This is a genomic window from Paraburkholderia sp. RL18-101-BIB-B, assembly GCF_046026985.1.
In the GTDB taxonomy this organism is placed as follows: Bacteria; Pseudomonadota; Gammaproteobacteria; order Burkholderiales; family Burkholderiaceae; genus Paraburkholderia.
The window spans coordinates 1-56,241 of sequence record NZ_JARESV010000001.1 but is presented as its reverse complement, the minus strand read 5'-3'; the positions used below and the strand labels follow the sequence as shown (position 1 = coordinate 56,241).

Annotated in this window: 53 protein-coding genes; 35 read left to right on the top strand and 18 right to left on the bottom strand. The window is 63.3% G+C overall.

Annotated features, from left to right (window positions below; genetic code table 11):
• Positions 1-25 precede the first annotated feature (25 nt).
• The 4 genes from P0D73_RS00265 to P0D73_RS00250 all read left to right on the top strand — a co-directional run bounded on the left by P0D73_RS00265 (position 26) and on the right by P0D73_RS00250 (position 3,833).
• Positions 26-1,270, top strand: a complete 1,245-nt coding sequence (locus tag P0D73_RS00265; RefSeq protein WP_408428946.1) for a Crp/Fnr family transcriptional regulator — start codon at positions 26-28, stop codon at positions 1,268-1,270.
• 72 nt (positions 1,271-1,342) lie between these two features.
• Positions 1,343-2,107: a flagellar motor protein gene (locus P0D73_RS00260; RefSeq protein ID WP_408428943.1), complete on the top strand. Its 765-nt coding sequence runs from the start codon at positions 1,343-1,345 to the stop codon at positions 2,105-2,107.
• A 74-nt stretch (positions 2,108-2,181) separates the two neighbouring features.
• Positions 2,182-2,847 (top strand): OmpA family protein, encoded by a 666-nt coding sequence (locus P0D73_RS00255; protein WP_408428940.1) that lies wholly within the window; start codon positions 2,182-2,184, stop codon positions 2,845-2,847.
• 131 nt (positions 2,848-2,978) lie between these two features.
• Positions 2,979-3,833 carry a helix-turn-helix transcriptional regulator gene (locus P0D73_RS00250; protein ID WP_408281407.1) on the top strand — a complete coding sequence of 285 codons (855 nt, stop codon included), beginning with the start codon at positions 2,979-2,981 and terminating at the stop codon, positions 3,831-3,833.
• 201 nt (positions 3,834-4,034) lie between these two features.
• Here P0D73_RS00250 and P0D73_RS00245 read toward each other — a convergent pair whose 3' ends face one another.
• Both P0D73_RS00245 and P0D73_RS00240 read right to left on the bottom strand, forming a co-directional pair.
• Entirely contained in the window at positions 4,035-4,286 is a 252-nt protein-coding gene (locus P0D73_RS00245; RefSeq protein ID WP_132377646.1) for a DUF4148 domain-containing protein, read from the bottom strand.
• A gap of 213 nt (positions 4,287-4,499) precedes the next feature.
• Entirely contained in the window at positions 4,500-5,060 is a 561-nt protein-coding gene (locus P0D73_RS00240; protein ID WP_408281409.1) for a thioredoxin family protein, read from the bottom strand.
• 209 nt (positions 5,061-5,269) lie between these two features.
• Here P0D73_RS00240 and P0D73_RS00235 point away from each other — a divergent pair, with 209 nt between their 5' ends.
• Genes P0D73_RS00235 through P0D73_RS00220 form a run of 4 tightly spaced genes read left to right on the top strand, consistent with a single transcriptional unit; the run spans position 5,270 to position 7,830 of the window.
• Positions 5,270-5,641, top strand: coding sequence for a GFA family protein (locus P0D73_RS00235; protein ID WP_408281412.1), 372 nt, complete (start codon positions 5,270-5,272; stop codon positions 5,639-5,641).
• Positions 5,638-5,760, top strand: coding sequence for a hypothetical protein (locus tag P0D73_RS00230; protein ID WP_408281413.1), 123 nt, complete (start codon positions 5,638-5,640; stop codon positions 5,758-5,760). The genes P0D73_RS00235 and P0D73_RS00230 overlap by 4 nt, the downstream gene beginning before the upstream one ends.
• A gap of 7 nt (positions 5,761-5,767) precedes the next feature.
• Complete coding sequence (locus P0D73_RS00225) at positions 5,768-6,508, top strand: response regulator (protein WP_132377643.1); 741 nt, start codon at positions 5,768-5,770, stop codon at positions 6,506-6,508.
• Positions 6,505-7,830, top strand: a complete 1,326-nt coding sequence (locus tag P0D73_RS00220; protein WP_408174868.1) for a sensor histidine kinase — start codon at positions 6,505-6,507, stop codon at positions 7,828-7,830. The genes P0D73_RS00225 and P0D73_RS00220 overlap by 4 nt, the downstream gene beginning before the upstream one ends.
• Positions 7,831-7,872: 42 nt before the next feature.
• On the opposite strand, the gene P0D73_RS00215 is transcribed toward P0D73_RS00220, so the two are convergent.
• Entirely contained in the window at positions 7,873-9,546 is a 1,674-nt protein-coding gene (locus tag P0D73_RS00215) for an FAD-dependent oxidoreductase (RefSeq protein ID WP_408317804.1), read from the bottom strand.
• A 317-nt stretch (positions 9,547-9,863) separates the two neighbouring features.
• Between P0D73_RS00215 and P0D73_RS00210 the strand changes: the two genes are divergently transcribed.
• Together P0D73_RS00210 and P0D73_RS00205 are read left to right on the top strand one after the other, a co-directional pair.
• The gene (locus tag P0D73_RS00210) at positions 9,864-11,777 is read left to right on the top strand and encodes an SMP-30/gluconolactonase/LRE family protein (protein WP_408428937.1); all 1,914 of its coding nucleotides are present in this window, start codon (positions 9,864-9,866) and stop codon (positions 11,775-11,777) included.
• Between the two features lie 83 nt (positions 11,778-11,860).
• A complete protein-coding gene (locus P0D73_RS00205) occupies positions 11,861-12,193 on the top strand; it encodes a DUF2322 family protein (protein WP_408428935.1) in 333 nt (110 codons plus the stop codon).
• 111 nt (positions 12,194-12,304) lie between these two features.
• Here P0D73_RS00205 and P0D73_RS00200 read toward each other — a convergent pair whose 3' ends face one another.
• The 5 genes from P0D73_RS00200 to P0D73_RS00180 form a co-directional block, all read right to left on the bottom strand.
• A complete protein-coding gene (locus tag P0D73_RS00200) occupies positions 12,305-13,306 on the bottom strand; it encodes a transketolase family protein (RefSeq protein ID WP_132377638.1) in 1,002 nt (333 codons plus the stop codon).
• Positions 13,303-14,148, bottom strand: a complete 846-nt coding sequence (locus tag P0D73_RS00195; RefSeq protein WP_408428932.1) for a transketolase — start codon at positions 14,146-14,148, stop codon at positions 13,303-13,305. Before P0D73_RS00195 ends, P0D73_RS00200 begins: the two co-directional genes overlap by 4 nt.
• 38 nt (positions 14,149-14,186) lie before the next feature.
• Positions 14,187-15,515, bottom strand: a complete 1,329-nt coding sequence (locus tag P0D73_RS00190; protein WP_408249547.1) for an MFS transporter — start codon at positions 15,513-15,515, stop codon at positions 14,187-14,189.
• 73 nt (positions 15,516-15,588) lie between these two features.
• Positions 15,589-16,338, bottom strand: coding sequence for an SDR family NAD(P)-dependent oxidoreductase (locus tag P0D73_RS00185; protein ID WP_408174860.1), 750 nt, complete (start codon positions 16,336-16,338; stop codon positions 15,589-15,591).
• Positions 16,339-16,536: 198 nt separating this feature from the next.
• A complete protein-coding gene (locus P0D73_RS00180) occupies positions 16,537-17,433 on the bottom strand; it encodes a LysR substrate-binding domain-containing protein (protein ID WP_408174859.1) in 897 nt (298 codons plus the stop codon).
• A 382-nt stretch (positions 17,434-17,815) separates the two neighbouring features.
• Between P0D73_RS00180 and P0D73_RS00175 the strand changes: the two genes are divergently transcribed.
• The 4 genes from P0D73_RS00175 to P0D73_RS00160 all read left to right on the top strand — a co-directional run bounded on the left by P0D73_RS00175 (position 17,816) and on the right by P0D73_RS00160 (position 22,455).
• Positions 17,816-19,342 carry an ATP-binding cassette domain-containing protein gene (locus tag P0D73_RS00175; protein WP_408428929.1) on the top strand — a complete coding sequence of 509 codons (1,527 nt, stop codon included), beginning with the start codon at positions 17,816-17,818 and terminating at the stop codon, positions 19,340-19,342.
• Positions 19,343-19,391: 49 nt separating this feature from the next.
• A complete protein-coding gene (locus P0D73_RS00170) occupies positions 19,392-20,387 on the top strand; it encodes an ABC transporter permease (protein WP_408317795.1) in 996 nt (331 codons plus the stop codon).
• A gap of 38 nt (positions 20,388-20,425) precedes the next feature.
• The gene (locus P0D73_RS00165; RefSeq protein ID WP_408174855.1) at positions 20,426-21,460 is read left to right on the top strand and encodes a substrate-binding domain-containing protein; all 1,035 of its coding nucleotides are present in this window, start codon (positions 20,426-20,428) and stop codon (positions 21,458-21,460) included.
• Between the two features lie 107 nt (positions 21,461-21,567).
• Positions 21,568-22,455, top strand: a complete 888-nt coding sequence (locus tag P0D73_RS00160) for an amidohydrolase family protein (protein ID WP_408175362.1) — start codon at positions 21,568-21,570, stop codon at positions 22,453-22,455.
• A gap of 66 nt (positions 22,456-22,521) precedes the next feature.
• On the opposite strand, the gene P0D73_RS00155 is transcribed toward P0D73_RS00160, so the two are convergent.
• A complete protein-coding gene (locus tag P0D73_RS00155) occupies positions 22,522-23,361 on the bottom strand; it encodes a metallophosphoesterase (protein WP_408174853.1) in 840 nt (279 codons plus the stop codon).
• 421 nt (positions 23,362-23,782) lie between these two features.
• Between P0D73_RS00155 and P0D73_RS00150 the strand changes: the two genes are divergently transcribed.
• The 15 genes from P0D73_RS00150 to P0D73_RS00080 all read left to right on the top strand — a co-directional run bounded on the left by P0D73_RS00150 (position 23,783) and on the right by P0D73_RS00080 (position 37,509).
• On the top strand, positions 23,783-24,055 hold the full coding sequence (locus P0D73_RS00150; protein WP_408281438.1) for a hypothetical protein: 273 nt from the start codon (positions 23,783-23,785) through the stop codon (positions 24,053-24,055).
• Positions 24,056-24,728: 673 nt separating this feature from the next.
• Positions 24,729-24,905, top strand: coding sequence for a Flp family type IVb pilin (locus P0D73_RS00145; protein ID WP_132377627.1), 177 nt, complete (start codon positions 24,729-24,731; stop codon positions 24,903-24,905).
• Positions 24,906-25,040: 135 nt separating this feature from the next.
• Positions 25,041-25,577 carry an A24 family peptidase gene (locus tag P0D73_RS00140; RefSeq protein WP_408428925.1) on the top strand — a complete coding sequence of 179 codons (537 nt, stop codon included), beginning with the start codon at positions 25,041-25,043 and terminating at the stop codon, positions 25,575-25,577.
• Between the two features lie 36 nt (positions 25,578-25,613).
• On the top strand, positions 25,614-26,447 hold the full coding sequence (cpaB, locus tag P0D73_RS00135) for a Flp pilus assembly protein CpaB (RefSeq protein WP_132377625.1): 834 nt from the start codon (positions 25,614-25,616) through the stop codon (positions 26,445-26,447).
• Between the two features lie 87 nt (positions 26,448-26,534).
• Positions 26,535-28,334: a type II and III secretion system protein family protein gene (locus P0D73_RS00130; RefSeq protein WP_408428922.1), complete on the top strand. Its 1,800-nt coding sequence runs from the start codon at positions 26,535-26,537 to the stop codon at positions 28,332-28,334.
• Between the two features lie 23 nt (positions 28,335-28,357).
• Positions 28,358-28,651 carry a hypothetical protein gene (locus tag P0D73_RS00125; protein WP_408428919.1) on the top strand — a complete coding sequence of 98 codons (294 nt, stop codon included), beginning with the start codon at positions 28,358-28,360 and terminating at the stop codon, positions 28,649-28,651.
• A 46-nt stretch (positions 28,652-28,697) separates the two neighbouring features.
• Positions 28,698-29,900 (top strand): CpaE/TadZ family protein, encoded by a 1,203-nt coding sequence (locus P0D73_RS00120; RefSeq protein WP_132377622.1) that lies wholly within the window; start codon positions 28,698-28,700, stop codon positions 29,898-29,900.
• 54 nt (positions 29,901-29,954) lie between these two features.
• A complete protein-coding gene (locus P0D73_RS00115; protein WP_132377621.1) occupies positions 29,955-31,337 on the top strand; it encodes a TadA family conjugal transfer-associated ATPase in 1,383 nt (460 codons plus the stop codon).
• A 27-nt stretch (positions 31,338-31,364) separates the two neighbouring features.
• Positions 31,365-32,342, top strand: coding sequence for a type II secretion system F family protein (locus tag P0D73_RS00110; RefSeq protein ID WP_408428916.1), 978 nt, complete (start codon positions 31,365-31,367; stop codon positions 32,340-32,342).
• A 44-nt stretch (positions 32,343-32,386) separates the two neighbouring features.
• Positions 32,387-33,343: a type II secretion system F family protein gene (locus P0D73_RS00105; protein ID WP_408320090.1), complete on the top strand. Its 957-nt coding sequence runs from the start codon at positions 32,387-32,389 to the stop codon at positions 33,341-33,343.
• Between the two features lie 26 nt (positions 33,344-33,369).
• Positions 33,370-34,236: a sterol desaturase family protein gene (locus P0D73_RS00100; protein ID WP_408428913.1), complete on the top strand. Its 867-nt coding sequence runs from the start codon at positions 33,370-33,372 to the stop codon at positions 34,234-34,236.
• A complete protein-coding gene (locus tag P0D73_RS00095; protein WP_408428910.1) occupies positions 34,233-34,763 on the top strand; it encodes a TadE/TadG family type IV pilus assembly protein in 531 nt (176 codons plus the stop codon). Before P0D73_RS00100 ends, P0D73_RS00095 begins: the two co-directional genes overlap by 4 nt.
• A gap of 1 nt (position 34,764) precedes the next feature.
• Positions 34,765-35,394: a TadE/TadG family type IV pilus assembly protein gene (locus tag P0D73_RS00090; protein ID WP_132377616.1), complete on the top strand. Its 630-nt coding sequence runs from the start codon at positions 34,765-34,767 to the stop codon at positions 35,392-35,394.
• 50 nt (positions 35,395-35,444) lie between these two features.
• Positions 35,445-36,788 (top strand): vWA domain-containing protein, encoded by a 1,344-nt coding sequence (locus tag P0D73_RS00085; RefSeq protein ID WP_408428907.1) that lies wholly within the window; start codon positions 35,445-35,447, stop codon positions 36,786-36,788.
• A 7-nt stretch (positions 36,789-36,795) separates the two neighbouring features.
• Positions 36,796-37,509 (top strand): methyltransferase family protein, encoded by a 714-nt coding sequence (locus P0D73_RS00080; protein ID WP_408428905.1) that lies wholly within the window; start codon positions 36,796-36,798, stop codon positions 37,507-37,509.
• Positions 37,510-37,516: 7 nt separating this feature from the next.
• Here the strand turns inward: P0D73_RS00080 and P0D73_RS00075 are convergent, their stop codons facing one another.
• The 5 genes from P0D73_RS00075 to P0D73_RS00055 form a co-directional block, all read right to left on the bottom strand.
• Positions 37,517-38,683, bottom strand: a complete 1,167-nt coding sequence (locus P0D73_RS00075) for an MFS transporter (RefSeq protein WP_408428902.1) — start codon at positions 38,681-38,683, stop codon at positions 37,517-37,519.
• A complete protein-coding gene (locus P0D73_RS00070; RefSeq protein WP_132377612.1) occupies positions 38,680-39,474 on the bottom strand; it encodes a DeoR/GlpR family DNA-binding transcription regulator in 795 nt (264 codons plus the stop codon). The genes P0D73_RS00075 and P0D73_RS00070 overlap by 4 nt, the downstream gene beginning before the upstream one ends.
• 119 nt (positions 39,475-39,593) lie before the next feature.
• Positions 39,594-41,159 carry a PepSY-associated TM helix domain-containing protein gene (locus P0D73_RS00065; protein WP_408428899.1) on the bottom strand — a complete coding sequence of 522 codons (1,566 nt, stop codon included), beginning with the start codon at positions 41,157-41,159 and terminating at the stop codon, positions 39,594-39,596.
• Positions 41,160-41,239: 80 nt separating this feature from the next.
• Positions 41,240-43,618 (bottom strand): TonB-dependent receptor, encoded by a 2,379-nt coding sequence (locus tag P0D73_RS00060; RefSeq protein WP_408428896.1) that lies wholly within the window; start codon positions 43,616-43,618, stop codon positions 41,240-41,242.
• Positions 43,619-43,699: 81 nt separating this feature from the next.
• Positions 43,700-44,119, bottom strand: a complete 420-nt coding sequence (locus P0D73_RS00055) for a DUF2946 domain-containing protein (protein ID WP_408182790.1) — start codon at positions 44,117-44,119, stop codon at positions 43,700-43,702.
• A 271-nt stretch (positions 44,120-44,390) separates the two neighbouring features.
• On the opposite strand from P0D73_RS00055, the gene P0D73_RS00050 reads away from it, so the two are divergent.
• On the top strand, positions 44,391-46,535 hold the full coding sequence (locus tag P0D73_RS00050) for a tetratricopeptide repeat protein (protein WP_408428893.1): 2,145 nt from the start codon (positions 44,391-44,393) through the stop codon (positions 46,533-46,535).
• 48 nt (positions 46,536-46,583) lie between these two features.
• Here the strand turns inward: P0D73_RS00050 and P0D73_RS00045 are convergent, their stop codons facing one another.
• Positions 46,584-47,180, bottom strand: coding sequence for a putative pterin-binding protein (locus P0D73_RS00045; protein WP_408182787.1), 597 nt, complete (start codon positions 47,178-47,180; stop codon positions 46,584-46,586).
• 487 nt (positions 47,181-47,667) lie between these two features.
• Between P0D73_RS00045 and P0D73_RS00040 the strand changes: the two genes are divergently transcribed.
• Positions 47,668-48,543, top strand: coding sequence for an NAD(P)-dependent oxidoreductase (locus P0D73_RS00040; protein ID WP_408428891.1), 876 nt, complete (start codon positions 47,668-47,670; stop codon positions 48,541-48,543).
• Between the two features lie 30 nt (positions 48,544-48,573).
• Here P0D73_RS00040 and P0D73_RS00035 read toward each other — a convergent pair whose 3' ends face one another.
• Positions 48,574-49,881 (bottom strand): LysR substrate-binding domain-containing protein, encoded by a 1,308-nt coding sequence (locus P0D73_RS00035; protein ID WP_408428888.1) that lies wholly within the window; start codon positions 49,879-49,881, stop codon positions 48,574-48,576.
• Entirely contained in the window at positions 49,878-50,579 is a 702-nt protein-coding gene (locus tag P0D73_RS00030) for a GntR family transcriptional regulator (RefSeq protein ID WP_408182784.1), read from the bottom strand. Before P0D73_RS00030 ends, P0D73_RS00035 begins: the two co-directional genes overlap by 4 nt.
• Before the next feature lie 635 nt (positions 50,580-51,214).
• On the opposite strand from P0D73_RS00030, the gene P0D73_RS00025 reads away from it, so the two are divergent.
• The 4 genes from P0D73_RS00025 (at position 51,215) to P0D73_RS00010 (ending at position 54,770) form a co-directional block, all read left to right on the top strand.
• A complete protein-coding gene (locus P0D73_RS00025) occupies positions 51,215-51,757 on the top strand; it encodes a hypothetical protein (RefSeq protein ID WP_408182782.1) in 543 nt (180 codons plus the stop codon).
• A gap of 80 nt (positions 51,758-51,837) precedes the next feature.
• Positions 51,838-53,058: a porin gene (locus P0D73_RS00020; RefSeq protein ID WP_132377602.1), complete on the top strand. Its 1,221-nt coding sequence runs from the start codon at positions 51,838-51,840 to the stop codon at positions 53,056-53,058.
• Between the two features lie 186 nt (positions 53,059-53,244).
• Positions 53,245-53,793 (top strand): carboxymuconolactone decarboxylase family protein, encoded by a 549-nt coding sequence (locus P0D73_RS00015; RefSeq protein WP_408182781.1) that lies wholly within the window; start codon positions 53,245-53,247, stop codon positions 53,791-53,793.
• 119 nt (positions 53,794-53,912) lie between these two features.
• Complete coding sequence (locus tag P0D73_RS00010; protein WP_408428884.1) at positions 53,913-54,770, top strand: helix-turn-helix domain-containing protein; 858 nt, start codon at positions 53,913-53,915, stop codon at positions 54,768-54,770.
• Positions 54,771-54,824: 54 nt separating this feature from the next.
• On the opposite strand, the gene P0D73_RS00005 is transcribed toward P0D73_RS00010, so the two are convergent.
• Positions 54,825-56,018 carry a porin gene (locus P0D73_RS00005; RefSeq protein ID WP_408293798.1) on the bottom strand — a complete coding sequence of 398 codons (1,194 nt, stop codon included), beginning with the start codon at positions 56,016-56,018 and terminating at the stop codon, positions 54,825-54,827.
• Positions 56,019-56,241: the final 223 nt, after the last annotated feature.

The window sequence follows — 56,241 nt, the reverse complement described above, 5'->3', positions numbered from 1 at the left end:
GAAATAGCTCTTCGGGGGAATCATCTTGAATCACCAACGATCGCCATGGTCGCGTACAGCGGCTCCGGGCGAAGTCATCTATTCCGAAGGCTTCGCGGGCGACGCCGTCGTCTACGTCATTGCGGATGGCAAAGTCGAAATCTCCACCCAGTGCGACGAGAAGAAAGTGATCCTCGCGACACTAGGCAAAGGCGAGTTTTTCGGCGAGGCGGCTTTGTTGCCGCCCGAACCACGGGCACATACCGCGAAAGCGCTGAGCTTCTGCCAATTGACCGTCATCGCGGCCAACGTGGTGGAGGACGAACTCGAGCGCGTCTCGCCGTTGCTTCGCCATATCGTACGCACGCTGATCCGGCGAGTGAAAAAGAAGGACGACGTTCTCGCCACCAATACGCACGCTGATTTTCTGCCGGGCGTCGTGTCGTACGCGCATGTCCTGTCGTTGATGGCGGGCGGCGAGAACGCCGACAGGCCGGACGGCCGCATGCGCCGAGCGCAAGGCGAGGAATTCTCGGTACCACTGCCCGACGTGATCAGGAAGTGCCATGCGATTGCCGGTCATTCGCGTCCGCATGTGATGGCTATGCTCAAACGGATGGAGAAACTCAATCTCGTCTCGCTCGAACCGGGCCGCTCCGATCGCTCGAGCAACACGTCGGCGCGCTATTCCGCGCAGGACGGCGCGACGAGCCGGCAACTGGTCACGTTCGATCCGCTGCGAATCACCGAGCGTGCGCAACAGGTGGCGGACCACGATCTCGATCTCTCCATCAGCAGCGAGTTGGAACTGATCGAACTGGACGACCTGGAAGCCTTGATCGGCGTCGAGAAGAAGGTGATTCTGAACAAGCTGTCCCACGCTGAAATCGCGGAAGACATCTTCGCTTTTCGCAAGACCAAGGTGCTGAACTATGTCGAAGAAAAGGGCATCAGCTATTTCTCGCGCCGCAATACTCGCGGTCTGAGCGAACTGAAGTCGCTCGACGATCTGGAGTTTGTCGACCAACGAACCTTGTTCGAAGCGGTGAGCGCATTCGACACATACGACCTCGCGAAACTGCTTTCCGCCGTGACGGGCCAGCCGATCGCCGAGCGCCTGCTCTCGGTGATGACTGAGGCGAGAAAGAAAGAAGTCTCGTGGGTCATGCGTCGTGAGATCAAGATCGATCCGCTCGAAATTGCCGAGATCGAAGAACGCTTTCTCGAGACCGTGCGGGCGATCAAAGCTCCGGCGGCCGCGCCTGCGCCGCTGTCCAATCTGGATGCCTGACGCGCAACACGCAAACGGTACGCACTGTCGACTTCGAGCTTCGAAGGCGCGGGCGGCCATTCGAGAGGACGTATGGATCTTTTGACGCTATTTGGCGCGGTGTTCGGCGTGACGGCGATCGTCGCGGGCTTTTCGCTCGAGGGCGGGCACTTCACTTCGCTGTTTCAGTTGGAGGCATTCGTCATCGTTCTGGGCGGCACCTTCGGTGCGGTGATGATTCAGAACACCTGGGCGAGGTTTTACGACGGCATCAAGCAACTGCGCCTGGCTTTTTTGAAGGCGCGGCAGGTCGATCGCGAGAGCCTGTCCGTCCTGCTCGAATGGGGCGATCAGGCGAAGCTGAACGGCATGCTGGTGTTCGAGTCGATCGAGGCGGGCGGCATCAATCCGTTTGCCAAACGAGGTTTGGAACTACTGGCAAACGGCGTATCGACGGCTGTGCTCGAAGACGCCTTGCAACGAGAACTGGATGCATACGAGCGCAATCACATGGCGGCCGCACGGATCTGGCAACAGGCGGGCGGTTACGCGCCGACGTTCGGCATTCTGGGCGCCGTGCTGGGTCTGATTCAGGTGACCGGCCATATGCTCGAGCCCGCGCAACTCGGGCAAGGTATCGCGGTGGCTTTCGTCGCGACGCTATATGGCCTCGCTCTCGCTAATCTGGTCTTTCTGCCGTTGTACGGAAAGATCAGGGCGCAGGTGGATAGTGAATTGCGCTTCCGGCGTTTATATCTCGACGGCTTGCTCGCGATCTCGCGCAAGGAGTCGCCTCACACCATCGAGACGCGGCTCGCGGGTGACGTGCGGGAAAGATCGGCCGAGTTGCTGGGCTAGCCGGTTCCGGTTCGCGCATATGACGAGCGAGCCGGAACCCATCACAGGTAATTTCGGACGCGGGCTTTTCGGGTATGAACACCTCCTCGGGTAACAAGCGCCTCACGGCGGATAAGACCGGCTATGACGCCGCCGAAGGCGAGGAGCAGTCCGGGCGCTGGCTGATCTCCTACGCCGATCTCATCACGACGCTGATGGTGTTGTTCCTCGCGCTCTATGTGCTGCAGTTGGCAAAGACGAGGGAATTCGAAATCAAGGCGCTGGAGCGCCATGCGGTGACAGAGGCGACGTCCGCTACGCCGGATGCCTCGAAGAAGCGGCTTCTTTCTCTGTTGGAGCCACTTCAGGACAATCGCCGGATTACGATTTCGAACGCGGCTCACGGCGTGGAAATCGCCATCAACGCAAAGGTTCTGTTCAATTCGGGCGACGCGCGTTTATTGCCGGAATCGTTCGGCGTGTTGAATCAGATTGCCGGCGTGCTGCGTGACAAGTCGAAGAACAACATTCTCGTGGAAGGACATACGGACAACGCGCCCATCTCGACGGCGAAATACGAATCCAATTGGGAGCTGTCTTCCGCACGAGCCGGCGCGGTGGTTCGCTTCTTCGCGGACAAAGGCATCGAAGCGCACAGAATGGCCGCGATCGGGCGGGCCGACAATTTCCCCTTGATCATCGGCGATGACGCGGTGGCGCGCGCCGCGAATCGTCGTGTGACTATTCTCGTCGAGTACTGAATTGCCGCGGGTGGAGAATAGGCTAACGCACGACCCGCAGCATCCAGGTGCCCATTCGCGCTAGAGTATCGACAACGGCCCCGCCGCGATTCCACGCATTCCGCCGAACCCGCGAATTGTCGAGATCCCCTATGCCCGTCAGCACTCTGCCTGATCCGCTCGGCGCCGCCTGCACTTCATTGGGCAGCTTCCTGCGCGATCGCCGCTCGCGTTTGCAACCGGGGCCGGACGCGCCGAGCCGGCGTCGTACGCCGGGTTTGCGGCGCGAAGAAGTGGCGGCGCGGGCGAACGTTAGCGTCGCGTGGTACACGTGGCTGGAGCAGGGGCGTGGCGGCCTACCGTCGAACGAGGTGCTGGAGCGGCTTGTCCGTGCACTGGAACTCGACGCTGCGGGCCGCGAGATGCTGTTCCTGCTGGCCCAGCAACGGCCGCCGCCGCTCAGCCCGTTTGCGCCGCCGCAAGTCACGCCTGCCTTGCAGCGCGTACTGGACGGCATGCCCGGCAGTCCCACCATCGTGAAGACGCCGACGTGGGATGTCGTGGCCTGGAACGCGGCCGCGGTCGCGGTGCTCGGCGACTACGCGGCTGTGCCGGCGCGCGAGCGCAATGTGCTAAGGCGTCTGTTCGGAGACCCGGCAGTGCGAGAAAGCCAGCCGGATTGGGAGGAAAGCGCGCGTGCCGCACTCGCCGTTTTTCGCATCGATATCGCGCGCATCGGCGGGTCGGCGCAAGCCGCGGCGCTTGCGGCCGAATTGCAGGCGAGCAGCGCGGACTTTCGCCGCCTGTGGGCGGAGAACGACGTGCGCAGTCATTGGATTGGAACAAAACGTCTGCGCCACTCGCAGGCCGGGCCGATCACGCTCGAGTATTCGGCCTTCGCGGTGGATGGTGGAGACGGCTTGAGCATGGTCGTGTTTTCGCCGGCCTCGGCGGCCGATCTGCGCGCCGTGCAAGCGCTCATCGCGCGAACCACTCAAGCCGCGTGACGAACGCGGTTCAGTTCAAAGCCGCTTCAAGACGTCTTCGCAGGCATGAATTTGAACGAAGGCGTCGGCACGAAAGTACCTGATACGTCGCCGGAATAAAGTTGACCCGCGTCGATCGTCAGCTTCATCACGAGCGCCGGGCACCCGACATCACGCGGAGCGCCCGGAGCACTCCTCGCGACGTCAACGCCAAACCGCCACTCAGCTACCCATATAAAGCGAACGATTCAGGTTGGCGAGTTGACCATCCTTCTCCGCTTGCACGAGTTCCTGACGGACCTGTGCGCGCGTTTTCCCGGCAACGCTGGCCGTGCTCGCGGACCATTGCGGCTGCGCAGCCTGAGCGATCTGCGAAGAATCCACAGTGCCGGTCGAGGGCGTCGGTACCGCAGCGTGAGCAACACTTCCGATCACGCTGGCAGCAAGAGTCAAAGCAATCATGGAAACTTTCATATCGTTCTCCTTGAACGGTTGGATAAGAGACGTCCGCGGATCAGAAAGCACGAGCAGAGGTCGACCTGGACTTGCTGCGATGCGATTCTTCTCAGAGAAGCGGCGTTGATGTATTGAACCGCGCGGGTGTATCGGGCATGTGTCGAGAAAGCGGCGAATTGCAATGTTGTGTATCGCCGGAAACCGCGGATACATTCCGATACGAACCCGCGTTTATCCTTGCTGCGCGAGCAGGGCTTGAATCTTCGCTTCCGTCTTCGCATAGTCGCCTTCGCCGAAATGCGTGTAGACGATCCGGCCTTGCTTGTCGAGCAGGTAGAAAGCCGGCCAGTACTGATTGTTGTACGCGTTCCAGGTCGCATAGCGATTGTCCTGGGCGACCGGATAAGTGATGCCGAAGCGCTTGATGGCGGTCTTCACGTTGTCGGTGTCGCGCTCGAACGGATACTCGGGCGTGTGCACGCCGATAACCGTCAGCCCCTGGTCCTTGTATTTCTGATTCCAGCTTTTCACGTAGGGCAGCGTGTTGATGCAGTTGCCGCAGGTGTAGGTCCAGAAATCGACCAGCACCACCTTGCCGCGCAGTTGCTGCAACGTCAGCGGATCGCTGTTGAGCCATTGCGAAATGCCGGCGAATTCGGGGGCCGGGGCGTTGGCTGCGAGGGCGGGCGCGCTCGGTTCGGGCGACCCCGCGAAGGCGGCAATACCGCTCGCGGCTGCGGCGGCGATCACAGTTGCGACGGCGAATGTTTTGATCTTGGATGCGGAGAGCATGTCAGTGTCCTTTCAGGATGAGGCTAAAAACGGCAGTTCGCGTATCAGCCGCGAATGACTGTATTGAAGCGTCCGCAGGTATCTGGCATGTGTCGTTCAGACCTCTTGGGTGCAATGTTGTGTATCTGTACGGGGTCCAGATACACTGCGACACAATTCGCCGTGCGAGCCAGGCTATAAAGCAGGCATTGCCAATCACGGAGAGCACCATGAGCGCCGACTTGCTGCAAGGGGCCTGCCACTGCGGGGCCGTCAAATTCGAAGTGCGTACCCCGATCGTCCCGGCCGGGCGCTGCAACTGCAGCCTGTGCCGCCGCAAGGGCGCCTTGATGACGCCGCTGTTCCCGGCAAGCCAGTTGAAGATCCTGAGCGGCGAAGATTTACTGACGCTCTATCAGTTCAACACGCGGGTGGCCCGGCACTATTTTTGCAAACACTGCGGTGTCTATCCGTTTCATCAGACGCGTAAAGACCCGCAGCAGTGGCGAGTCAACATCGGTTGCCTGGAAGGCGTCGATCCGTATAGTCTGGAAGCGGGAGTCGCGGACGGCGCGAGCCTCTCCGTGCTGGAGGACGCATGAAACGCCTGCTGGCTATCGTCGTCTTCGTGACGGGCGGCCTTGCCGCCGAACTGGCGCATCCGGTGCAGTGTTCATTGATGTGTGCGAGCCGGGTGCAGTTGAAACGCCAAAAGAGATGATGCATTGATGGAAACCATCGATCACGTACTGATTGTCGACGACGACCGCGGCATCCGCGAATTGCTGGCCGGTTATCTCGAGAAGAACGGCATGCGCGTGTCGCTCGCGGCGAATGGGCGCCAGATGCGCGCGGCGCTGGAGCAGGGCGCGCCCGATCTGATCGTGCTGGATCTGATGATGCCCGGCGAGGACGGTCTGGTGCTGTGCCGCGAACTGCGTGCCGGCAAATTCCGTTCGGTGCCGGTATTGATGCTGACGGCGCGCAACGAGGAAGCCGATCGTATCGTCGGCCTGGAGATGGGCGCGGATGACTACCTGCCCAAGCCCTTCGCCGTGCGTGAATTGCTCGCGCGCATTCGCGCCGTGCTGCGCCGCGCCCGCATGCTGCCGCCCGGCATGCAGGTGACGGAATCGGCGCCCATGCTGGCCTTCGGCGACTGGCGCCTCGACACCACCGCGCGCCATCTGCTGGACGCCGAAGGCACCATGGTGGCACTGAGCGGCGCCGAGTACCGCTTGCTGCGCGTGTTTCTCGACAATCCACAGCGGGTACTGACGCGCGATCAACTCCTCAACCTCACGCAGGGCCGTCAGGCCGATCAGTTCGATCGTTCGATCGATCTGATGGTGAGCCGTCTGCGTCAACGGTTGCGCGACGTCGCGCGCGAGCCGCGCTACATCAAGACGCTGCGCAGCGAGGGGTATGTCTTTTCCGCGGCGGTGACTGCCATCGAGGATCCGCAATGAACCGCTGGTCCTGGCTGCACTGGCCGCGCACGCTGTTCGCGCGGCTTGCGCTGATTCTTTTCGTCGGCCTCGCGCTGGCGCAGACCTTGTCGTTCTGGCTCACGCTGACCGAGCGCGACCAGACCATGACCAACGTGATGATGGGTTACATCGAGCGCGAAGTGAGCAGCTCGGTGGCGCTGCTCGATCATCTGCCGCCGAACGAACGCGCGCAGTGGCTGCCGCGGCTCGCGCGGCGCAGCTACGAGTTCATTCTGGGGCCGGGCATTGCCGGCAGCCCGATCGATGCGCATCTGTCCGAGCGTGTGGCGCAATCCATCGCGGACGGCATCGGCAGGCACTATCCGCTGACGGTGAATGCCGTCCCCGGCGACAAGGAGCGCCTGCAGGTTCATCTGCAACTGAGCGACGGCACGCCGCTGACGATCGATATGCGCCCCATGTCGGGCGCGCCGCTGTCGCGCTGGCTGCCGCTCGTGCTCGCGTTGCAACTGGCGGTGCTGGTCGCGTGCTGCTGGCTGGCGGTGCGGCTCGCCACGCGCCCGTTGCATCAGCTGGCGCTCGCCGCGGATACGCTCGGCCCCGACCTGAAGGCGGCGCGCCTGCCGGAGGACGGGCCGTCGGAAGTGTCGCGCGCCGCGCGCGCCTTCAACGCGATGCAGGACCGCATTGCCACCTACATGACCGAACGCATGCAGATTCTGGCGGCGATTTCGCACGATCTGCAAACGCCGATCACGCGCATGCGCCTGCGCGTCGACGTGATGGACGACGACGCGCAGGGCGCGAAGCTGCGCCAGGATCTGCAGGAAATGGAAAGCCTGGTGAAGGAGGGCGTGACGTACGCGCGCACGCTGCACGGCGCGACGGAAGTGCCTTGCCGCGTCGATCCCGACGCGCTGCTCGACAGTCTCGTCTGCGACTATGTGGACGCCGGCCAGGCGGTCAGCCTGGAAGGGCGGCTCGGCGATTCGCTGGTGACGCGTCCGCAGGCATTGCGCCGCATACTCGGCAACCTGGTGGACAACGCGCTGAAGTTCAGCGGCGCGGCTGAGATCACGGCGGCCACTTTGCCCAGCGGAGAAACAGCGATCGCCGTGCTCGACCGCGGCCCCGGCATACCGGCTGAGTCGCTTGAAGCGGTGTTCGAGCCGTTCTACCGGCTCGAAGCATCACGCAATCGCGATACGGGTGGCACGGGGCTGGGCCTCGCCATCGCGCGGCAACTTGCGATGGCGATGGATGCGACACTCACGCTGCACAACCGTCCCGGCGGCGGCCTGGACGCGCGCTTGACGCTGAGGAATCTGCGCAAGGCGTAGTTGCGCTTGTCGCTGGCCGCCAGGCGCACGCAGCGCCCGGTCTCACCTGTTCAGCGCCAGATATTGATGCAGCGACTGGATCGCGGCCGCTCCCTCGCCGACGGCGGCCGCAACCCGCTTCACCGAGCCGCTGCGCACGTCGCCTACAGCAAAGATGCCGGGCCGGCTCGTCTCCAGATAATGAGGCGGGCGGTCCGACGACCACTGCGGAACCGCATCGGGACCCGTGAGGACGAAGCCGTGTTTGTCGAGCGCGACGCAATCGCCTAGCCAACCGGTACTCGGCTGTGCGCCGAGAAACAGGAACACATGGCGGATCGGTTTCTCCTCGATGCGGCCTTGACTGTCCCACTTGATCGATTCGAGTTGGGTCTCGCCGTTCAGTTCGACGATCTGCGTGCGCATATGAACGCTGATGTTCGCCGCCGCTTCGATCCGTCGGATCAGATAGTTCGACATGCTCGCGCTGAGTCCGTCGCCGCGAATCACGATATGCACGTGACGCGCGAATCCCGACAGGAACACCGCGGCCTGCCCAGCCGAATTCCCGCCACCGACTATGACCAGTTCCTGGTTGTTGCAGAACGCGGCTTCCATATAGGTCGCGCTGTAATAGATGCCGCTTCCCTCGAACTCTTCGAGGCGCGGCAGGAGCGGCTTTCGATAGCGCGCGCCGGTCGCGATGACGACCGCGCTGGCATACACGTGCTCGTTGTAATTGAGGCGCAAATGAAAGGGCGGCGCGTTCTCACATTCGATGCCGAGCACTTCGATGGGCACGCCGACTTCCGCACCGAATTTGCGGCATTGGGACAGGCCCCGGCCGGCAAGCGCTTGCCCCGAGATGCCGGTCGGGAATCCAAAGTAATTTTCAATCTTCGAGCTGGTGCCGGCCTGGCCACCGGGCGCCTTGGTGTCGAGCACCGCGACCCTCAGTCCTTCGGAGGCCGCGTACACCGCGGCCGCAAGACCTCCCGGTCCCGCGCCGACCACGACCACGTCGAACCGTTCGCCGTTCAGCCGGTCGGGGCTCAGGCCGATCGCATCGGCCACCGCCCGGTTGGTCGGCTGCTTGAGCACATTGCCTTGCAGGGTGACGATCACCGGTATATCGGCTTCGGTTGCGTTATAACGTTCGAGCAACCCCTTGGCTTCCTCGTGTTCGACGATATCGAAGTAGGCGAAAGGCTGCGCATTGCGGCTCAGGAAATGCCGCAGCACGAGCGTGCTCCACGAAGCCGAACTGCCGATCACCAGCAGACCGCCGTGCTGATCCTGAATGAACGCGACGCGCCGCAGGATGAACGCGCGCATGATCGTTTCGCTCAACTCCGCTTCCGCGACGACGAGCGCCCGCAGCGATTCCTCGTCGATCACGATCACTTCGCAATCGCTGATGGCGTGGGCCGTCGCGACCGCGCCGCGGCCCGCGAGCGTGCCCACCTCGCCGGTGAAGCAGCCGGGGCCGTGCGTGCCCAGAACGTGGCGCTTGTCGCCGGCGCCTCGGGTCGCCTCGATCGCGCCGGAGACGACGGTGAACATGGGAATGTGCCGGTCGCCTTCGGTGAACAGGATGTCGCCTGCCTTCAGCCGGCGCCGTTCGCCGTATCGTTCCAGCACCGCAAACTGACGTTCATCGAGCGTTGGAAAAATCTGATGGTGGCGGCTGCCGCCGGGCACCAGGTCTTCACGTCTGCTTGACGACTTATTGCTCATGGGGCGTTCCGAATGGAGGGCGCGTGCTGCGCGCCGTGGTGAGCTTGCTGCCGGATGCCGCATCGGCGCGAACGGTCTGCATGGACCGGAGACGACGGCGGACCGTCCTATCCGCAGAGATTGTGCGCCTGAGACCAGGCCTAGGTAAAGTGCGAAAAAGAGGGGTGTGCCGCTTGCTCGTGGGCGGCCCATTTCCATTTACATGCACGCTGCATGGTTTAATTGCTGGGCCTTGAACATATCTTCATACGAATCACCGACTTTTCATATCTGGCGAGTTACATTGTCGAGAAATGATTGTTCGGAGAGCATTACTCATGGTCAAGCACCATATCCGTGCCACGCTCCTGTGCGCGGCGATCTTGTTCGCGCAGACCTGTTACGCGCAATACACCACCGACTGGCTGGGCAATACGTTCGGCACACTCGCCGCGCACGTGGGCAACACCGCGCGCTCGCTATGGGTCGCGCCGGAAGGCGTGATCTACACGGCTTCGTTGTGGGACGAGAACGAGGGCGGCGTCGCGATCTATCAGAACGGCCAGAGCCTCGGCTCGATCGGCACGCACGCCGACTTTCAGGGCAGCGCCATTACCGGCAATGCCACGTCGATCTTCGCAGCGTTGCAATACAACAGGTCGTTCGGCAGCGGCTCGGTGGGGCGCTACAACCGCGCGACCCAGACGCGTGACCTGATCATCCCCGTCAGCGTGTGGACCGCGATACCGCATGCCGATGTCATCACCGGACTCGCGACTGCGGGCTCATTGCTGTATGCGAGCGACTTCTACGGCAATCGCGTGCGCGTCTTCACGACCGACGGCGTCTGGCAGCAGGACATCAAGGTATCGGGTCCCGGTGCGCTGGCGCTGGATAGCGCCGGCAATCTGTGGGTCGCGCAGCAGAGCGCGGCCACGATCGTCGAATTCAGTCCGGCCGGCGCGCTGCTGAACACCATCCAGATGCCGGCGACGTCGCGGCCCTCGGCGCTGTATTTCGATGCCGCGTCCGCGCAACTCATGGTCGGCGACCAGGGGCCGGACATGAATATCAAGCGCTACACGATCGCGGGCACGCCGACGCTCATCGGCACGTTCGGCATTCAGGGCGGCTATCTCGACACCACCAGCGGCATCAAAGGGCAGGTGGGCGACAAGCGCTTCACACGCGTGGTCGGCATCGGCAAGGACGCCGCCGGCAACCTGTACGTGCTCAACAACCCGTGGGGCGGCAGCTGGGACCTCGGGCGCAACGGCGCCACCGACCTTCACGCCTACGACAGCGCCGGCAACCTCGAATGGAAGCTGCAGTCGCTCAACTTCGAAGCGGTCGCGGCCCCGGACCCGTCGACGGACGGCACCTACTTCTACAGCGGCACGCACATTTACACCGGCACGGCGGGCGGCACCTTCGTCGCGAACACGGTCGACCCGTTCACGTATCCGTCCGATCCGCGCCTGAACATGAACGACACGCAGCGCGACGAGCACTTCGGCCAGCTCGTCACGGTCGGCGGTAACCGGATTCTGGTGGCGTCCGGACAGAACCCCGGCGTCTTCTATTTTTTCCATTTCAATCCGGCGAGCGGCTACATAGCGATACCGGACGCGTCGATTCCGGGAGCGGCGTTCAATACGAATCTGCAGGTCACGGGCGGCTTCAGCATCGATAGCAGGGGCGACGTGTGGGCCGGTCTGGACCGGACGAATCACATCTACCACTATCCGCTGAGCGGCTTCGACGGCAACGGCAAACCGACTTGGAGCCCGGCGGTCACGATCTCCATTCCGCAAAGCATCCGGCCGCTCACGCGCATCCTCTACCTCGCGGAGAGCGACACCATGATCCTCGCGCAGGGCATTGCGGGAAGCTGGGACTGGACGGCCATGCAGTCACGCATCGAGGTCTATCACGGCTGGAGCGCGGGCAACACCACGCGGCCCGATCCGGTGATCACTCTCACCAGCGCCAATCCCAAGTCGATCACGGCGGCGGGCAATTATCTGTTCGTCGGCTATGTGCACACAGTGCCGAATATCGACGTCTTCAATCTCACTACGGGCCAGCTCGTCACCACGCTCATCAACTCGAGTCCGGCAACCGTGGATGTCGGCAACGACGTCGATTCGATGTACGGCCTGCGTGCGTATCTCAGAGCCGCGGGCGAGTATGTGATCACGAAAGACAACTACAACGGTTCGAGCATGGTGGTGTATCGCTGGACGCCATGACGACCGTGCGCTCGGCTATGACACTCCCTATCGGATAAGATACGGCCCGCGCCGCAATTTTCCGAACACAAGGAGTGGTTTCAATGATTCAACCGGGCAACGTATTCAAGAACAACGTCGCACAGATGCCGGCTATCGACGGTATCGCGCGTATCGATCTGGTGGACGGCAAGGGCGCCGTGGTGGCCAGCATCGAGAACAAGCCGGGCAAGCAGGGCTCGCTTGCGGTGTACAACTATCTGCGGCAAGCGTTCGGCACGCTCGACGCCAAAGCGGCCGAGCACGGCCTCGTGGTGTTCGCCGAGCATACGGCCGATGCGCGCAATCGTCCGGGTGCGCACCCGAACGTCGACATCCTGCTCGCGATTGCGGCGGGTGGCGAAGCGTTGCGGATCGACGTCGTGGCTGCGGGCTGAAATGAGTTGGTTGTCATCAGCGTGGCGCTGGCGGCCGAGTCGATCCGCAAGGCCGCGCTGGTCGGATAAGACGACGCCGGCTGCATGCCGGCGTCGCCAATCAACACACGTTCAGTTCAACCAGCCCTTGATCGCCTCGGACATCGTGGCAGTCGAAATGCCATAGCGGTCGTGCAGTGTCGGCAACGCGCCGGCATCGAGGAACGCATCGGGCAGACCCACTTGCCGGAAGTGACACGCCACGCCCGCGCGCATCAGTTCCGCGGCGACCGCTTCGCCCAGACCACCGATCACCGTATGATTTTCGGCGACCACCACGAGCCGCCCCGAGCGCTTCGCTTCGCGCACGATCGTTTCCGTGTCGAGCGGCTTGATTGTCGGCACATGCAGCACGGCTACGCCGATCCGGTCGTTCTCCAATGCCTTCGCCACTTCGAGCGCGCGCATCGTCATGATGCCGGACGAGATGACCAGCACTTCCGCGCCGTCGCGCAACAGTTTGGCTTTGCCGAGTTCGAACGTGTAGTCGTATTCGTCGAGCACTGCCGGCACGTTGCCGCGCAGCAGGCGCGCATAGACAGGGCCCTGATGCGCGGCGATCGCGGGCACCATCTGCTCGATGTCGAGCGCGTCGCACGGATCGATTACGGTCATGTTCGGCATCGCGCGCATCAGGGCGAGATCTTCCGCGGCCTGGTGGCTGGGACCGTAGCCGGTCGTCAGGCCCGGCAGCGCGCAGATGATCTTCACGTCGAGATTGTCTTCTGCGATCGTTTGATGCATGAAGTCGTACGCGCGGCGCGTGGCGAAAACCGCGTAGGTCGTGACGAACGGTTGCGCGCCTTCATGCGCGAATCCCGATGCCGCGCCCATCAGTAATTGCTCGGCCATGCCCATCTGGTAGAAGCGCTCCGGAAATTCCTTGGCGAAGATATGCAGGTCCGTATATTTGCCGAGGTCGGCGGTCATGCCGATCACGTTCTGCTTTTGCCGCGCCAGTTCCACCAGCGCGTGGCCGAAGGGCGCGGAACGTGTGACCTGTCCTTCGCTCGCGATCGACGCGATCATCGCGGAGGTCTTCAGGCGCGGTTTGCTCGCGGTCGCGTTGCTCATGCTTGTCTCCCTACTTCGAGTGCTTGGAGCGCCAATTGCCATTCATGGGCATCGACGCGGATAAAGTGGTTTTTCTCGCGTTGTTCGAGGAACGGCACGCCGCAACCCATGCGCGTATCGGCGATGATGATGCGCGGTTGCGCAACCGGATGCTGGCGGGCCGCATCGAACGCGGCGGCCGCGGCGGCGATATCGTTGCCGTCCACGCGCTGCGTGAACCAGCCGAACGACTCCAGTTTTTCGACGAGCGGTTCGAACGCCATGATCTGCGTCGACGGGCCATCGGCCTGCTGGTTGTTCACGTCGACCACGGCGATCAGGTTGTCGAGCTTCCAGTGACTCGCGGACATCAGGCCTTCCCAGATCGCGCCTTCGTCCAGTTCGCCGTCGGAGAACAGCGTGTACACGAACGACTTCGAACCTTTGCGCTTCAGGCCGAGGCAGCGGCCCACCGCGATGGTCAAGCCCTGGCCGAGCGAGCCGCCGGACATCTCCATGCCGGGCGTGTAGCTTGCCATGCCCGACATGGGCAAGCGGCTGTCGTCGCTGCCGTAGGTTTCGAGTTCTTCCGCGGGCAGAATGCCGGCTTCGAAGAGCGCCGCATAGAGTGCGATCGCGTAATGTCCGTTCGACAGCAGGAAGCGGTCGCGCTCCTCCCATTCGGGATCTTCCGGCCGGTAGCGCATGGCGCCGAAGTAAGCGACAGCGAGAACATCGGCGATGTCGAGCGCCTGGCCGATATAACCCTGGCCCTGCACTTCACCCATCAACAGGGCGTTTCTACGGATACGGTATGCGTGTTCGGCAAGGCTTGCCGTCGGCACGCGTTCTGGACTGTTCATGTTGTCTCCTGTGATCAGTCGTAAAGAGTAAGAAGGGTTCAGCGGTTCACGGACTTCGCGGGCACCAGAAACACGAGGCAAGCGCCGAGCGTGACGGCCACCGAGATAAAGATCAGTCCAGCTGTCGACTTGCCAGTCAGATCGTTGAGCCAGCCCACGATCGCCGGAGAGAAGAAGCCCGCGAGATTGGCGACGCAGTTCACCGCGGCGATCCCGGCTGCGGCCGACATGCCGCCGAGCAACGCGGTCGGCAGCGACCAGAACTGCGACGAGGACGCGAGTATGCCGGCGGCAGCGACGCTCAGACAGACGATAGAGGCCGGCACACTGCCGATTGCGGGCAGCAGGATGAAGCCCGCCGCGGCGATCAGCATCGGAATCGCCAGATGCAGCCGGCGTTCGCGATGGCGGTCTGCGCTCATGCCGACCAACGGCAGTGCGATGATGGCGCACAGATAAGGAATCGCGGTGAACACGCCGATCCACAGCGGATCCGCGACGCCGGATTTGCGGATGATGGTCGGCAGCCAGAACGTCAGGCCGTACTGGCCGAGCACCACGCAGAAGTAGATCGCAGCCATCAGCCACAAGCGGCGGTCGCCGATGAACGACTTGACCGAGACGTGGGCGATCTTATGCGCGTTGTCGCCGGCCACATTGCGGGCGAGCAGCGTCTTTTCGGAATCCGTCAGCCACTTCGCTTTCGCGATGCCATCGTCGAGATAGAGCAGGATCGCGACGCCGAGCACGAGCGAAGGCAGTGCTTCCAGTAGGAACAGCCACTTCCAGCCGGCCATGTCCATCGCGCCTTGCAGCGAGTGCATGATCCAGCCCGACAGCGGGCCGCCGATAATGCCGGCCAGCGGTATCGCCATGAAGAACAGCGACAACGCTTTGGCGCGGCGCGCGGCCGGAAACCAGTAGGTCAGATAGAGAATCACACCGGGCGCGAAGCCGGCCTCGGCGACGCCGAGCATAAAACGCAGCACGTAGAAGGCTGTTGGCGATTTCACGAAGATGAAGCACGCGGAGATCACCGCCCACGTCAACATGATCCGCGCGAGCCACTTGCGTGCGCCGACACGATGCAGCACCAGGTTGCTCGGCACCTCGAAGAGGAAATAGCCGAGAAAGAAAATCCCTGCGCCCATGCCGTACACGGTTTCGCTGAAGCGCAGGTCGTTGAGCATCTGCAGCTTCGCGAAGCCGACGTTGACACGGTCGAGATAGGCGCCGAGATAGCACAGCATCAGGAACGGGATCAGGCGGCGGCTGACTTTCGCGTAGGTTTTCGACTCGAAGCTCGTCGAGTCCGCCTGGTCCGGCATGTCTGCGGCAAGGGATGCCGCGGGGTATTTCGTTTTCATGGGTGTCTCCTTCCATGGCCCCGGGATGGCCTGGGTGCCGGGCACGTTGCCGCTCTCTGCAAGCGGCAACGCGTCAATGAATGAGCATGCCGCCGTTCACGTCGAGCGTGATGCCCGTGAGATAGGTCGACAAGTCGCTGACGAGGAACAGGCACGCGTTCGCCACGTCGCTCGCGTCGCCGAGACGGCCGAGTGGAATGCCCTTGATGATGTCGGCGCGCATGTCCGTAGTGAGCTTGTCGCCGGTGATGTCGGTCTGGATCAGACCGGGCGTGATCGAGTTCACGCGAATGCTGTCGCCGCCGAACTCGCGGGCCATTGCACGCGAAAGACCGAGCACGCCGGCTTTCGCCGCGCTGTAGTGCGGGCCGCCGAAAATGCCGCCGCCGCGTTGCGCGGAGACCGACGACATGCAGACTATGCTGCCGCTCTTCTGCTCTTTCATCGCCGGCAGCACGGCTTGCGACATGTAGAGCGTGCCGCGCAGATTGACGTCGACGATCGCGTTGAAGTTTTCGGACGTGATGTCCAGCGTGCGCGCCGGTTGCGTGATGCCGGCATTGTTGATGAGGCCGTCGATGCGGCCGTAGCGCTCGAGCGTCGCTTTGGCGGCCGAGACGCACGCGTCTTTGTCGGTAACGTCGCAGGCGAGGCCTAGATGCGCGTCACCGAGATCGGCGGCGGCGCGCTGCGCGTCTTCTTCGCGCAGATCGAGAATGACGATGCGTGCGCCCTGAGCGGCGAGTGCTTTAGCGGTTGCCTTGCCGATTCCGCGCGGTGAGGCGGCGCCGGTCACGATGACGACTTTGTTCTCCAACAGCATGATTGTCTCCTGAGTGTTGATGTGATGGCCGAAGTGTCTACTGCGCGGCCGGTCGCATCAACGACGTACTGCTCAACTATGTTTGAGAAATTTTCAGGTGACGTGCTGCTTCGAAGCAGGCGTTGTATGGTGCGACGCCGCATTCGCACTCTCAGCGCATGTGATGCTGGAAAACCCTGGCAAAGATCGATGCCGGTCTCAGGCCTTGCGGTCCATGCGTCCGACTTCGCGCTCGATCCACGCGATAAAGCGCGTGACACGTGGAAGCTCGGCGTTTTGCGGCGGATAGACCAGATGATGCGCGCCGACTTCCACAGCGTGCGTATCGTCGAATACGGGCACGAGCTTGCCCTCCCTGATCCGAACCGAGGCGAGCATCACGCTTTCGAGCGCGATGCCGAGGCCGAGCGCTGCTGTCTCCAACGACATGTACGAGCGGTCGAAGGAGAAGTCGAAGGTCTTATGGGCGGCCGATACGCCGGTACGCCCGAACCACTGCTTCCACTGTACGAGCGGCGTCTCCGAGTAGATCAGGCGATGTTGCAGCAGATCTTCAGGCGTTGTTACCGGATGGCTCTCCAGATATTTCGGCGACGCGAGCGGTGCGATGAATTCGCCGCGCAGCGTTCTGACTTCGAGGTCGCGCCAATTCGCGTAACCGTGGCGCAGGTCGATGTCGTAGTAACCGCTGGTAAACGAGACGTCCTCATATGAGCAGGCGAGATTCAACTGGATATCGCCATTGGCTTCCTGAAACGACGCGAGCCGCGGCAGCAGCCACATGAGCCCGAAGCTGGGGCTCGAATGCACCCGCAGGATATCGACGTCGGTGCGGCTCGACGCGCGTTCGGTCGCGCGGCTCAGATCCGCCAGCGATCCCGTCACATCGGACAGATAACGCTCGCCGGTCGGCGTGAGGACGAGCCCACGGCCCGAGCGATAGAAGAGCGGCTGGCCGATCACCGACTCGAGATTGCTGATCTGATGACTGACGGCCGACGCGGTCAAGCCGAGCTCTTCGGAGGCCCGGTTGACGCTTTTCGTTCTGGCCACGCTCTCGAACGCGACGATGGCTTTGACAGGTGGAATGCGCATAGTGAAATTTTTTTCAGATGCAGTTGAATGAAACCGCCTTGTTCGCACGCCATTCGCACTGCCATTCTGTCGACAAGCCGCACAGCCAGGGATGCATGAAGTCCTCTCGATACTGATCCGGCAGTTTCACTGCCGCAGAGCGGCTAATCATAAACATGGGTTGCGCAGTGCAACAACTGTGCAGGAGACAGTAATGGATTATCCGACTTTCCCGGTGAGCGCGCGATTAGCCGACGCTCATACGCAGCCATTTCATCCCGTTCGTTCCCCTATCCAGTGAAAGCACTCGCCGGTCTACGCCGATGTGGTGTACCGGTGGGCTTCATACCACGCGCTCGCAGAACATACGCAGCGTGCGGAAAAACGCGGAAGGAGACAGGACATGACTGAACACCGCTTCTTGCTGACGGCGCGTTCGATCGTCAAGAGCTTTGGACCGACGAGCGTGCTGAAGGGATTCGATCTTTCGATCGCACCCGGTGAAGTGCACGCTTTTCTGGGTGGCAACGGCGCGGGCAAATCGACGCTGATCAAGATCATTTCCGGTCAGTTCGAACGCGACGGCGGCACGCTCGAATTCGACGGGCAAGCGATCGGCGCATCCGTAGGCGGGCACGTTGCCGCCGGCACTATCGCGGTCGTCAATCAGGAACTGGCACTGCTGCCGCATCTGTCCGTGGCCGAGAACATCGCGATGCCGCGGCTGCGGCGCGGTACGGCGAAATATAGCGAACGCGCGTCGATGGAGATCGCCGTCGAAGCGCTGTCGCTGATCGATCCGCAGTTCGCGCGTGAATCGTCGGGACGGCTGGTCGGCGATTTGACCTTGCACGAGCGTCAACTCGTGGAGATCGCCCGCGCGCTCGGCTCGGGCGCCAAGCTGTTGTTGCTCGACGAACCGACCGCCAATCTGACCGCCGCGGAAACGATTCGGCTCTTTGCAGTGTTACGGCGACTGATCGCCGATACGGGGCTCGCGGTGCTGTTCGTCTCGCACCGCATGCGTGAGATTCGCCAGATCGCCGACGTCTGCACGATCATTCGCGACGGTAAGACGGCCGTCGATCGCGTCGCGCTCGATGCGATCACGGACCGCGAGATCATCGAATGCATGGGGCAGAGCATCGTGGTCGACGAGGCGGCGGCAAGCGTCGCGGAGTCGGCGGAGTTGGCGGAGCAGGACACCGGCGGTAACGGTGCGCGCATCCATGCAGGCGCATTGCGCATCGAACGCGACGGCGTGGCGATCGAGGTGCCGGCGGGCGCGATCATCGGTCTAGCGGGTGCGCCGGTCGGTCCGTCTTCGCTGATCGATGCGTTGACCGGCATCGCGCCCGCCGGTTCGTGGGCCATCACACGCGACGGCGCTCGCGTCAGCTATGGGCATCCTTCGGCCGGTGCGCGCGATGGCGTCGGCTTCGTTTCGGGCGACCGCTCGAACAAGGGGGTGCTCGCCACGCTGCCCATCGTCGACAACCTCGTCGCGGCGGCGCGTGTCGTCAACCGGCGCAGTGTCGTGAAGCGCGAGGAGATCGAGCAGAGCACACGGCTGCTCGACGCACTCAAGATTCGCGCGGGCTCGCTATGGGATCTGCCGGCCACACTGAGCGGCGGCACGCAGCAGAAATTGCTGATCGCCCGCTGGCTATTACTCCGCCCAAGACTGCTGGTGCTCGAAGAGCCGACCCGCGGCGTGGACATTCGCACGAAGCGCGAAATCTACGCGTTGATTCGCAAGATGGCGCAGCAGGGCACGACGATCGTCTGGTGGTCGACCGAATACATCGAGCTGGTCGAACTGTGCGACACCGTGCTCGCGTTCGATCTGGACGGCAAGCCCACCGAAGTCTTGCGGCACGCCGACGTCAACGAAACGCAACTCGCCGCCGCAACGGGCATGGCCGCCTAGCGAAGGCTAATGCCGCTTCGCACAAAACATCATCATTCTGGAGACAGTCATGAAATCAGCCACTCATCCGATCGTGGAGGGGCAGCCCAAACGCAGCGGCGCGGGGCGCCGCCTGCTATCCACCTACCGCACCGAAATCGCGATTGCCATTGCGATCATCGTGATCGAACTCGCGGTCGGCATGATCGTGCCGGCCGCGCTGTCGGGCGGCAATATTTCCAACGTGACGCAGGCGGCCGCGCCGCTCGTCATCATGGCGTTCGGCGTGTTGCTCGTGATCATCACCGGCGGCATCGATCTGTCTGTCGGTTCGGTGTTCTCGCTGACCGGCATGGTCACCGGCCTTGCGATGGCGCACGGCTACGGCGCGGTCGCGAGCAGTGTCGCGGGACTCTCCGTCGGCATCCTGATCGGCGCGCTAAACGGTGCACTCGTGACGTTCGTCGGACTCGCGCCGTTCGTCGTGACGCTGAGTACGTATGCGATTGCGGGCAGCCTCTCGTTTATCGTCACCGACGGCCATTCGCTGCCGATCTCCAACCCCGACTACTGGCTGCTCGATTCGGGGACGCTGATTCCCGGCCTGCCAAACTATGCGCTGTGGTGCGTGCTGCTGCTCGTCGCAATCGAATTCTGCTTGCGCAAGGTGGTGGCGGGCCGCTGGCTGTATGCGATCGGCAGCAGCAGTTCGTCGGCGCGCGTGATCGGGATTCCTGTCAATCGCGTGCGGCTCGGCGCGTATCTGCTTTCGGGCTTGCTGGCTTCGTTTGCAAGCATCGTCAGCGTCTCGTACATCAGCAATGCGGAAGCCACCGCAGGATCGAGCCTGATGCTGCAGGCCATCGCGGCCGTGGTGATCGGCGGCGCGAGCCTGTTCGGCGGGACCGGTTCGGCGATAGGCGCGCTGCTCGGTGCGCTGATGATCACGATCATTCAGAACGGCGCCAATCTGATCGGAGTGAACAGTTTCTGGCAAGGCACCGTGACCGGTGTCGTGATTCTCATCGCGGTTCTCGTGGACCGCGTTACCAAGGCCCGGCGTTGAGCACGGGTTCGCTAAAACTATCAGGAAGGAGACACATCATGAACAAGCGCACGTTCAAATCAGCCGGCGGATTCTCGGGCCGGCCGGTCGCACGGGTCGCGGCGGCAGCGGTGGCGGCATCTATAGTCGCGCTCGCCGCGGCGTTCGCCTCGCAGATGGCGGTGGCGGCGGACAAGCAGACGGTCGCGTATATCGCGCCGTCGCTGGATATTTCGTACTGGCAGTGGGTCGCGTATGGCGTCAAGCAACGGGCGCAGGAACTCGGCATGGACTATGTCGAGTTCACCTCGGAGAACTCGCCGGCCAAGCAGATGGACAACGTGCGCACGGCCATGACGCGCGGCGTCAACGCGATCGTGATCGGGCCGGTCAGTTCGACCAGCACGCCGCCCGTATTGCGTCTTCTGAAGTCGAAGTCCGTGCCGGTGGCTTTTACGGGTATCGGGCCGCAAGCGGGACAGACGGACTATACGTCGGCCGTGACCGCGAATAACTACGATACGGGCAAGGCTCAGGGCACGTACGTCTGCAAGCTCGCAAAAGAACGCGGCAGCAACAAGGTGGCGATGCTGTCGCTGCCGCAGGATCGCGAGAATGCGCAGAAGTATATGAAGGGCGCGCAGGAGTCGTTCAAGGCCGATGGCTGCGATCTCGTGCAGGTGCTCGAAACGCACGGGCTCACGGTCAATGAAGCGGTGCAGCAGGCCAACGACGTGCTGACCGCTCATCCGGACGTCAAGGCGATCTACGGCATGTACGACGAAGCCGCGACGGGCGCCGCCAAGGCGCTGCAAACGCGTGGTGCTGTCGGCAAGGTGGCGGTCGTCACCGCCGATGGCAGCCCGACGACGATCAAGCTGCTGCGCGACGGCACGATCCAGGGCATCTTCCTGCAAGAGGCGGTGGGGCAAGGGATCGACGCGACCACGCAGGTGTTCAATGCGCTGAACCACAAGCCGACCACCCAGGAACTCGCGCTCAAGGAGCCGCTCGTGACGAAGGAGACGATCGATCAGCCGGACGCGCAGGCCACCGTCAAGCGTGTCTATCCGCCTTCAGCGGGCAAGTACTGAGGAATCGATGTTGAGCTGATTGCGCGGCCGCTCGTTTCGTTGCGTTGCGTTTTGTCGCGAGCCGAGCGGCGCGTCGTATAACCCTATAAGGAGGCACTGTGGACAATCTGCCTATCATCGACCCGCATCATCACCTGTACGATCTGAAGACCGGCAACTATCCGTGGTTGCAAGGGCCGATGCTCAAACGCGTGTTCGGAGACTATTCGGCCATTCGCAAGGACTATCTGATCGACGATTTTCTTGCCGACATCAAGAATCAGAACGTGGTGAAGACGGTTCATCTTCAGGTCGAATACGACCACAACGATCCGGTGGCCGAAACACGATGGCTTCAGAGTGTCGCGGACAAACACGGCTATCCACATGGCATTGTCGGTTTTGCCGATCTGTCATCGCCGAACGCACAGGCCGTGATCGAAGAGCACTGTCAGTACAAGAACGTGCGAGGCATTCGCCAATGCCTGAATTTTCACCGCGATCCGGTGAAGACGTTTATCGACAGCCCGCATCTGATGAGCGATCCGCAATGGCGGCGCGGTTATGCGCTGCTCAAGGAGTACGGTTTGTCGTTCGATCTACAACTCTATTACACGCAGATGGAAGAGGCGCTCGCACTAGCGCGCGACTTCCCCGATACGCCCATGGTGCTCAACCACACCGGCATGCCAGTCGATCGCAAGCCCGAAGAGATCGAGGCGTGGAAAAAAAGCATGACCTTGCTTGCTTCAGCGGACAACGTTTTCTGCAAGATCTCCGGTCTGGGCATGGGCGACTGGAAGTGGACAGTGGACAGCATCCGTCCGTTCGTCCTGCACGCGATCGAAGCATTCGGCGTGGAGCGCTGCATGTTCGCGAGCAACTTTCCGGTCGACAAGCTGTTCAGCAGTTATGACGACGTGTTCAATGCGTTCAAGGAGATCACCCGGCACTTCTCTGCGCAAGAAAGGGCTGCGCTGTTTCATGACAACGCGGAGCGGGTGTACAGGCTGTGATGCCGGCGATACGGTTGGCGTGCGCGGATGGAATGGCGGACGGCGAGCGCGCAATCGCCCGCCCGATCACACGCCCGAACCCGCCGGATATCCTTTCGACCGGCCGAACGCGGGTTGTTCGCGAGCGGTGCGGTTGAGCAGCATGGGTATCTCGTCCAGACGCAGTAGCGTCAGCGCTCCGCCATACACCAGCCCCGTATCGACGTTGATGACGTTGCCGCGAACCCGCGGCTCCCGCACCGGCGTGTGCCCGACGATGACCGCGGCCACGCCGTCGATGCGGCCGCCCGGGTCGCGCCATCCCGAAGCAAACCGTTGGCACAGTTGCGCGAAGGCCCGCCGCATCGAAACAAAACCTGCCGCCTTGCCCGGAATCCAGCGCGAGCGATCCCAGATCGCCTTTCGGCGCACCGGTCCGTTGCGGTCCTCCTGTTCGAGCGCCTGAACCATCTTCGGCCACGATTGCATGGGCACGTTGGCGTGCACGATTCCCACAAGGCCGTCGTCCGTTTCGATTTCGATCGCGTAGGGAAGGGCCGCCATATACGTCACGATGTCGTCCAGCGCCGCTTTGTCGTAGGCCATATCGAACAACCACTCTCCGCCGTTGGAGCGAATCGACGCGTTCTTGCCGCCATGGCGGTGCCACCGCACGATCGTGTCCTCATGATTGCCGCGCACCGATTGAATCCGATATCGATTCACGAATTCGAGCACCGCCGGCGATTCGATGCCCCGATCGACCAGGTCGCCGACGGCGAAAAGCCTGTCGCGAGACGGGTCGTACCGGCGCAGTTCCAGTTCTCTTCGAAGACGGCTAAAGCAGCCATGCAGATCGCCTACGACGAAGTCGCGACCGGCCGTGTTCTTTTTGAAGCGTCGCACGGGTATGAAAGTCTGCTGCATGTTTTCACCGCAATGAGGTTGACGTGAAACGACGAAAGACTTCTGAACGGTTGCTGCGCGAAGCCCCTATGGTTTCGACCTCGAATGTGTCCTCGCTGGCCGGATTTCGCGCGCAGTCGAACGCGTCGCTCAGTGTTGTCCGCCGATTGGGCGCTTTCAGTGTCGATTTGTAACGAGGTGTTGGGACGAGCATGCCGTTTCCATCGTCCGGATCGAGCTTCAGGACGAACGGGGCCTTGGTGGGGTGCGGGCGGAGCGGCGACATCGTCGCATTAGTCGGGTGGCGCGGGCAGTGTCTTTTACGCTCGGTTACAAGTGGCGCATGACGGCGCTCACAGTTCATAGCCGATGTCCTCGACGACCAACCGTTGTGGGCGCACCCATTGACTGGGCCGGCTCGCAGGGCTGAACGAAGCCGGACGTGTCGGCCTTCGTCGCTGTCCAGGTCGCCATGGCGCGCGCCATGAACGATGGTTTTATCGTTGCGCTTGCCAAACCGCGATGCCGAATGGGACCCCAAATCGCGCTGATAAGCGCCACTAGCAAGGCGCCGCGCATCATCCGGGGGCAAGGGATGCTTTCCTCGCGGAAACCAAAAATTTTTCGCCGCGGCGTCGATCCCAAGCGTTTCATCGCACGCGAGAACAATGGGGCGATCGACCGTCAATCGCGCAATGCGCGCTACCCCACATAGCGAAGTGTGCGGATATCGCTTTTCGCTGCCGTGCCAGCGCGCCGCTCTCGGGCCGTCCGTCTCACGCTTGCAACATTCCGGACGCGCCCAGTAAAACGTACTTTTGTCCGCTCAATGGCAGCATATTTGACCGAAGCATTTGTCGAACCATTGCCAGCCAACGGTCCTACGGGTTTTCCACACGCCGGAAATAATGCGCGGAGCATGGCCGGCGGGCTCCGCCCCGGCCCTTTCCCGTGTCTCAAATTCGAGTCATCGCGTGTTGCGAACTTGCTGGAGCCCTCCCCGCCGAATCGCCGATCCTTGTCCAGCAAGGCTTTGAGGCCTGCTGGCATACCCGTTGCAAATAGAGAGTCACAAAACGAAAAAACACGTTGCAGCCGGGACGCAGCAAAAAGATTCGGCAGCAACAACAGTCTTCGTGAACCGCGTTCGGGGAAGTCCACGCGTTTTACGGGGTGCGGCGGGGTCAACGAAAACAGATGTCGATAAACAACGACACGGTGATCGATACGGGGTATCGGCCACTTGTGATCGTGACGAAGCAAAGCGTTGGCCTCGCCCCTTTTTTCCGTCCTCGTGACGGGCTTGAACGCCGCTTCGGCGCGCCTGTTTTGCAGGCGGCTGCAAACGGCACTAAACCGAAGTCAACTTTCACTCTACGGGGGTTAGCATGAAGAACATGATCCAGAAATTTCTGCGCGAAGAAGACGGCGTTGCAGCGATCGAATACGGCCTGCTGGCCGGCCTGATCGCAGTGGCGATCATCGCGACGGTGACGACGATGGGCACGAACCTGAAAGCCGTGTTCACGACCATCTCGACCAAGTTGGCCACCGCCGCGGCCTGACGCACTGCGTAGCAGCGGGTGCAAAGCCGATCGCCCGCCCTGCCTCGACGGTCCTTCGAGACAGGGTAGCGACGGCCCAGCGCTCAAAAGAAACGACTCCAGAAGGGCAATTCGATCCTTGAAACGGAGCAGGCAATGAACGGGGTTCCCTTTCCGGTTGGACCGTGCGTGATGACACTGGTACTCGTCGCCGCACTGTGGGACATGCAAACGCGCCGGATTCCTAACTGGTTGGTGGCGACAGGATTGATCGTGGCGATGCCGGTGCAGTGGTTCACGCACGGCGGTGTCGACGGAATGACGATGTGGTTGGGCGGCCTGCTGGCCGGCGGCGCGATTTTCCTGCCGGGCTACGCGATGCGGCTGCTGGGCGCGGGCGACGTGAAGCTGATGGCGGCGATCGGCGCTTTCTGCGGCGCTTACGGCGCACTCGAAATAGGTTTGGCGACCTGCGTGATCGGTGGGATCGGGTCGCTTGCAATATGGCTTCGGCGTCGCCAGGTGCGCGCCGGACTAAGCGGGGTGGCGGCATTGGTGATCAGCTGCGCGACGCCGGGAAACGGCGCGCTGCGAAGGTCGGGCAGTGTGGCTGAAAGCAGTGCGACGGGGACCATGCCCTACGGCGTCGCGATAGCAATAGGCAGCGCATGCGTGTTGTTCGCCAGCGTGTGACGGGTGCCGGGGCAGGGAAAAAATCGGGGGTTGAAAATGAAAAACGCGCGCGCTGTAACGATGCTGCTGATCGCGACGCTGGCGGGCCTCACCGCGGTGGTGTTCGCCTCGCGCTGGATGGTCTCGCAGTCGTCGAATGCCACGACCAAGGTCGTGGTGGCGGCATCCGATATCAATCTCGGTCAGCGGATCGGCCCGGACTTCCTCAAGCTCACCGACTGGCCGTCCAATAGCGTGCCGCCCGGTTCCTTCACCGACATCCAGAAACTCGACGGCCGCGTGCTGAAGGAAAGCCTGCTGCACGGCGAACCGATTCTCGAGGCGAAGCTCACGCCGGTCGGCACGCTCGGCGGCCTCTCGGCGGTGATCGGCGAAGGCAAGCGCGCCATCACGGTGCGGGTGAACGACGTAATCGGCGTCGCGGGCTTCGCGCTGCCGGGCAATTACGTCGACATCATCGTCAACACGCAGAAGGATGGCCGCGACCCTGGTGCAACGCGTGACCAGAACATTTCGAAGATCGTGCTCGAAAAGATTCTCGTGCTGGCCGTCGCGCAGGAAGTGGGTCGCGACGAAACCAAGCCGAAGGTGGTCGACGCGGTGACGCTCGAAGTGTCGCCGGAACAGGCCGAGAAGATCGACCTTGCACGCAGCATCGGCACGCTGTCGCTGGTGTTGCGCAACCAGATCGATCCGAAAGCGATCGACACCGCCGGCGCCACCAAGGCCAGCCTGCTGCAAACGCCGGTCGCCGTGGTGCCCGCACCCGAGCCGAAGCCGGTGCGCATCGTGCGCAAGGTGGCGGCGCATGCGCCGGCCAACTGCGTGCGAGTGCTCGACGGCGCCGACGCAAGACAAGAATGCTTTTGACAGGCTCGGGCCTGCAAGCCGTGACCGATGCGTGACTGACATCCAGACCGGCACGCAAAAAAAAGCGGCATATAACGGGGGTAGGACATGAACGCCATAACGACTCAGCGCGCTAGCGCGCCGCAGCACCCGCGCGGCGAGCGCGAAGCGAATCCGCGCTCGCCGCGCGGCCGCACGCGGATCGCCGAAGCCTGCACCTGTTTGCTGCTGGGCATGTACCTGACGATGCTGCCGGTGGCGCAAGCGGCCGGCCAGAACGCCGCCGCGGGCGTGCCGGGCCTGCCGGACGTGCCGCTCACGTTGGCGTCGAATGGTTCGGTGCGTCTGACCATCGCCGCGAGCGGCATGGGCGCGGGCGCTTCGTCAGGCGGCGCGCAGCAAGGCAGCCGCGGACCGAATTGCAGCGGCCCGGTCGCCGAACATAGCTCGGTGACGATCCCGGTCGGCAAATCCGCGATGGTCGATGTGCGCGAACCGGTGAAGAGCCGCACCGTCGGCAATCCGTCGATCGTGCAGGCCATGCTCGTTTCCCCGCAAACACTTTATCTGCTCGGCTCCGACGTCGGCACCACCAACATGATCGTGCAAGGCCGCAGCGGCTCCTGCACGATCATCGACGTGAGCGTCGGCGCGGACCCGGGCGGGCTGCAACAAACTCTCGCCGCGCTGATGCCAGAGGAAACCGGCATTCAGGTGAAGGCCGCCGCCGATACGCTGGTGCTGACCGGCACGGTCACCGATGCGGTCAAGGCCGAACGCGTGCTCGAACTGGCGCGCGCCTTCGTGTCCCGTCCCACCACCGCCTTGCAAGGCGCCGCACCGATGGGCAACGGCCCCTTGCCGGTCGGCGCCGCGCCGCGCGCGATGGGCATGCCGGCGCCGTCGCTCGGCAGCGCGGGCGGCGAACGCATCATCAACATGATGCATGTGGCTGCGCCGCAGCAGGTCATGCTCGAAGTGAAGGTCGCCGAAGTCTCGAAGACGCTGATCGACCAGCTCGGTATGGCGGCCAACATCAACGGCGGCATCGGCAGCTGGAGCTTCGGCTTGCTGGCCAATTACCTGTCGGGCGGACTCAGCGCGCTGACCGCATCGAAAGCGAACAACTCGCCGCTCAAGATGGCCATCGACGCGCAGAAAACCGATCAGCTCGTGAAGATCCTCGCCGAGCCGAACCTGATCGCGATCAGCGGCCAGGAAGCGAGTTTCCTCGCGGGCGGCAAAGTCTATATTCCGGTGCCGCAAAGCAACGGCGCGGGCGGCACGACCATCGTGCTGCAGGAAGAACAGTACGGTGTCGGCCTGACCTTCACGCCGACCGTGCTCGAAGGCGGCCGCATCAACCTGAAAGTGGCGCCGGAAGTGTCCGAACTGTCGTCCACCGGCGTGGTGGTCAGCGCCGGCAACTCGAACACGACCTCGATCCTGCCGCTGATCACGACGCGGCGCGCCTCCACCACGCTGCAGGTGTTCGACGGCCAGAGCTTCGCGATCGGCGGCCTGCTGAAGAGCAACGTGACCGGCACGATCAAGGGCTTGCCCGGCGCCGCGGAATTGCCCGTGCTCGGCGCGCTGTTCCGCAGCACCAGCTACGAGCAGGACAAGACCGAACTGGTGTTCGTCGTGACGCCGCGTCTCGCCAAACCGCTGCCGGAGCACTATCCCCTGCCGACCGACCACTTCGGCGACGCCAGCGAAGCGAACGTGTACCTGACCGGCCACATGGAAGGCGAGAAGCGCGCCGCGCCGGCTGCGGGGGCTTCGGCACCCGCAGCGGCACCGGCGCCGGCACCCGTGCCGGTTCCCGCACCCGCACCGAGCGCGGCTGCGTCGGTGGCGGTGATCCCGGCCGCGCCGGAAACCAGCGACTCACACGCCTCGCAGTAACGCGCGGCCTACCGGAGATCGACATGACAAGCACCAAGACACTGATCCGCACGGCGCTGTGCGCCGGCTTGAGCGCCGCGCTCGCCGGCTGCCTGAGCTCGACGCCGCACTGGGACGCGACGTTCGGCGACTCGGTCAACCAGATCAAGGAAATGCAGACGCTCAATCCCAATGCCTCGGCCAATAACGATCCGGTTGCGGGTATCGACGGCACGGCGGCCGCCGCGGCGCAGAAGAGCTACGCCAAATCGTTTACCGCGCCGCCCCCGCCGACCAATGCCTTTACGATCGGCGTCGGCTCATCGAACGGGTATTGAAGCGACACAACCAGGCGGCTCGGTTTAGCGCCAGCGGAGACTGACCATGATCGACACCCTTCTGATTTCGTCCAGCGCCGAGCGCGCGCCGCAGATCGCCGCGCGTCTCGAGGCAAGCGGCATCGCGTTTCGTCTGCGTACGCTGCACGGTACAGCGAAGCAGTTGCGCGTGCACGCCGCGGCGATCAAGAGCGCCGATCTGCTGATCGTCGACGACGCCGACTTGACGCCGCGTGATCTGAGCGGCGTCGAGGAGGTGCTGTCCCACCTCCCGCATCTGCATTGCATGCTGGTGACCCCGGCGCCGTCGACCACGCTGCTGATGGCGGCGATGCGCGTCGGCGTGCGGCACGTGCTGTCCTGGCCGCTCGACGACCGCGAGATCGCCGACGCGCTCGCCCACGTCTCGGCGAAGAAACACGCCGGCGTGCGCCGCGACGGCCGCGTGGTGTCGTTCACGTCCTGCAAGGGCGGCAGCGGCACCACCCTGATCGCCGTGAATCTCGCTTACGCGCTGGCCGCCTTGCGCGACAAGCGCGTGCTGTTGATCGACCTGAACCAGCAATTCGCCGACGCGAGCCTGCTGGTCGCCGACAAAGCGCCGCCTGCCACGCTCGCGGACCTGTGCTCGCAGATCGACCGGCTCGACGCCGCTTTCTTTGAATCTTGCGTGATGCACGTGCACGCGAATCTCGACGTGCTGGCCGGCGCGGGCGATCCGGTCAAATCGGGCGAATTGCGCGCCGCGCATCTCGAACGGATTCTTACGCTGGTGCGCGAGCAATACGACGCGGTGCTGATCGACGTCGGCCAGAACATCAATCCGCTCGCAATCCACGCGCTCGATCATAGCGACTCGATCTGCATGGTGGTGCGGCAGAACATTCTGTACCTGCATGCGGGCCGCCGCATGCTCGACATTTTCAAGGAGCTCGGCTATCCGGCGAGCAAGTTGAAAGTGATCGTCAACCAGTACGACAAGAATGCGCGCATCAACCTTGCGACGCTCGAAGAAACGTTCGGCGCGAAAGTCGCGCATCACTTGCCGCGCGATGAGAAGCAGGCCACCGAGGCGTTGAATCACGGCGTGCCGCTCGTCACCGGCGCGAAGGGCGGCGCGCTCGCCCAGGGCATCTCGCAACTGGCCGCGTTGCTGTGGCCGTTGCCGGTTGCGGAGCGCAAGAGCGTGCTCGGGCGTCTGTTCGCCAGCCGGCCGAATTCGCCGCCGCAGTTGAAGCCCGGACACTGAGCCGCCTGAATCCGTTCAAGCCCGGTTGCCATCGAAAAGAATGCGGAGAGCACCATGTCATTGCGCGAACAGTTGATGATCCAGAGCGGCACGTTGTCGTTCGACAGCGCCAGTCCCGCGACGGCGGCTGCCGGCGCGGCCGCCGACAGCCTCGCGGCGCGGCGCGCGTATCAGCAGCTCAAGATGAACATTCATCAGGCGATTATCGACCGGGTGGAGCTCGACAAGCTGCAACGCTTGTCGCCCGAGCAGATCAAGCGCGAACTGGCGCAACTGGTGGAGCGGATCGTCGACGAAGACAAGATCCCGATGAACGAACTCGAGCGCCGCCGTCTTGCCCAGGACGTGCACGACGAAATGGTCGGCCTCGGCCCGCTCGAACCGCTGCTCAACGACCCGACCATCTCCGACATTCTGGTCAACACGTCGCAGCACGTGTATGTGGAACGGCGCGGCCGCCTCGAACATACGGACGTGACCTTCTACGACGACGCGCATCTGATGAAGATCATCGAGCGCATCGTTTCGCGCGTGGGCCGCCGGATCGACGAATCCACGCCGATGGTCGACGCGCGCCTGCCTGACGGCTCGCGTGTCAACGCGATCATTCCGCCGTCCGCGATCGACGGCCCGCTGGTGTCGATTCGCCGCTTCGCGGTGAATCCGCTCACGGTCACCGACATGGTGAACAACCAGAGCTTCACGCCCGCGATGGCGCAACTGCTCGAAGCGCTGATCAAATCGAAGCTGAACGTGCTGATTTCCGGCGGCACGGGCAGCGGCAAAACCACGCTGCTCAATCTGCTCTCCGGCTTCATTCCGGAAGACGAGCGGGTCGTGACGATCGAAGACGCGGCCGAATTGCAGATGCGCCAGCAGCACGTGCTGCGGCTCGAAACACGGCCGCCGAATATCGAAGGCAAGGGCGAGATCTCACAGCGCTCGCTGGTGCGCAACGCGCTGCGGATGCGCCCCGACCGTATCGTGCTCGGCGAAGTGCGCGGCGCCGAAGCGCTCGACATGCTGCACGCCATGAACACCGGCCACGAAGGATCGATGGCGACGCTGCACGCGAACACGCCGCGCGACGCGCTCACGCGTCTCGAGAATATGGTCGGCATGGCGGGTCTGCCGATGCCGATCAAGGCGATCCGTCAGCAGATCGCTTCGGCGATCACGGTGGTGGTGCAGGCCTCGCGTCTGACCGACGGGCGCCGCAAGCTGATGAGCATTCAGGAAATCACCGGCATGGAAGGCGACATCATCAACATGCAGGAGATCTTCACGTTCAAGCGCACCGGCGTCGACGAAAACGGCATGATCAAAGGCTATTTTTGCGCGAGCGGCGTGCGGCCGAAATTCTGCGAGCGGCTGGCGGGCTTCGGCATCGTGCTGCCGGACCAGATGTTCGATCCGGCACGGCGTTTCGAAGTATGAACGCGCCACGGGTTTGAGGAGAGGGACATGAACACGTCGTTTATCGGTTTTGCGGTGCTCGCGTTTCTCGCGGTCGTGCTCGCCATCGAGGCCGTCTATCTGTTCTGGAGCAGCCATCACGGCAAGGACGTCAAACGCATGGACGAGCGCATTCGCGCGCTCTCCGCGGGTGGCAACGTGAGCGGCCAACAGCTCTCGATTCTCAAGCAGCGCATGCTGAGCGAGTCGCCGTTCGTCACGAACCTGCTACTGCGCATGCCGCGTGTGCATGCGCTCGACCGGCAGTTGCAGCAGTCCGGGCTGAAGTGGTCGGTGGCGCGCTTCATCACTTACACGTTGCTGTGCGGACTCGCGGGCGCTTTTGCCGGTTTCGTGTTGCACGTGCCAGCGCCGGTCATGAGCGTGCTCGCCGTCGTGGCCTGCCTGCTGCCGGTCACGATTCTGCGCCGCAACCGCACCAAACGCGTGCTGCAACTCGAGCGGCAGTTGCCCGATGCGGCCGATCTGATCGCTCGCGCACTGCGCGCCGGGCATTCCTTTCCCGCCGCGCTCGGCATGGTCGGCGAGGAGTTGCCCGAACCGCTCGGCGGCGAATTCGCGCTGGTGTTCGACGAGATCAACTACGGCGTTTCGATGAACGACGCGCTCCTGAACATGGTGAGCCGCGTGCCGGTCGAGGACCTGCGCTACTTCGTGATCGCCGTGCTGATCCAGCGTGAGGCGGGCGGCAATCTGGCGGAGATTCTGGGTTCCATCGCCGGCATCATTCGCGAGCGGCTCAAGCTGCTCGGCAAGGTGCGGGTGTTGTCGGCGGAAGGACGCCTGTCGGCCTGGGTGCTCGGCGTGTTGCCGTTCGCCATTCTTGGGCTGCTGACGGTGCTCAATCCGGGCTACATCAGTGTGTTCTGGACGGACCCGGCCGGCGTGCAACTCGCCGGCGTGGCGATAACGATGATGCTGTTCGGCATCCTGTGGATGCGCAAAGTCGTGCGCATCCATATCTAGACCACTGCTTTCGACACGAGGAGCGCGGGCCCTGCCCGCAGATCATGAAAATAGAACAGATCGTGCTGCTGGGGGTGATGTTCCTGATCGTGTTCGGCGCGGCGCTGAAGGCGATGTCACTGCTGCGCCCCGATCCTGTGCAACGGCGCATCGAGGAACTCGGGCAGCCCGACGTCGCCAGCGAAAGGGACGCCGGCGCACAGAAGAACTGGGTCGAGACGGTCACGAAGATGTCCGAGCGGGTCGCCAAACTGTCGCTGCCGAAAGAGGACTGGGACAAATCGGCGCTGCGTCTGCGCTTCGCGAATGCGGGCATCCGCACACCGTCTGCGCCGGCGATCTATTTCGCCGCCAAGACCGTGCTGGCGCTCGCGCTGCCGGCCATCGCGCTGATCTGTTTCGGCAACGCCTTCGAAGCTGGTCAGCGCATCTATCTGCTGCTGACGGTGCTGGCCGCGTCGGCGCTCGGCTTCTACCTGCCGAACCTCGTGATGACGCGGCTCGTCGAAAGCCGGCAGCGCAAGCTGTTCGAAGATTTGCCCGACGCGCTCGATCTGATGACCGTGTGCGTGGAAGCGGGTCTCGGCCTCGACGCGGCGATGATGCGCGTCACCCAGGAAATCGGCGTGAAGAGCCACACGCTGAAAGATGAATTCGACATGGTGCTGCTGGAGCTGCGTGCCGGTTCGGGCCGCGACAAGGCCTTGCGCAACCTGTCGCTGCGCACCGGCGTGGAAGATATCGACACGCTCGCCGCGATGCTGATTCAGGCTGACCGCTTTGGCACCAGCGTGGGCGACTCGCTCCGTGTTTATACCGACAACTTGCGCACCAAACGGCGCTTGCGCGCGGAAGAGCAGGCTGCGAAGATCGCTTTGAAACTCCTGTTTCCGCTGATGTTTTTTATTTTTCCAACGCTGCTGGCTGTGCTGGTCGGTCCGTCAGCGATCCAGGTCATGCGTCAGCTGTTCCCGGCCATCAACGGCATCTCGGGTGGTTGAACGCCAGGCATTCACTGGAGAATCACATGTTTGCATCCAGCCCGTTTCCTGATCTGATGAATCACGCAAGCATCTGGCTGCGCGCGTACGCGCTCGGGCTGGTGGTGATGGCCGCGGGCGCGGCGCTGGAACGGCGCTGGCCTGCCGTGATGCTGCAATCGCGCGCCGGGCAGCGTTTCAACGTGGCCTACGCGGGCGTGTATCTGGCGATGGTGGAAGCGATGAGGCCGTTGACTGCGGCGGCGAGCATTACGATCGTGAATGCGCTCGGCGGCGGCATGGTGGTCTTGAACTCGCACGGGTTCGGCGCGTTGGCCTCGTTCGTGATCGTGCTGTTGACCATCGACGTGCTCGAATACGCGTTTCACCGCCTGCAGCACACGTGGCCCATGCTGTGGAAGCTGCATTCGCTGCACCATAGCGCGGTCGAGTTCAATGTCACGGTCACGTGGCGGCACCACTGGATCGAATCGCTCATCAAGGGCTGTCTGCTCTATCCGCTCGTCGGCGTGCTATTCAAGGTCGAACCGTGGATTGTCGGTTTGACTTCGATCGTATTCATGTTCGGCAATTATTTCGCGCATCTGAATCTGCGCGTGGACCTCGGCCGCTACATCACGTGGGTTAACAATCCGCAATATCACCGCCTGCATCATTCGAACCGCACTGAGCATTTCGACCATAACTTCACGCAACTGCTGCCGCTGTGGGATCACCTGTTCGACACGCAGTGGGTGCCGGCCCGAGAGGAGTGGCCGGCTACCGGTCTCGACGACGGCGCGCAACCGCGTTCGCTGCTGGAAGCATTCTGCTGGCCGCTGCGCCTGCACGCCGAGCGCGGCACGGGGCTCGGCGGCAAGCCGGTGCCGCTGCTGGACAAGGAGACGAAATGAAAGCCGCTCGCCAGAAGTCCACCTTTAGCGCAGTGGCGCGCGCGGGCAAGCGCGGACCTGCGGGCAAGCAGCGCGGCGCCGCCACGATCGAGTTCGCGCTGGTCGCGCCGCTGCTGTTTCTGCTGCTGTGCATCGCCATGGATCTCGGCGTCGCGCTGTGGGTCAATCTGACCATGCAATACGCGGTGAGGGAAGGCGCGCGTTATTCGGTAACGGGGCAAACCAACCTCGACCCGAACGCGACCAACCAGCAGCGTTACCTGGCCGTCGTGCAGGAGATCAAGGACAGCTCGATGGGTCTCTATTCACTCGTCTCGCCGAGTTACGTGATCACCATCAATGGCGCGAGCCAGACCTACAACACGCAGACGAGTTACAGCACCGGCATGTTCGGTAATCCCGGCGATATTGTGGTGTTGCAGATCAACTGCATCTGGCCGCTTCTCACGCCGCTGGTCAAGCCGTTCTTCGCCAACGGCAATTTCAGCTTCAGCGTCGCGGCGACGATGCGCAACGAGGGCTTCTGACATGCGTACACGTTCCTTGCGAAGCCGCCGCGCGTCCAAAGGCATCGTCAGTGTGGAAATGGCGTTGTTGCTGCCGATGCTGGTGGCGCTCGCGCTGCCGGTGTATGACATTGCGCGCAACGTCCAGGCACAGATGATTCTGATCAACGTGAGCCGCGAAGGCGCGAGCCTGTCTTCGCGCGCGTCGCTCACGTTTCCGATGCAGACCATCATGTCCTCGCTCACATCGACCACACCGCCGCTGAACATGAACGCCAACGGCATGATCTACATTACCGAGATCATGGGCAACAACAACTGCGACAGCAGCGGCAACAATTGCACGGGCGTGGTGGTCGCGCAGTATCGCTGGAACGGCGGCAATTACTATCCGGCGAGCCAGTTATGGAATTGCGGCAACGCCGGCACGCGCTGGGCGACGGACGGCACCGGCAGTTGCAGTGGCATTCCAGCCGCGGGGAAGACGTCGCCGGTGGTAAACCTGCTGCAAGGCAAGCTCTCCGACGGCCAGATCGCTTACGTGGTCGAGGCGTTCTATCTGCAGACGCCACTGATCGGTTCGCTGGATCTCGGCGGCGGCTTCACGACACCTGCGCTCTCGCCGAATCTCTACGCAATGACGGTGTTCTGACCGGGCGAACAGCCGAGCCAAATAAAAAAAACGCAGGACCGGGGGTAGTAATGAAAACAACAGCGGCGTTCAGAAGACGGCAGAGGGGATCGGTCAGCATCATCGCGGCGGTGTCGCTGATCGCGTTGCTAGGCATCCTCGGTCTCGCGGTGGATTCCGGTTTCGGCTACATGATCAAGGCACGTCTGGATGCCGCCACCGACGGCGCGGTGATCGCGGCCGGCGAGGCGGTCACGCGCGGCAGCAACCAGACGGAGCAGACCAATAACGCACAGCAGGCGGCGACGGCCTTTTTCGCGGCGAACTATCCGGCGGGTTTTCTCGGCTCCAGCGTGACGGCGGGCACACCCTCGATCGTGTTCAACACCGGCGGCACGGTGACGATCGGCATGACCGCGCAGGCGAGCGTGCCGGTCAGCTTCACGAAGGTACTTGGATTCAAGGTGCTGAACGTGAGTTCGTCTTCGCAGGCGATTCGCAAGACGTTGGATATGGCGTTCGTGATCGATACCACGGGCTCGCTGAACACTTCCGGCGTGCCGGCCGCGGTGCGCTCGAATGCCGTGGCATTCCTCAATAATTTCGATGTGACCAACGACCGTGTGGCGCTGATGCACTTCGCTTACGGCACCGTGGTCGACGTGCCTTTCAAAGGCAATACGCGCGGTTTCGATCGCGCGACGATGACCGCCGACATCAAAAAATACTCGTTCAATGGCAGCACCAATTCGGCTGAAGCGATCTGGAACGCGCGCAACCAGTTGAATACGGTGATCACACAGCCGTCCAGCTTGCGGGTGATCGTGTTCTTCTCGGACGGCGCGCCGAACAGTTTCTCCTCGTTCTTCACGACCAATCAGAGCGGTTGCAACAACACCGCCGGCACGATCGCGAGCCCGGACAGCGCGGGCACGATGTCCGGGCTGTACAACATGAATTCGCTCAGCCAGCAGCTCGGTTCGCCGTGCTACCAGAGCAACGTGACCAAGCTCGTGACGGCCATGCCGAACTGGTACAACGCGCACGACAAGAACGAACAGGTCTTCCCGATCTGGCCCGTGACCGCGCCGCGCGCCGTGCCGAACGGCGACATCACGTATGTGAACGTCAACCGCGCGTCGCGCAATCTGCTCGAAGCGATGGCCGCGGCGGCGCGCGCCGAAGGCACCTACGTGTTCACGCTCGGTTACGGACCCGAACTGGTGCAGCCCGCCGGTCCGGACAACGAAATCGGCCAGGACGTGCTCAAGTGCATGGCGAACACCGCCGATTCGCCCTCGCGTTGCTACAACTCAAAACAGCCCGTCGGCGTGTACTGCTACGCCGCGACGCCAGCCGATCTGAAGCCGTGCTTTTCGCAACTGGCTTCGCAAATCCTTCGTATTTCCAAGTGAGCGTGCCATGACCCCGACGACACCTTTGCAAGACCTGCCACTCGCCGTCAGCGCGCAAGGCGCTTCGGCATCGAGCACCATGTCCGCCGATTCGGGCAGCGCGGTCGGCCTGCGCCACGCGCTGGTGGAGGTGGTTGCGCGGGCGGGCGCCGCGCTCATGCTGAGTCTGTTTGCCTACGCTGCGATCACGCAATGGCGCGCGGCGCCGTCGCGGATCACGCTGTTATTGCTGGTGGTCGCCGCTTGCTTCACGGTGGGCTTGTCGCTCTTCACGCGGGTGCCGATGAAACGCGACTGGCGGCCGTTCGCCTTCATTTGCTCGATGGGCGGTACGTACTACTTTCTCGCCGTGCGTCTCGCGCCCGGCGCGCAGCTCGTGCCGGAGACCATCGGCGCAGCGCTGCAACTTTTGGGGATTTGCTGGCAGCTGTTCGCCAAGGCCTCGCTGCGCCGCTCGTTCGGCATCTTGCCGGCCAATCGCGGCGTCGTATCGCGTGGCGCCTATCGCTTCGTTCGGCATCCGATGTACCTCGGTTACTTCATCACCGACATCGGTTTTCTGCTGGTGAACTTCGGTCTGCAAAACCTGCTGGTGTACGGTTGTCAGTTCGCGTTGCAGGTCGGGCGCATCGTGCGCGAGGAGCAGCTTCTCTCGGCGGACGAAGGCTATCGTACCTACAAGGCCCGCGTGCGTTACCGCGTGATTCCGGGCCTGTTCTAGGCGTGTTCTAAGCAAGCCGTGCGCTGCGCACCGCCTTGCCGCCGACCAGGCAGACGACCAACGTCGCCATGACGAGCACGCACAAGGCGAGGCGCAGGCCGAGCAGGCCCGCGCCGAGGCCGATCAACGGCGGCCCGACCAGGAAGCCCGCATAACCGAAGGTGGCGGCCATCGACACGCCGGTCGCCGGCGTGAGCGTCGAGCGGCCCGCCGCGCTGAAAATCACCGGAACGATATTCGCGAGGCCGACACCAACCATCGCGAAGCCCACGCAAGCGGTGAAGACTGTCGGCCAGCTCAGCACGAGCGCAAGCCCGGCCACCGCGATCAGACCGCCCAGCGCAACGACCTTGCTCGAGCCGAAACGGCGCACGGACACATCGCCGACGATGCGGCACGCCGCCATCGAGAAGGCGAACGCGGAGTAGCCGATCGCGGCGACGCTGGCCTCGCGGTTCAACGCCGAGCGCAGATACACGGCGCTCCAGTCGGCGACCGCGCCTTCCACCAGCATGCAAAGGAACGCGAGCATCGCGAGCTTCATCACGGCTGACGAGGGCCACGCCAGGCCGCTCGACGCGGCAGCGGCTCTCGGACCCAGATCACGCAACGCGAGCACCGCGGCGGCGACGACCAGGACAGCGATGAACAGGTCCGGTATCAACAGGCCGCCGATCACGCCGGCACCGCCTTTTTGCAGCATTGCGCCCGTGGCGGCGCCGAGCAGGCCGCCCGCGCTCCAGGCCGCATGAAACGACGACATGATCGGCGCGTGCCACTGCGTTTCGATCGTGCTGGCGTGGCCGTTCATGGAGACGTCGAGCGCGCCGTTCGCCGCGCCGAGCAGAAACAGCACGACGCACAGCGCCGCCATGCCCGGTGCCAGGGCGGGTAGCGGCAGCGCGATGACGAATGCCGCGCCGAGCAGCACGGTGGCGCGGCCACTGCCGAAGCGCGGCGCCAGTTGTCCCGCCAGCGGCATCGCGACAATGGCGCCGAGCGCGAAGGCGAACAGCGCGATCCCGAGCGAGGCGTCGCCCAGCGCCAGGCTTTCCTTGATGCGCGGGACTTCGACGGCCCACGCGCCAATGCCGAAGCCGTTGGCGAGAAACACGCCCAAGGTCGCGATGCGTTCCTTGACGGGCTTGATAGGGGCAGCAGCGGACGATGTCATGAGCGGGCCACCATCACGTTGTCGCAGACGGCCTCCAGGCTGGCGAGGCGCGCGGCGCTCACGTCGGCTTCGACGAACAGGTAGTCTACGGCGGAAGCGGGCGCCACCGAGAACGGCGCCGCCGTCATCAGCTTTTCCGAAGTCATGGCGATGGCGATCTGGCCGCTTGCCTTTAGCATCGCCCGTTTGAGTTCGGCATCTTCGGCGTCGAAGGCGGCGACACCTTCGTCCGCATCGAGCGCGCAGGCGCCGAGGAAACAGAGATCGGCGCGGATCTGCTGGATCTGCAGCAAGGCAGTTGCGCCGAGCGAGCCCGCCGCGCCGCGCGCGATCCGTCCGCCGACGAGAATTACCTCGAATCCCGGCCGGTTCAGCAGACGAGCGGCGGCCTCGGGTGAATTCGTCACGACGGTCAGGTCCGCGTTGTCGGGCAGCGCGTCGGCAATCGCGACGTTCGTCGAACCCGCATCCAGCAGGATGATCTGCTTCGAGCGGACGATCGACACCGCGGCGGCGGCGAGGCAGGCCTTGCGATCCACAGCTTCGCCCATGCGCACCGACGCGGGTTTGTCGGCCGGCGAGATCAGCAGGGCGCCGCCGTAGACGCGCTTGCAATGACCCTGATCGGCGAGATCACGCAGATGGCGTCGCACCGTGTGCTCCGAAGTCTGGAGTTCCGCCGCGAGTGCCGACGCCAGCACGCGCCCGTGCGCCCGCAGCCGCTCCAGAATCAGCTGTTCGCGCTGCTCGGGCAGCAGCCCGTCGATGGCTTCCTGTCGCGTCCGTTGCATGTCTTCACCTTGCTCGGTCTATGAAACGATCATAATCGAGCAAAATGTAGCGTAAACGTTCAAGGCCTGCAACGTGTTTGTGCAAGCCAAGGTCCGTTTCCGCGGAAACACGGGCCGGCTCACTGTTCCGCAACCTCCGTCTGGACCACACCGGCGCGGCGCGAACCACGGCCGAAAATCGCGCGGTCGGCGAGCCACACCGCGAGCAGCGTGGCGCCCATCAACGGGAACACGATGCCGAGCAGCACGAGGCCGGTTTTCCAGCCGCGCATCGGCGGCGCGGCACGTTCGCGCGACGGTGCGCCGAGCGAGCGTTGCGGCCGCCGCTTCCACCACATCACACAGCCGGTGACGGCCATCGCCGCCAGCCCTAACGAAATCGCGGCGCAGAGAGTCTGGTTGGCGACGCCGAAATAACGGCCCATATGCAGCGACGTGCCGTACGACACGGCCTTCGACACCGCGCCGTAATCGGCATAGCGGATGTCCTTCAGGATTGCGCCGCTGTATTGCTCGATGTACAGCGTGCGTTCGTCTTTGGGATCGTCCGGGAAGTACGAGACGGTGTAGACGCCGGTCGAGGAAGCAGGCAGCACGATGTTGTAGCCGTCCGTCACGCCGAGCGAGGCCGCCAGTGCGACGACACGGCCGAGCGGCAGCGGGTGTATCGCGGTTGCCTCATCGGAGCCGGAGTTGGTGTTGGCGTCGGAGTTTGGCACGCGTGTGTTGCCGACGGCCCAGGGCGTGAGCGGCAGAGGCAGGTCGTCCATGACCATGCCGGGCATCGAGGCCGTGTTAGCGGCATGGATGCCGTGGCCGTTGTGTTCGGCGTGCTCATCTTGCGCCGTATCCGCTGCGCGCGTGTCCGCCGCGGAGGGCTGCTTGCCGCTCTTTCCAGGCATGGCGGATTGCAACGGCAAACCGCCCCACGAACCCGGCGGCGCGCCGAGATTCGCGGCGGTCGCGAGCGCCTTGAACTGCTTGCCCCATGAACCCGTCCACGGCAGTCCCGTCAATACGAACGCGAGCGCACCGAGCGCGAGCCAGATGCCCATCACGGCGTGGACGTTCTTCCACAGCGCGCGCCCCTTCAGCGTGAAGCGCGGCAACAGCGCCGCACGTGCGGTGGTTTTCTCGCGCGGCCACCACAACGCGACGCCGGTGCCGATCATCACGAGCGTCCAGCACGCGGCGAGTTCCATCAGCAACTCGCCGGGTTTGCCGAGCAGCAGTTTGCGATGAAGCATCCGGTCCACCTGCATGAAGCGCCGCTCGACGCTCAGCGTGCCCAGCACCGCGCCGGTGTAGGGATTCACATAGACGCTCTGCTTATCGCCGTCCGCGAGACGGAAGATGAATTCGGCGCTGCGCTCCGGCGCGCTCGCGACGACCGCGGTCACTGCGACAGCATCCGGCGGCATGGCCGCACGCGCTCTCGCCAGCAGCGCGTCTTCGGGCAGCCTCGGTACGGCTTGCGGTGCGACGATCAGGCGCTGCGGATAAAGCAGCGGCTCGATTTGCGGCTGGAAGCAATACAGCGTGCCGGTGATCGCCAGCACGACCAGAAACGGCATCACGAAGAGGCCCGCATAAAAATGCCAGCGCCAGAGCGTCCGGTAGCCCGGATGGACCGCGGACGTCGAGGGCGTGATGCGTCGAGCGTCGGTGGGAGCGGTGGTGGACATGAAATCCTCCTGAAGTAAAAAATGAATCGATCGGTTCGAGCAGCGTGGCTGCGCACTCGACTGCGGCACGTTCAGCGCGCTCACATGCGCAGCTTCGCTTCCACGTAGAACGTGCGGCCGGGATACGGGTGGTAGACGAAGTAGCGGGCATCGAACAGGTTGTCGACGCCGATGCCGACTTCACTTAGCCTGGTCGGCTTGTAGGTGAATTTCGCGTCGGCCACCGTGTACGAACTCGTGCCGCCGAACACATCCGGATTCGTGTCGGTGTTGGTGAGCGTGTTGTACTGACGGCCCGAATAGCGCGCGGCAAGTGTAAGGGCCGCGCGTTCGTCGAAGTGATACGTCGCGGCGAGATCCGCGCGCCACAGCGGAATCCGGTAGAAGTATTTGCCGACCGTGGCCGGGTTCTGCGCGTTGGCGATGATCTTCGACTGCGTGTAGGCCACGCTCGCCAGCAGGTCCAGGCCGCGCAGCAGCACGTTCTCTCCCGAGTAGCTCGTTTCCACGCCGCGCGAGCGGACCTTGCCGATGTTCTGGAAGTTCGTCACGTTGGGAATCACGGTCGTATCGGTCTGGCTGAAGATCGTGTTCTTCACGTCGTCCTGAAACAGCGAGAAGCGGAACACGCCGTTCCAGTGCGCCCATTCGGCGGTCAGTTCCTTCGAGAGATCGTCTTCGGGCTTCAGGTTCGGATTGTTGTTGACGATCGTGGAGCCGTTGATCTGCCCTTGAAACAACTCGCTGACCGTCGGAAAGCGATAGGCGCGGCCGATGGACGCGCGCACGATCAGATCGTCGGTGACGTCGAACGACAAGGAGGCTTTCGGCGAGAAGTGCTGCTGGCTCGCGTCGCTGTACGGCAGGGTCGTGCCGCCCAGCGACTGCGAGCCGCCATACGCCTGCCAGTCTTCGTAGCGCACGCCGTAGACGAGCTTCCAGCGCGGCAGAAAGCGCCATGCGTCCTGCGCGTAGAGCGCCTGGGTCTGCGTCTTGCCGGCAAACGCATTGGCGAACGACGTCGCCGCGCCGTCGCGCCAGTTCAGCGTGTTGTAACTCTCGTTGTCGAGGAAGTAGTTGTCGTAGTGATAGCCGAAGCTGAGCGCATGATTCGCGAGCCCCGCCTGTTGTGTCGCGGGCGTATAGGTGCTGCGCAGATCGAGCGTTTTCCAGCCGGCGCCGTCGCCGAAGATCACCGTGCCTGGACCGTTGCCCGGCGCGCCGGAATTCGCGGTGCGCGCCACGCTATTGCCGACGTCGTAGTACGAAGCGATCGCTTCGCCATTCCAGCCGGTGGCATTGCGCGTTTTCAGCGACAGGCCATAGAGCCAGTTCTCGCTATGGCCCAGGCTCGGCGCGAATGCGGCGGCGGGAATGGTGTATTCGTAACCGTCGATCGCCACCTTGCCGCTGTAGACCGGATTGCCGTTCGCATCGCGCAGAAAGCTCGAGGTCTGGCTGTTGTAAGTCTGATGCCAGTATCCGAGCGTGAAGCCGGCCTGCAGCGTCGGCGTGAAGTCGTACTGCATCTTCAGCTTGAACTGGTCCTGCACCGTGTGTTCGATGCCTTCGCCGTTCACGCCGAGTACCGCCGTCGGGGTGTTGGTCTGGTTGTTGTAGAAGTAGGCGCCGGTGACCGGCGTATCGCCGGCTTTGGCGGGTGTGCTGGACTTGGCGAGCGTGGCGAATTGCAGCGGCTGGCTGGTGTTTTCCAGATGATTCACGCCGAGCAGAAACGAAAATTTGCCGATGCGGTCACCGAGCGTCGCGCTGGCTTCGCTGCCGTTGAAATTCTGATTCACGCCGAACAGGCTGAAGTGCTGGGTGAAGCCCTTGACGTCGGCGGTCGCTTCGAACTGTTTCGGCGTGCGTGTGCTGATGAGCACGGTCGCGCCGAGCGAATTGCCCGGATAGAGCGCGGAAAACGGCCCATAGATCACATCGACCTGCTGGATTTCGTCGGGAAACACCATCGACCAGCGCGGCGGAAACGAATAGCTGTTGCCGAGCAGATTGCTGAGCAGCAGACCATCCGCGTAGACGAGACCTCGCGCGCTTTGCGTGTTGCTGGTGCCGCGCACGGCGATGATCGAATTCAGATCGCCGATAAAGCGCTTGCGCACGGCGAGGTTCGGCATGTACTTCAGGACGTCTTCGGTGTTGACGACGTTCCAGTTGTCGAACTGCTCGCGGGTGACGGTCTCGACTGAAGCCGGCAGGTTGGGATCGACGGCGCGGGGTGCGGCGCTCGCATTCGCGCTGACGCTGATGGGGGGCAGTGCGGCCTCGGCGCTCGCGCTCTGCGCATGAGCGTGCGAGGCGACGAAAGCCGGCACGAACGCCGGAACGATGGCTGGCAGATAGCCGGACAAAAACGGCCGGGATAGCGGTTGACGCGAGAAGCCGCGTGCGCCACGGCGGGCGCAAAAGGGCAGCCTTCGCAGGGCGAAGTTGAGCATGAACGTTTCCTTGATGCATGAACAGGCGATCGCGCGCCCCCTCGACGGGTGCGACGAATGCGCGATCAGGACCGATAGCGATCAGGAAACGACGGGCGGAGCTCTAGGACGGCCGGACGGAAAGGCGCCGAGCGGCGTGAAGCGGGTGGACAGCGTGGGCGGCGCGGTGCCGGCAAGCGCGAGGGCGGCGGGCGGCTCGGCCGCGGCGACCGTCGGCATGGCGACGTGGTGCTGGAGCAGATGACAGTAGCCGCACGCGCCGAACGCGTCGTCATGGCTCAGATGGACCGGCGCGGGGGCGGCCTGGGTCGTCACGCTCGCCGTGCTTACCACGCCTGCCACGCTGAAATCGCGCGGCTGCAGCGCCGAACAGAGCGCGGCGAAGGGCTCGTGCGCGCTGTTCGACACCAGCATCTGACTCACGACCGGCGCGAACACGACGAGCCACATGGCGAACAGGCCAAGCCATGCGGTCATGCGGTTGCGAGAGCGTGGAATCATGATGGTGGGCGTAAGGACGCGGGCGATTCTAACATTGCCGCGCCGTCTTTTCTCGCGTAATGCCGGTTATAGCGTGAGATTAGAAGGCCGAAATCCGCTCATTTCGCCGCGTTACAGGGGCGCCGATTCACGTAAGCTGCGTGGTACATGTTCCGCTTTCCCGGCCGCACCGAGGCTTCGGCACGCCAGATCCGGCTGCTGAAGCGCCGGTTAGGCGCGGCACATGCGATCGACCCGGCCGGATCATCGCCGACCCCAGTTACCACGACTCATGAACCACACGCAGCTCGCATCCTCGATCGACGATATCAACCAGCAGGCCGTCTCGTTGTTCTCGGCCGGACAATTCACCGAGGCTTTGTCGATGGTGACGCCGCTCGTCGACGGCGATGCGATGCCGGATGACGCCCTCGCCGACGCGTTGAACATCGCCGGGGCCTGCTCGTTTGCTTTGCAGCGGCCCGCTGATGCGGAAAGCCATTGGCGCCGCTGCCTGCAAATCAAACCCGCCTATGCCGAGGTGTACGGCAGTCTCGGCATGCTGCTCAAGTCGCTCGGCCGTCTGTCGGCGGCCAAGGCAATCTACCGGCAACTGGTCGTGCTGCGGCCTGGCCACGCCGACGCCCGCAATCATCTCGGCGCCGTGCTCTACGGGCTCGGCTACAAGGAGGAGGCGGAGGCGTCGTATCGCGAGGCGCTGGCGATTCGCCCCGACTACGCCGAAGCTCACTATAACCGCGGCATCGTGCTGCACGAACTGCGCCGCCTGCCAGAAGCGGAAGCGGCGTTCCGCCAGGCGCTGCCTGGACTGCCGGCTCATGCGGAGGCCCATAACAATCTGGGCAACGTGCTGATGGAACTCGGCCGTCTCGCCGAAGCGGACGCCGCCTACCGCGAGGCGCTGACCATCCGGCCGCAGTATCCGGAGGCGCTCAACAATCTCGGTGGCGTGCTGAAGGCGACGTTCCGTCTCACCGAAGCCGAACTGGCTTTTCGCCTTGCCCTCGCCATTCGTCCAGATTACGCGGAAGCGCTCCTGAATCTCGGCACCGTGCTCGCCGATCTCGAACGTGTACCCGAAGCCGAAGCGGCTTATCGCGAAGCCATCGCGCGACGCCCTGACTACGCCGAAGCGCACTACAACCTCGGTGTGGCGTTGTGCAAACTCGAGCACTTGTTCGAGGCCGAATCGGCTTACCGTGAAGCGATTCGCCTGCGGCCCGATCTCGTGCATGCGCACAACAACCTGGGGTGCGTGCTCCGCCGGCTCGACCGTCTACCGGCGGCCGTCGACGCTTTCGAGCAGGCATTGAGCGTGTGTCCCGAGATGGCGGAGGCGCATTACAACCTCGGCGCGGCGCGGGCGCAACTCATGCAACTGCCGGAGGCAGAAACCGCGTATCGCCGGGCGCTCGCTTTACGTGCCGATTACGGCGACGCGAAATTCGGCCTGGCTGTGCTGCTGCTCGGCATGGGACGCTTCGAAGAGGGCTGGCGTCTGTACGAGTGCCGCTACGAGCAGCCCGGTTTCATCCATCACAAGACCACGTCGATGTTGGGTTGCCCGCAGTGGCAAGGCGGCACGCTCGCCGACAAGTCCCTGCTGGTGTGGCAGGAAGACGGCCTCGGCGACATGATCCAGTTCAGCCGCTATTTCGCCTTGCTGAAAGCGCAGGGCGCCTCGCATATCGCTTTTGCGTGCGCACCGTCGCTGCACCGGCTGATGGCATGCGTCGACGGTGTCGACGCCGTGCGCGATCACGACACCGCGCGCGCCCAGTCGTCTGACTACGACTGCTGGACGAGCCTGCTGAGCGCGCCGCTGCATCTGCGCACTAGCATGGACACGATTCCGCGCGCCGTGCGTCTAGCGACCGAGCCGGAGTTGGCCGAGCGGTGGCGTCCGGTGTTGGACGCGCTGCCGCCGGGTCGCAAGATTGGCCTCGTGTGGAAGGGCAACGCGAATCATCATAACGACGCGAACCGGTCGATACCTTCGCTCGCCATGTTGGCGCCGCTCTGGAGCGTGCCCGGACTGAGCTTCGTGAGTCTGCAAAAAGGGCGCGGCGAGGACGAGGCGCGCCATCCGCCAGCCGATCAACCGCTGCTCGACCTCGGCTCGCGCGTGACGGATTTCGCGGACAGCGCCGCGATCGTCGCGCAACTCGATCTGGTGATTTGCGTGGACACGTCCATCGCGCATCTGACCGCATCGCTCGGTAAGCCGTGCTGGGTGATGCTGCCGGAAATAGATATCGATTGGCGCTGGCTGCACGATCGCAGCGATTCGCCGTGGTATCCGCACACGCTGCGCCTGTTCCGCCGCGCGCCGGATGAGGATTGGTCGATGCCGGTCGAGCGGGTGCGGCAGGCGTGCGTCGAACGGTTTGGCGCGGCGGGGCGCACGCTCAGTTGACTCGCGTGGTGCGCTTGCGGGGCGATTGCGTCGACGTGCCCTTAACCGTTAAGCCTCAGTCACTTGCAGGTGATACAGGCCCCAAGGTGACAGCTCGAAGCGGTCCTTAAGCGGCTTGCTCGACAACTCGGGGATGTTGTCCGCGTCGTAGGTGGCCCACAGCGGACCGACGCCACCGAGCGGCAGCGGCTTGCCGTCCATTTGCGTCGCCACGATGAATTTATAGGCGCGCACTTTGTCGAGCGTCGTCGCGACCGCGTAGCCGTCCACCGCATGCATGACGATTTGCGTGCTGCCCGCGCTGGGTGCGCCGACGTGTTCGAGCACCTGGGTGAGCAGCGGGCCGCTTAAGGTGTGCTGACGGGAATCGTATTCGGTGGTGGGCTTGATCGTCACGGCCGGCATGCCGGCGAGCGTAGCGAAATCGACGCCATACGCTTCGGAGAACTTCACCTGATGCTTGGCGAGCAGCTGGTCGAATGCGGGATCGAGCGCGCCGCGATTGTGCCGCTTGATCGCGCCGGTGATCGTCAGAACGACGGGCGATGCCGCACAGGTTTCTTTCTGGACGCGCTGGCTCCCGAATGCAGGCGCAGCCGCCGCGCTCAGTAGCGCGGCGCTGGTCAGGAAGTGGCGTTTATTCATTGCGTGGTCTCTGGGCGATGTGATGGGCGACGGCCTCGGCCAGATCGTCGCGGCCCCTATTGTCGGGCAATTGCCGCCGACTGTGTCACGGCCACGCTTTATATATCGCGTTGATTTCATATGTTCATGTCGCAAGCGGGAGCGCCGCTGTTACGACGTTGAAACTCGCACGGTTCTTCGCAGGTTGATGAGGAATTTGGAGGCCCAACGCGGATTTGCGGCGTCGATAAACAGATTGGATGGCAATGTGCGCACTTTTAGGTGCTTCCCATCGCGCTATCGGATCCTACAATGATCACTTTCACATGGCGAACATTGGCGAGGTGGAAATGGCGGACAAGGCAATGCTGGTGATGACCACGCAACGCACCGGTTTCTTGCGGCGGGCGGGAAGCGCAATCGCTGCGCGCAAACACAATGCATATCGCGCGAAGGTCGGGTGCGTTGCAATGAGTTCGCGCCATGTATCGGCGCAGGAAGCGCGGCCATGAGCGATCTTTCTCGCATTGCATTCGTCGGCTTCGGTGAGGCCGGCGGAATACTCGGTTCGGCGCTGGCCGCGAAAGGTGTGCAGGTATCGATGTTCGACCTGCGGCGCGACGCGCTGCGTGAGAAGGCGCAGGCCGCGCGCGTTCGTGTCGGCGATACGCTGGCGAGTTCCATCGAGCATGCGCAGATCATCGTCTCCGCAGTGACCGCGCAAGCCGACCTCGAAGTTGCGCAAGCGGTCGCAAGCTGCATCGCGCCGGATCAAGTCTACCTCGACATCAACTCGGTTTCGCCGCACACTAAGCAGCACGCGCAGGCTTGCATCGAAGACGCCGGTGCGCGGTACGTGGAGTCCGCCGTCATGGCGCCGGTGCCGCCTTATGGTCTCGCGGTGCCGATGCTGCTGGGCGGCGCCGAGGCCGCGCGCGTCGCGGCTCTGCTCACGCCGCTGGGCCTCAACGTGCGTGCCGTGTCGGAGAAGATCGGCGTGGCGTCGGCCGCGAAGATGTGCCGCAGCGTCATGATCAAAGGCATCGAAGCGTTGACAGTGGAGTGTCTGCGCGCCGCACGGCACTACGACGCCGAGTCGATCGTACTGGCCTCGCTGGCCGAAACGTTCACGAAGATGCGCGATGACGCGGACGTGCCTGGCTACCTGATCAGCCGCGTCGCGGAGCATGGGCGGCGGCGCGCGGCGGAAATGCGCGAAGTCTCGCAGACGCTGGAAGAGGCCGGCATCGTGCCGTTCATGAGCGACGCGTGTGCGCGTTTGCAGGACAACATCGTGGATGCGATGCAGGAAGGCGGTATCGACTACGGCTCGTTAGCCACGCCATTCGACTGGCGTGCCTTCTTCGACGGACTGCCGGAATAGCGTTTCTCCGGCCACACGCGTCCACCGCGACTAGTTCGCGGCGATGTTGATCGTACGCGTCACATCGACCACCGAGAGGCGAATCGCGTCGATCAACGCGCGCGCGGCAGGCGAGGGCGTGCCCGTTGCGCGCACCGTCAGGCCGATCTCACGGCGGGTGTTGTGCAACTGCACGTCGAGCACCACCAGCTGCCCGGACTGCACCTCGTGATGCAACTGCTGCGCCGATAGCGCGGCCGCCATGTCCGTGCCGAACAGCAGGCCGCGAATCACCGCGAGGTCCGCGGTTTCGACCGTGGGCATGGGCGGTTTCACTTTCATGCGCCTGAATTGCGCTTCGAACAGCGCGCGCGCCGGCGCGTGGCTGCGCGGCACGATCCACTGCGCGTCGCGCAAGTCCATGATGGTCAGGTTGCGCGCCTGCGCAAGCGGATGATCGCGGCGCACCAGCACCACCATGTCTTCCGACATCAAGCGCTCGTTCTTCAGGCCGCTGCTGGCGTCGTTGTCGCGCAGCGCGCCGAGAATGAAATCGATGTCGCCGGCACGCAGACCCGCGACGAGCGCCTCGTAATTGCTTTCGTCGGTGACGACCCGTACGCCCGGATTTTGCGAGGTCATGCGCGCGATCGCTTTGGGCAGGAGCAGCGTGCGGCCGAGCGGTAGCGCGCCGACCGTCACCGAGCCCTGAATCTTGCCGTGCAATGCGGCGATGTCGTCGGGTACGTGCCGTAGTTCGTTCAATGCACGGCGTACGTGCAGCAGGAACGTTTCGCCTTCGGTGGTGAGCAGAATGCCGCGCGGGCTTCGATGAAAAAGACTCAGGCCCGAGCCGCTTTCCAGCACACGAATTGCGGTGCTCACGGCGGGCTGACTGATGCCGAAGGTCTTCGCGGCACTTGGCATATGCCGGTGCCGCGCGAGCGCCACGAACAGTTGCAATCGCCGCGTGTTGAGCAGATACGCCGGCAGTGCGCCTTCCGCCGCGGGCCGGCGACGCGCCTGCCGCGCGCCGCACCATTGCGCGAGCTCTTCCAGTTCCGCGAAAATCCGTTCGCAGCGCTGCAGCACGGCACGTCCCACAGCGGTCGGCAGCATCCCGGAAGGGCCGCGATCGAACAGCGGCTCGCCGAGTGCGGACTCCAGTTCCTGCACGGAACGCGTGACGGCCGACTGCGCGCGAAACAGCGCGGCGGCGGCGCGCGTCGCGCTGCCCATGTCGGCGACGAGTCGAAACGCGCGCAACTGCGCGAGGTTGAGCAATTCCTTGCCGCTTGCGGATGACGCCGTCCTCGCCGACGCCGCGTTGCTGACGGAGGAAGTAGCGGTGCTCGTCATGCCGCGCCCGCGATCAGATGCAGCGTGGGCAGCGACAGGTTCAGGCTTTCCTTCGAGATGTGCGTGTGTTCCTTCATCAACGCTTCCACACGCGCGCCTTCGCCCTTGTTCAGCGCATCCGCAATCGCATGATGCTGGCGATGCGCGTACATGAGCATCAAGAACTGGCGCTCCCTGGCGGATTCGTCGAAGGCGACCGTGGCGGGCGAGACGAACGGGATCTTGTCGTTCAGGCTCAACGCCGCGCTCACGGCCGTGTTTTGCGCAGCCTCGATGATGAGCGCATGAAAGCGCCCGTTCATGGCGGCGTAGCGCACGTCGTCGCCCTGGTTCAGATGGCCCTTGCTGAAGATGTCGTCGCCTTCGCGCAGGCACTCGTCGAGCGATGCAGCCAGCGCCGGACCCACGCCGCTCTCCGCGACTGAACGCGCGGCCAGTCCTTCGAGCACGCCGCGCACGTCGATGCCGTTGAGCACGTCTCTGACGCTGAAGCGGCGCACGACATAACCGCGCCCGCCGGAACGGTCCAGTAGACCCTCCGAGGACAACACGCTCAGCGCATAGCGCAGCGGCGTGCGCGAAACGCCGAGCCATTGCGCGAGCTGCGCTTCCACGAGCCGCTGGCCGGGCGACAGTTCGCCCGCCAGAATCTTCTCGCGTAAGGTCTGGACAATCGCCTGTTGGGTGGTCTCGTTCATGGATATCGACTCGTTGGACGCCGTCAGTATAGCCATGCGCGCAGCGGTACACCACGCTTCTCGAGAGGCTTGCGTCTTCGTTTCAGGGTCATCTGTTTTGTTTATCGAGAACGGTTGAGCGAGAGTGTTCGCTAAAGCCCGATGTGCCTGCTCGGGATCCCGACAAAGCCATACGCCGCGCGGGTTGCAGTAGTCCCACGAACGCCTGAAAGCTTTAGTCCAAGCTGGTTTTAACAATATTTTCCGGCTCGCATGAGGTTTACCCGCACTTTCTGAGAGCTTGCGCGATTCTTATCTTCGTATCCCAAGAAGGTTGCGAAGGCCACCTCGCCGGAAACGACGGCGTATCCGATCGGCAAGCGGCTCTCGCGCAGCAGCAAGCAACGGAAGACGACGATATGGCAAGGATCATGGGTGGCATCGGGAGGTCCCGTGTGTGCATGAACCACAGCGTCTTGCCGCGATGAAACATGTCGGCTTGCCCGAGTCCGAAGCCGAGTAAGCGCGCGTGACCTGCGCCGTCTCTGCAGCGGTTTTCAATTCGATACGAGAACGAGCGGCAGCGTCGCGCGAGACCTCGCGCGCTGCTGCCCGTATGACATCACTGATGTGAGACGCGTCACAAGGAGAGAGACATGGGTGGCAATTTCAGCGTGAGCGGAACGGAACTCGCGGGCGGTGCGGCTGCATCGCAACCAGCATGGCCGAACCGCGCGGTGATGATTCGCGCCGGCGTGACCGGCGGATTGATCGGCGCGGTGGTCATCTGGATTTATGAGGCGCTCGTGTGGGTGGGCGCGCAACACATGATGCCGCTCGCGGGCATTCCCCGTAACGCGACCGGCCTCGTGTTCGGCAAAGAGGTGCAGGCGTCGCTCGGGATCTGGGCATATGTGGTGGGCACGACGATCCACTTCGTGTTCGCGAGCGCCTGGGGCGTGCTGTTTGCAGCTATCTGGCCGTACTTCTCCCGACGCGGATATGAAGCGACGCTGGTGGCGTTGTTCTACGCGGTGCTGGCGTGGATCGCCATGCATGTGGCGATCATGATCGCCTCCGACAACCATCCGAACTATTACGACCCCGCTGTGATCATCGGCGGATTCATGTCGCACATCTTCTTCACCGTGCCGTTGGCCCTGACGGTGAAACGGCGGCTGCAAAACGAAGGGCAATAGTGCGGCGGTGTGAATGCCCGTCGCCCAGGTACTAGCAAAAAGTATTTCAACAAGAGATGTAGCAATTGGAGATCTGGAGCATGAAAAAAAGTATCAGACGTGTCGACGCCGTGCTGTTCGGCGCAGCGATCGCAGCCGCCATGCCGGCTTTTGCTCAAAGCAGCGTGACCTTGTACGGTATTGTCGATAACGGCCTGTCGTATACCAACAATCAGTCGACCCTCGGCTCGACCAGTGGCGGCAAATCGGCCGTCAAGATGACGCCTGGCGTATGGGCCGGCAGCCGCTTCGGCCTGAAGGGCGGCGAGGACCTGGGCGGCGGCACGAAGGCGATCTTCCAGCTCGAATCCGGCTTCAATTCGGCGACGGGCGGCCAGCAATACACCAATGCGATGTTCGGCCGCCAGGCGTGGGTCGGCTTGACCAACCCGGTGTACGGTACCTTCACGGCGGGTCGCCAATACGCGTCGTACTACCAGTTGCTCTCTCCTTACAGCCCGACCACCTGGATCACCGGATACTACGGCGCGCACCCGGGCGATATCGACGGCCTCGACACGATCTACCGTGCGAACAACACGCTGGAGTACACATCGCCGAAGTTCTATGGTCTGACAGCGAGCGGCTCTTATTCGCTGGGTGGTGTCGCGGGCAGCACGAACCGTGGCTCGACGTGGTCGACGGCAGTGCAGTATGCAATGGGCCCGGTGGGCCTCGCGGTCGGCTTCTCGCGGATCAACAATTCGACGTCGGGCGGCGGTGCGTGGGGCGCGGATTCGACCACCACCAACGGTGGCTCGCAGATTGGCGTGTCCGCGTTGACGAACGGCTATCAGACCGCGCAGGCACAGCAGCGTTTTGCGGTTGGCGGTGGTTACACGTTCAATAGCGCGTGGGATGTCACGGCCACGTATTCGAACGTCCAGTACATTCCGGGCACGGGTTCCAAGTTCCACGACACGGAGATCTGGAACACTGGCGGTCTGGTCCTGCACTGGAAGCCGGCGGTTGCCTGGGATTTCGGTGCGGGCTACAGCTACACGCGTGCGACGCGCGCGAACGGCATCGACGACAACGCGCAGTATCACCAGTTCAACCTGTCCCAGTACTACTCGTTGTCCAAGCGCACGGGCTTGTATGCACTTGAGGCGTATCAGAAGGCGAAGGGCAAGACGCTGGGCACCAATGGCGCGGGGCAGATCATCGACGCCACGGCGACGCTCGGCGATGGATACAACTCCACGCCCTCTTCGTCAGGCAGTCAGGTGGCGGTGGGGGTGGGGATTATTCATCGGTTCTGATTTGAAGCCTCGGTGATGACGCGGGCCGGGTTGCGACTATCGCACCCGGTTTTTTTATTGGCGCGTGCGCTCTCGCGGCGCGCTGTTCCTATTACATGCGAGGTAATTGGCGAGCCTCACGCTCACGCCTAATCTTCGGTTGTCGCGCAATTCACTCCGAACCGCGTTCACTATCGAGGACACAACATGTCGACGTTTCAGGTCTACACCATCGACTCCGCGCCGGAACAATCCAAACCGGTCTTGCGGCAGCTCCGGCAAACTTTCGGCTTCATCCCCAACATCGCGGGGACCATGGCCGAATCGCCCGTGCTGATCAGCGCCTTCATTCAACTGTTCCAGAAGGTCCACTCGGGCACGTTCACGGAAGCGCAGATCCAGACGCTGCTGTTGACGAATGCCGTCACCAATGCATGTACCTGGGCGGTCGCGTTTCACACCGCATTGGCGCTGAACGAAGGACTCACGCCCGCCGATGTGGACGCGATTCGCGCAGGCCGCACGCCTGCGGACCGTAAACACGCCGCGCTCTCCACGTTGACGAAGACCGCGATCCAGAAGCGCGGACATCTCGACGAGCGTGAGGTGGGCGCATTTCTCGAAGCCGGTTTCCGTCGCGATCAGGTACTCGAAGTGCTCGCGGTGGCGGCGGCTTCGACGATCACGAACTACGTGGGCAGCATCACGCAGCCGCCGCTGGAAGAACAGTTCCAGGTTCACGCCTGGACGGCTTGAGTTTCGTGAGGGATGGGCTCGGTCAGCACAAGCGAGTATGCTGACCGGCGAGGTTCGGTTGAACGGCGCTCGCCGTTCACCGAACCTTTTATCTGTAGCGACTTGCGGACAAGAGCACAATGAATCCTGCGAACCCAGTCAAGAAAGCCCCACCGAACGATCTCGGCGTCTTGCTGCGTCATTGGCGAGACGTACGCGGCATCAGTCAATTGGACCTCTCGTTCAATGCCGGCGTCTCGCAGCGTCATATCAGCTTTATCGAAAGCGGGCGCAGCGTGCCGAGCCGTCAGATGCTGATGGATATCGCGCAGGCACTCGATATCCCGCTGCGCGAACGCAACACGCTGCTGCTGGCCGCGGGCTACGCGCCGACGTATGCCGACGCCGCGTGGAATGCGCAAGAGATGCAAAGTGTCACGAATGCACTAGGACGCATGCTGCGTCAGCATGAGCCGTTTCCGGCGCTCGTGATGGACCGCTACTGGAATGTGCTGATGACCAACGACGCCACGCCGCGCTTCTTCAATTGCTTCATCGACATGGCGGCGCGCAAGGGTCCGCGCAACATGCTGCATCTGGTGTTCGATCCGGATGGCATGCGCCCGTTCGTGGCCGACTGGCAGACCGTGGCGGACAGTCTTATCCAGCGCGTCTACCGCGAGTCGGTGGGGCGCGTAATCGATGACAGAACGCGCGAGTTGCTCGATGCGTTGCGGGCGTACCCGGATCTGAAAACGGGCTTCGAGCCGGGCCATCCGTCGGTTGCGGATGCATCGGCGGCGGCCATGCCGGTGATCCCCATCGGCTTCGTCAGGAACGGCTACGTCATGAAGTATTTTTCGATGGTCGCGAGCGTGGGCACGCCGCAAACGATCGCGGCGCAGGAACTGCGCGTGGAATGCATGTTTCCCGCGGACGACGAAACGGAAGCGCGTCATCTGGAGATGCTCGACGCGGCGCCGCAATCGCACCGCTAGATCAATCGGCGGCTGGCCGCCGTCGCTCCTGGACCACGGCGTCGCACGGAAGCATCAGAACTTGTGCCGCACGCCGATGCTGACAATCGCCTGCGACTGTGTCGCCGACGAGTGGCCATTGCCCTTGTCGCTGACCGATGCAGTCGCCGCGACCGGATTGCCGAGCGCATTCAGCGTGCCGCCCGACGCGTGCTGATAGCCGCCCATCAGATACACAGTCGAACGTTTGGACAACGCATACTGCGCGCCGAGTGTCACGTTGTGATATTGCGCGCGTCCATCCACGCCATCCACTTCGCCGCCGCGCGTGTAGCTGTAGCCCGCGAACAGTTGCACGGCCGGATGGATGGTCCATTGTCCGAACACGCCCGCGATGTTGAACGTAGCGTGTCCCTTGAACAGCGAGTCGGCGCCGGAGCGGTATTGCACGTTGCTGTAATTCACGCCGACGATCGCGGGGCCGAAGTCGTACGTCGCGCCCGTCGCGATGATCTGTTGCGATTGCGCGCTCGCGTAGCCTTCGTTAATCGATGAGTTGAACAGGCCGTCGTCCGTGCCACTCCATTTGCCGAGCGTCGCATCGTTCGCGCCGCTCTTGCTGTTGTCGGAGCGTTCGTAGCCGACGCCCACATGCAGCGGACCGTTGCCGTAAGCGGCGCCCACGCTCCACGTGTTCTGCTGCTTCAGGCTGCCGGGCTGGCCACCGAAACCGTACAGCGCACCGAACGTGAAGCCCGCATAGTTCGCGCTCGTGTACTTGATCGAGTTGTTCACGCGCGCGGTCTGATCCAGATCGTCGATGTCGCCCGGATGCGCGCCGTAGCCGCCGACCATCGCCACCGGCGCAACGGGCGAGACGAAGTCGTTCAGCGAGGTGTACTGCCGACCCAGCGTGATCGTGCCGTACTCCTTGCTGCCGATGCCCACGTACGCCTGACGGCCGAACAAACCACCGTTCTGGCCGGTCTTGCCGTTCGTGATGTCGAAGCCGTCCTCGAGTTGAAACAGCGCGTTCCAGCCGCTGCCCAGGTCCTCCTGACCCTTGATGCCCCAGCGGCTGCCGGAGAGGTTGCCGCTCGTCACGGCGACGTTCGAGTGGCCGCTATAGCTGCCGGTGGTGCCGGTACGCTCGTTGCTGCGGTACGAAAGGCCCGCATCGACGATGCCGTACAGCACGACCGAACTCTGCGCGGACGCAATGCCGGCAAACGACATCAACAGGGGTACGGCGATCCATTGCTTTTTCATCGTAGTCATAGCCTGGTTGGAACCTCTATCTCAGGTCGCCTGGTTGGCGATCTCTCTTTTTTCGTGCATACGGAAGCCCGCTCCTGAACAACAGAGCGGACTGCGTGAAGCGGGGGAAGGGTGTTCACAGCGTGCCTTGCTTGCGGCGTGTCCCTTAAGCGGGGGCACGCCACTCCAGGCCGCGTGCGATCAATGACTCAAGGCGGCGCCCGGCGGCATCTCC

Excerpts from the sequence above, each read along its gene's own strand:
- P0D73_RS00170 (WP_408317795.1), top strand. The coding sequence starts at position 19,392 with ATGAAATCAGCCACTCATCCGATCGTGGAGGGGCAGCCCAAACGCAGC.
- P0D73_RS00015 (WP_408182781.1), top strand. The coding sequence starts at position 53,245 with ATGTCGACGTTTCAGGTCTACACCATCGACTCCGCGCCGGAACAATCC.
- P0D73_RS00030 (WP_408182784.1), bottom strand. The coding sequence starts at position 50,579 with ATGAACGAGACCACCCAACAGGCGATTGTCCAGACCTTACGCGAGAAG.
- P0D73_RS00235 (WP_408281412.1), top strand. The coding sequence starts at position 5,270 with ATGAGCGCCGACTTGCTGCAAGGGGCCTGCCACTGCGGGGCCGTCAAA.
- P0D73_RS00065 (WP_408428899.1), bottom strand. The coding sequence starts at position 41,159 with ATGTCCACCACCGCTCCCACCGACGCTCGACGCATCACGCCCTCGACG.
- P0D73_RS00090 (WP_132377616.1), top strand. The coding sequence starts at position 34,765 with ATGCGTACACGTTCCTTGCGAAGCCGCCGCGCGTCCAAAGGCATCGTC.
- P0D73_RS00245 (WP_132377646.1), bottom strand. The coding sequence starts at position 4,286 with ATGAAAGTTTCCATGATTGCTTTGACTCTTGCTGCCAGCGTGATCGGA.
- P0D73_RS00210 (WP_408428937.1), top strand. The coding sequence starts at position 9,864 with ATGGTCAAGCACCATATCCGTGCCACGCTCCTGTGCGCGGCGATCTTG.
- P0D73_RS00255 (WP_408428940.1), top strand. The coding sequence starts at position 2,182 with ATGAACACCTCCTCGGGTAACAAGCGCCTCACGGCGGATAAGACCGGC.
- P0D73_RS00185 (WP_408174860.1), bottom strand. The coding sequence starts at position 16,338 with ATGCTGTTGGAGAACAAAGTCGTCATCGTGACCGGCGCCGCCTCACCG.
- P0D73_RS00105 (WP_408320090.1), top strand. The coding sequence starts at position 32,387 with ATGAAAATAGAACAGATCGTGCTGCTGGGGGTGATGTTCCTGATCGTG.
- P0D73_RS00175 (WP_408428929.1), top strand. The coding sequence starts at position 17,816 with ATGACTGAACACCGCTTCTTGCTGACGGCGCGTTCGATCGTCAAGAGC.
- P0D73_RS00055 (WP_408182790.1), bottom strand. The coding sequence starts at position 44,119 with ATGATTCCACGCTCTCGCAACCGCATGACCGCATGGCTTGGCCTGTTC.
- P0D73_RS00035 (WP_408428888.1), bottom strand. The coding sequence starts at position 49,881 with ATGACGAGCACCGCTACTTCCTCCGTCAGCAACGCGGCGTCGGCGAGG.
- P0D73_RS00095 (WP_408428910.1), top strand. The coding sequence starts at position 34,233 with ATGAAAGCCGCTCGCCAGAAGTCCACCTTTAGCGCAGTGGCGCGCGCG.
- P0D73_RS00115 (WP_132377621.1), top strand. The coding sequence starts at position 29,955 with ATGTCATTGCGCGAACAGTTGATGATCCAGAGCGGCACGTTGTCGTTC.
- P0D73_RS00215 (WP_408317804.1), bottom strand. The coding sequence starts at position 9,546 with ATGAGCAATAAGTCGTCAAGCAGACGTGAAGACCTGGTGCCCGGCGGC.
- P0D73_RS00080 (WP_408428905.1), top strand. The coding sequence starts at position 36,796 with ATGACCCCGACGACACCTTTGCAAGACCTGCCACTCGCCGTCAGCGCG.
- P0D73_RS00155 (WP_408174853.1), bottom strand. The coding sequence starts at position 23,361 with ATGCAGCAGACTTTCATACCCGTGCGACGCTTCAAAAAGAACACGGCC.
- P0D73_RS00075 (WP_408428902.1), bottom strand. The coding sequence starts at position 38,683 with ATGACATCGTCCGCTGCTGCCCCTATCAAGCCCGTCAAGGAACGCATC.
- cpaB (WP_132377625.1), top strand. The coding sequence starts at position 25,614 with ATGAAAAACGCGCGCGCTGTAACGATGCTGCTGATCGCGACGCTGGCG.
- P0D73_RS00085 (WP_408428907.1), top strand. The coding sequence starts at position 35,445 with ATGAAAACAACAGCGGCGTTCAGAAGACGGCAGAGGGGATCGGTCAGC.
- P0D73_RS00110 (WP_408428916.1), top strand. The coding sequence starts at position 31,365 with ATGAACACGTCGTTTATCGGTTTTGCGGTGCTCGCGTTTCTCGCGGTC.
- P0D73_RS00240 (WP_408281409.1), bottom strand. The coding sequence starts at position 5,060 with ATGCTCTCCGCATCCAAGATCAAAACATTCGCCGTCGCAACTGTGATC.
- P0D73_RS00120 (WP_132377622.1), top strand. The coding sequence starts at position 28,698 with ATGATCGACACCCTTCTGATTTCGTCCAGCGCCGAGCGCGCGCCGCAG.
- P0D73_RS00140 (WP_408428925.1), top strand. The coding sequence starts at position 25,041 with ATGAACGGGGTTCCCTTTCCGGTTGGACCGTGCGTGATGACACTGGTA.
- P0D73_RS00130 (WP_408428922.1), top strand. The coding sequence starts at position 26,535 with ATGAACGCCATAACGACTCAGCGCGCTAGCGCGCCGCAGCACCCGCGC.
- P0D73_RS00190 (WP_408249547.1), bottom strand. The coding sequence starts at position 15,515 with ATGAAAACGAAATACCCCGCGGCATCCCTTGCCGCAGACATGCCGGAC.
- P0D73_RS00195 (WP_408428932.1), bottom strand. The coding sequence starts at position 14,148 with ATGAACAGTCCAGAACGCGTGCCGACGGCAAGCCTTGCCGAACACGCA.
- P0D73_RS00205 (WP_408428935.1), top strand. The coding sequence starts at position 11,861 with ATGATTCAACCGGGCAACGTATTCAAGAACAACGTCGCACAGATGCCG.
- P0D73_RS00250 (WP_408281407.1), top strand. The coding sequence starts at position 2,979 with ATGCCCGTCAGCACTCTGCCTGATCCGCTCGGCGCCGCCTGCACTTCA.
- P0D73_RS00100 (WP_408428913.1), top strand. The coding sequence starts at position 33,370 with ATGTTTGCATCCAGCCCGTTTCCTGATCTGATGAATCACGCAAGCATC.
- P0D73_RS00200 (WP_132377638.1), bottom strand. The coding sequence starts at position 13,306 with ATGAGCAACGCGACCGCGAGCAAACCGCGCCTGAAGACCTCCGCGATG.
- P0D73_RS00045 (WP_408182787.1), bottom strand. The coding sequence starts at position 47,180 with ATGAATAAACGCCACTTCCTGACCAGCGCCGCGCTACTGAGCGCGGCG.
- P0D73_RS00230 (WP_408281413.1), top strand. The coding sequence starts at position 5,638 with ATGAAACGCCTGCTGGCTATCGTCGTCTTCGTGACGGGCGGCCTTGCC.
- P0D73_RS00020 (WP_132377602.1), top strand. The coding sequence starts at position 51,838 with ATGAAAAAAAGTATCAGACGTGTCGACGCCGTGCTGTTCGGCGCAGCG.
- P0D73_RS00125 (WP_408428919.1), top strand. The coding sequence starts at position 28,358 with ATGACAAGCACCAAGACACTGATCCGCACGGCGCTGTGCGCCGGCTTG.
- P0D73_RS00005 (WP_408293798.1), bottom strand. The coding sequence starts at position 56,018 with ATGAAAAAGCAATGGATCGCCGTACCCCTGTTGATGTCGTTTGCCGGC.
- P0D73_RS00165 (WP_408174855.1), top strand. The coding sequence starts at position 20,426 with ATGAACAAGCGCACGTTCAAATCAGCCGGCGGATTCTCGGGCCGGCCG.
- P0D73_RS00180 (WP_408174859.1), bottom strand. The coding sequence starts at position 17,433 with ATGCGCATTCCACCTGTCAAAGCCATCGTCGCGTTCGAGAGCGTGGCC.
- P0D73_RS00010 (WP_408428884.1), top strand. The coding sequence starts at position 53,913 with ATGAATCCTGCGAACCCAGTCAAGAAAGCCCCACCGAACGATCTCGGC.
- P0D73_RS00220 (WP_408174868.1), top strand. The coding sequence starts at position 6,505 with ATGAACCGCTGGTCCTGGCTGCACTGGCCGCGCACGCTGTTCGCGCGG.
- P0D73_RS00025 (WP_408182782.1), top strand. The coding sequence starts at position 51,215 with ATGGGTGGCAATTTCAGCGTGAGCGGAACGGAACTCGCGGGCGGTGCG.
- P0D73_RS00070 (WP_132377612.1), bottom strand. The coding sequence starts at position 39,474 with ATGCAACGGACGCGACAGGAAGCCATCGACGGGCTGCTGCCCGAGCAG.
- P0D73_RS00050 (WP_408428893.1), top strand. The coding sequence starts at position 44,391 with ATGAACCACACGCAGCTCGCATCCTCGATCGACGATATCAACCAGCAG.
- P0D73_RS00060 (WP_408428896.1), bottom strand. The coding sequence starts at position 43,618 with ATGCTCAACTTCGCCCTGCGAAGGCTGCCCTTTTGCGCCCGCCGTGGC.
- P0D73_RS00145 (WP_132377627.1), top strand. The coding sequence starts at position 24,729 with ATGAAGAACATGATCCAGAAATTTCTGCGCGAAGAAGACGGCGTTGCA.
- P0D73_RS00040 (WP_408428891.1), top strand. The coding sequence starts at position 47,668 with ATGAGCGATCTTTCTCGCATTGCATTCGTCGGCTTCGGTGAGGCCGGC.
- P0D73_RS00225 (WP_132377643.1), top strand. The coding sequence starts at position 5,768 with ATGGAAACCATCGATCACGTACTGATTGTCGACGACGACCGCGGCATC.
- P0D73_RS00260 (WP_408428943.1), top strand. The coding sequence starts at position 1,343 with ATGGATCTTTTGACGCTATTTGGCGCGGTGTTCGGCGTGACGGCGATC.